This window comes from Nocardia sp. NPDC059154, assembly GCF_042755705.1.
Taxonomy (GTDB): Bacteria; Actinomycetota; Actinomycetes; order Mycobacteriales; family Mycobacteriaceae; genus Nocardia.
In genome coordinates this window covers 123,497-181,167 of the sequence record NZ_JBHZCS010000001.1, presented here as the reverse complement: position 1 = coordinate 181,167, position 57,671 = coordinate 123,497, and the positions used below count along the sequence as shown (strand labels likewise).

Genomic DNA, 57,671 nt, shown 5'->3' with positions numbered 1-57,671 from the left:
TCCTACGAGCCGGATGCCCCCGGGACACACGAGCACGGGAACGCGAGCCCGATCGGCGACTTCCACGGCGATGCCCGCGAGGGCACGGAGCACCTCCAACCGGAATTCGTCCACGAGCAGATCCGGGAGAATCTGGGGCACATCGCCCCGGAGGACGTCGTGTGGAACCACGACGAACAGCACTTCCGGCTCCCCGACGGCCGCACCGTCGACGTCCGGGTCGGCGCCACCAGAGACGGCAACGTGGCCGAATTCCATGCGCGGGCAGACGGTTCCGGCTACGAGGTGGTGCTCTCGGAACGTGCACGCGACGTGGACGTGCCGCGTGCGCTCGCACACGAACTGGCCGAGATCCGGCTGGCACAGGACCCGCACATCCTCGTCGACCCGCACAATGATCGCCCCTCGACGATGACCAGCCACCTGGGCGGCCGGTTCGCCGAAATGCGGGTGCTCACCGAGCACATCGACCGCGCGAACGCCGATCCGGCGCACGCGCACGAACTTCCGCGTTTGCGCCGGGACCTGCGCGAGCTCGCCGACCACCTCGGCATGCACGATCCCACCCATGCAGACACCGTGCGCCGACTGCTGACCGAACACGATGCTCAGCTCGCGCACCGCTACGAGCTCGAAGAGCACGGCGGGCACGATGCGGGTCACGCGCACCCGAATATCCCTGAGGCATACCTACATCCGCAGACTGTGCACACGCACGATCATGAGGCGGCCCCGACCACCACGGACACCAAGCCGCTCGCGGACCTGAACGAGCATCCTGGTGGCATCGGGAAGATCGGCGAACTCATCGCCACCGTCGACGGCAAGCCCGTCGAGGAGCATGTCGACAAGATCGCGCGCGAGCGGGCCGCCAAGATCCGTGCCGCCGCCGATGAGTTCTCGCAGCAGCCGGGCGAGAAGCCGGTCAAGACACAGAAGCGAGTGGCCAAGGCTCAGGCCGACGGCACCTACGTGGGCCCGAAGTCGCACGGCAACGTCACCGCCGCGGTGGTCGACCTGCGGACCGGTATCGCCTACGAGGGGATCAACGGCAAGCAGAACGAGGTCGTCCCGAAGGACGAGCGCCATCCCACGCTGCAGGCCAATATCGACGCGATGAAGGCCGCCGGGCTGGCGCGGCCGGAGGGTGGCTATCCCAACCTGAGCCGCGACGGCAGACCCGAGAGCAAAACCTATCCCGGCTACCCCGAAGGGGTTCGGCCCTACCCGCACTTCGACCGGCCCTGGGGCCACGCCGAAGTCAAGGCCGCCAATGCGGCGCTGTGGGCGCGGGAGCGGGCGAACGTGGAACTCCGCAGGCAAGGGCTGCCCGAGATGCCCACCGGCCCGGAAGCCCTGGGCGAAATGTATTCCCAGACCTACAAACCGTTCGAGGGCGACGCACCGAAGGCCACCCCGTACTGCGCCAACTGCAACCACAGCATGGGCGAATGCCACAACTTCAGTGGCCGCTACGCCGACTTCCCCTCGGGACCCGAGAACCTCGTCGATGAATACCGCCCATCGCACGCTGCCCTGGATCCGCCGGGCGGACCACCCGAACCCCGCGGGCTCCCACCGACAGCGGAACCCGTTCACTCCGTCGAGGCTTCACACACCGGCGAGCCGGTCGAGCCTCCGCATGCGGATCCGACGGCCGAGCACGGCACGGCGAGTCCGGTCGGCGAATTCCGCGGCGACGCGCGCCCGGCCGGGATGGCGGATCTGACACCGGAATCCGTGGTCGGCAAGGTCGAGGGCAATCTGCGGCTCATCGAGCCCGAGGGCGTGGCGTGGAACCACGACACCGGTCGATTCGAGATGACGCACGACGGCCGCCCGATCGACATCACCGTGGGCGTCGGCCCGACCACCGGCAATGCCGTCGCCGAATTCCGCGCGCGGACAGACGAATCCGGGCACATCACCGGGTACGACGTCAAGGTTTCCCCGCATGCCCGGGACCAGGATGTCGTTCGGGCCGTCGCGCACGAGCTGGCCGAGATCCGGCTGGCGCAGGACGAGAACGTGGTCATCGATCCGGTCGACGATCGACCCACCCGGATGACCTCGCATCTGGGCGGCCGCTTCGCCGAACTTCGCGTGCTGGTCGAGCAGATCGGCGAGGGCGTCGCGGCGCGTGCCAAGCCTCATGTCATGGATCCCCTGCGCCGCGATCTCAACGATCTGATGTACCACCTCGGATTGCACGATCCGGAGCACGCGCCCACCGTGGAACGGCTACTGGCCCAGCATGATCCGGACCTGGCGCGGCTGATCGATCAGGCGCGCATACCGGATCCGGGCATCCTGCGACCGGGACCGGTCGATCACGACGCCGCGCCCACCCCGCACGATCTCGGCCGCATCCGCCAGTTGCGCGAACTGGCCGAAAGGCTGCCGGAGAACCACGCCGCCACTCGTCGCGAAGCGCTGGCCCTGGCCGAACAACTCGGATTGCGGGAGGGCACACCGGGTGCGGCCGACCGGCGACGGATCATCGCCGACTACCTGACCGAGCGTGCGCGCGGGCACGTTGACGAGCTGCTCACCGACGTCGGCCGTCGCGACCCCGAATTGTCCGCTGCTGATCGGGAATACGTCGAGACGGTGCGCCTCGAACGCCGGGCCGCGGACGCGCTCGATTACCTGTCCATTCCCACCCACGGCGCCATCATGAAGACCCACCTGGTCTACCGAGCCGAGATGGCCGAGCATCTCGCACAGGCACACCATGCGACGGGCTCGGGACCGCTGCGGCTCGTGGGCGACCATCACATGGTCGAGGATGTCCGGACCGGGGAACGCTGGTTCCGGTGGCCGCCGAGTACGGAGGAATATCCCGACCACACGCCGGTGCCGGACATCGGGCTCCCTACCGATCCGGACCACCGGCTGCCGACCGATCCACAGCAACTGCACCACGAGTGGCAGACTCTCTCCCCCGAGGAGAAGGACGCCTGGCATCGCGCGGACCCGTTCATCGGAAACCGCGACGGCATACCGCATGCCGACCGCGATCGGTACAACCGGCAAACCTTCGATGTGCTGCGGCACCAGGCCGAGCAGGAGATGCTGCGGGCCCAGGCCGAGCCGGAGACACCGCAGGTGCTGGCCGAGCGGAAGCGGATCCAGGACCGCCTGGACATCATTCGGGATATGCGGGAGAACTATCTCGGCCTGCCGGCCGAGGAGGGTATGCCCGCCGTCCACCTGTCGTATATCGACGAGAAGCTCCAGTACATCTACTCTCTGGGCGATCCGGATACCGCCCAGAACGTGGCCATTGAAGTGGCCGGTGCGTTCCGGCGGCGCAGTGGTGTCGGCTACGCGCTCGAGACACTGGCGCAGGTGCGGCAGGCCGCCCTGGCGATCGATCCGAACGCGGAGACGTCGGTGATCCTGTTCGGCGCCTACAACAACCCGAATTCGCTGGTCCAGGGCATGCATTCCGGGCACGCCGAGGGCGGTGCGGCGAAGCTGCGGGAGTTCCACGACGGGCTGCGGGCCACCCATCAGGGACCGCCCGCGAACACCACCACCATCGCGCATTCGTACGGTGGCGTCACTGCCGGGCACGCGGCCGGGCACGGATACGAATTGAATACCGATGCGCTGGTTTTCATCGGCAGCATCGGCACCGGTGTCACCAATGTAGGGGATCTGCGACTGACCGGCGTCGGCCCAGCCGAGATCGGCGACCACGTCTTCGCGACCATGGCCGAGTACGACTCTCTCGAGCTGATGCCGCCCACCCACGGTCCCAAACCCAGCGATCCGGGGTTCGGCGCTAGGGTTTTCGAGTCCGGCACCAGGCCCACCCGGACTCGTCTGGGCTGGAATCCGGACGACCATGGCGGCAAGAACTACTTCAGCGCCGCCCACGAGTCGTACCGGATCCTGGGCATGATCCTGACCGGCAATGCGCACCGGCTGCGCTGAGCGCGCACCCTTCGAATCGAGGAAACGGGGACCGAATGCCAACGGCGACAACGCAGAGTGCCGCCCGCGCACAACTGTTACGGCACCTCGGCGAGACGTTGCGCGCGCTGCCCGCGGAGCTGTCGCTGACAGTCCGCCATCCGGACCTGCCCAAGGCGGTGTTCCATCGCGGCGTCACGCTGACCTGGGACGACAGCGATCCTGACAACCCGCTGCGATTCCTGGACATCAGGTACTGGGTGCTCGGCACCACGCCCGAGACATCGGATCGTTATTTCGATCTGATGCTGCGGGCTTGGAGCGAACTGGGCTGGCCGACGAGCTCCGAGCCCGACGAGTTCCCGCGCGTCGGGTACGCGCGCACCCCCGACGGGTTCGGTTTCGCCCTCACCCAGAGCGTGAACGGGTACCTCAGCCTGGCCGGATCGACTCCGCCCTTCGAGTCGGAAGCGGAAGCGGCGGAACCGCTTCCCGCCCACCTCGAGCATCCGTAGGCGCAACCCCAACTCTCGATCGGACCCCCGCGATCACGGCGGTCCGGCACCGAGTTCTGCTCAGAGGTTGGTGAAGTCCGTGGAGTTGTCGGTCTCGACCTGTCCGAAGGTAGTCGCCTGATTGCGCACGACGGCGGCCAGCTTGCGTAGCTCGTCCACGCCGAGACCGCTCTGCGACACGAAGGATGTGCCGACGGCGGTGAGCGTGTCGGCTGCGGCCAGGGACACCTTGTCGGAGCCGGCGGCGGGCACCGAGAGCGCCGGGGTGTCCGCGCCCAGGGCGGTTTCCAGGCGGTCGGCCATGGCTTCCAGGTCGGCGGCGGCGGCCAGCACCGTGTCCGCGTCGAAACGCACACCGCCCAAATTGAATTCGCTCATTGTCCCTCCCTTTCCGGGCGAATCCTACCGTGTCGCCCGGACATACAACGACCCGGTTTCGGTGCCCTCGGCGATCACTGGGCCGGGCGCGGGCCGTTGGTGCCGACCGCGCCGACCACCGGGACACCGGTGTAGCCCAGCTCGCCGACGACCTCGTCGCCGTGCTCGGCGGTGACCATGTTGGTGCGCACTTCTTCATCGGCGTCACCGGCCTGTGCGGCCGCGCCGGCACCCATGGGCGGCACCATGCCACCACCCATGCCGGGCGCGCCGGTGGCCGGCATCGGTGCGGGCACGGGGACCGGCGGCGTGGTGGTCGCGCTCATGGTGCGGGGGCTGGCCTGGCCGAGCGGCGTCGAGGACGTGCCCAGGCCGCCCAGACCGCCCATCGGCGCGAGACCGCCACCACCGAGTCCGCCCGAATCCATCGGCGCGGCAACCGGTTCCGCATCAGGCGTCGGCTGCACGTCGGAGGTCTGGCTGATGGACTGGAGCTGCTGCAGCTGCTGCACACCCGTGCTCGCGGCGCTGCTCAGCGGGGAGATCAGGCCCAGCAGCTGCGACACCTGCGAGAGCGAGTCCACGCCCTTCGGGGCGTCGGTGACCTTCACCTTCTGTCCGGCCGTGGTCATATTGGCGCTGTGCACCGTCATCTCGGTGCGGGTCTTGGCCACCACCGCGGTCGCCTCCGCGGCCGTCTCGCTGGCCAGGGACAGCAGGAACGCCTGCCCGGGCGGGGTGCCGATGAACGGTGCCGCCACCGTGACACCGGTGACGAACTTGGTGATGATGGCCGACATCAGGGCCGCGCCGGTGGCCACCGAGGTCGCCGCGCCGGCCATGACCGTCTTCTGGTGCAGGTTCTGGCCTTCCAGCTCCAGCGCGTTGGTCTGGGCCGCGGTGCCCTTCTCGGCCGCGCCGGTCGCGCCGGAGCCCTGCCACGAATTCGAGCCGGCCAGAGACATGACCGACTGGGCGATCGACATCACCTGCTGCAGCGCGCTCGAGACGCCGGAGAGCATCTTCGACGCGTCCAGCCCCTGACCCAGCTGGCCGGTGCCGAACGCGGACGCCAGATCGGTGAGCGGCTTGGTGAGCGCGGTCAGATCCAGGGTCGGCAGCGGCGGCATATCCGGCAGCGGGGGCATGGCCGGCAGCTGTGGCAGCGCGGGCAGGCCCAGCGTCTGCAGGACATCGCCGACCGGGCTGTCCAGCAGTGGCGCGAAGTTGGTGTCGCGCAAGGCATCCGCCACCGACTGGGCGCTCGCCGCAGCGGGCGTGGCCTGCACGGCTCCGGTCGAGCCCTGGTCGAAGGGCGTACTCACAGGTCCCGCGATAAGGAGAGGAAATCGACTCCGGCGGCGTCGTCGACGGATTCGTAATCGGCCGCCGCCTCGTAGGCGGTGACCGCCGTCCCCGCGTGCACGGCGGCGAGTTCGGCGACCGACGTCAGGTGATTGCCCTGTGCGCCTGCGTAACTCAGCAAGAAGTCCTGACCGATCAGCCCGAACACCGGCACCAGCCCGGCGACCGTGGCGACCTGGTCGACCGCGGCGGCACCGGCGACAGCGCTCGCCATCGTGGCCGAGGCCTCTCCGTAGGCGCGAATCGCGTCCGGTGTGGCAACGAGGTGGCTCATGAGACCCCCATCAGGAAGATCATTTCGAATTGAACTATACAGAGCGGATATTCGCTCGGTACAGCGAAGAGTTCACGAACAGCCCAACGGTCCGGTGAACGCCAAGTATTCCGCAGGTTACCCGGCTCGTAGCGGATGATGTTGCCGCACCGTGAATTTGGTCATCGGCGGGTCGTCTTGTCCATGGTCTGTTCACCGGTGGCGTTCCAGCGCTGCCGGACCAGCACCCGGCCCTGGTCGTCGAGCACCACCCGCTCCTTGAGGTGGCCGTTCTCGTACCAGTACTGCCACTCCCCCACCGCGGAGCCCATGCGGGTCACGCCCTCGGACCGCTTGCTACCGTCCGGCCACCACTCGTGCTGGGGTCCGTCCTCGACGCCGTCGTCGTAGGTGAACAACAGCACCAGTTGCCCGTTGTCCGCGTACTTCTCGACCTCGCCGGTGTAGGGCTCGTCCTCGTAGCAGATGCGCCCGTAGTCGTCGAGCTCCACCTGATCGCGGCTGATTCGCATCGTCTACTCCGTCGCGGGGGTCATGACACGGCCGGTCGGCCTAGGGTCGAACGGGACCACACTAACCGGATGGGCGGGCGCGGACCGGATCGGCTCAGATCGGGCGCAGCCAGCTGTCGGGTTCCGTCTCGTACTCCTGTTCCTCGACATATTCCTGGCGGGTCACCTCCTCCGTGGTCGGCAGGCCGGTCAGGGCCAGCAGTTCGGGCGCCAGACCGGCGGCCTTCAATTGGGCGCGGCGCTCGATCCCGGCGCGGGCCGCGGACTGGCGGCACAGGCGCAGGATCTCCGCGGCCAGCAGCTCCGGGTCCTCGCGCAGACGATCGCGTTCCACCGAAAGCGCCCGGGGCAGGCCCTGTTCCGTGGTGGTCACCACGATCGAGCCGGTCCGCGAGGACAGCGTGAACTCGGTCGGGAAGTCCGAGGATGCCACGGGCACGCTGTTTCCTTCACTCATCGGCGATCACCTGCACCACCTCGGTGATATGGGCATTCAGGGTGGTCACCAGGCGGCGGCGGTCGGCCGCGGCGGCCACCGGGGGATGCTCGCCGGTGACCACATAGCGACCGTCGTCCTCCAGGTCGCGCCACTCCAGGCGGTAGCGGGCGATGCCGCGCGGGCCGAAACGCGAACGGCCCTGCACCACATCGATGGTGCCCATGCTCGGCGCGGGGGCCGCTAGGAAGTCGGCGGCGCGGGTGACGACCGTGCCCTCCAGGGTTTCGTGCGCGGGCGACATGCCGAAGTCGTAGTCGGTGTCGTCGGTGTCCTCGGTCTCTGCGAGCACCAGATCACCGAAGTCGCGGCCCGCCGGGGTGTCCGGCAGCGCCGCCACCACCCGTTCGGCCAGCTCCTCGGCATAGAACTCCGAGAGCGTGAAACCGCTGCCGTGCCGGTAGGTTTCGCCCGGATGCTGCACCAGCAGATAGCCGGCGTCGCCCGACCGGACGCCCAGCAGGCGGATGCGGGCGGACGCAGAGAGCAGCTCCCGGCCGTCCCAGCCCTCCACCTCGACGCGCACCTCCGGGATCAGCATCGCCTGCAGCACCGCGGCGTAGTCGGCCTCGCGGGTCCGCAGACTCTCCCGGGCGCGCGCCATGTTCGCCAGATGGTCGTCCCACCACTCGGTGCGGCTGGCGAAGGTCAGCGGGTACGGCAGGAACTCCTCCTCCAGGCCCTGCCACAGCGACAGGAACTCGAGATCGGTGAACTTCCAGGTCCGAAGCACGGATTCAGCCCTCGACCACGGGCTTCGCGACGATGGGCGCGGTGCCCATCGCCTCGTCCAGGTATTCGCTGGAGTCCAGGAACTCGGGACGCTTGTGCTCCTTGCCCTGGCCACCGTGCGCACCGCCACCGCCGTGGCCCATGCCGCCCATGCCGCCACCGCCCATGCCGCCCGCGGCGGGACCGGAAGCCACACCCGCGCGGGCGGCTCCGGCGATGCTGCCGTCGATCGCTTCCTCCGCCGCGGCCGCACGGGGGAACAGCCGGGCGTTGGCCACCTCGGCCAGCGGCTTGATCGGGGAGCCGCCCGGGCCGCCACCGCCGGGGGAACCGCCCCCCGGCACCTTGAGATTGTCGAGCAGATTGGTCAGCGGGGAATCCTTCAGCGCGTCCTTCAGGTCCTGTGCCTTCTTCTGGTCGGTGGTCTGCGACCCCTGCGACGTCATCGACTGCAGCGCACTCTGCAAGCCCGAGAGCGCGGACTGACCCGAATTCGACGAGGAGCTCGGATTCGACGAATTCGAGTTGGTGCCATCGGGATTCGAGCCGTTCGGTGACGTGCCGTTCGGGTTCTTACCCGTCGGGTCGGTCTTGCCGCCGTTGGGATCCTTGGCGTCCTTGCCGTTGGGATCCTTGGCATCCTTGCCGTTCGGGTCCTTGGCGTCCTTGTTCTTCGGATCGTCCTTGCCCGGATGAGCGCCCTTGGGATCGGTCTTGCCGCCCGGCTTCTTCGCACTCGGGTCACCGGCGCCGCCCCCCGGACCGCTCGGCGAGACATTGCCGCGCGGGCCGCCGCTCTTGTTATAGGGCCCGGGCCCGGTGTAGTCGTTGCGCGGGGATCCCGAATTGTCGTTCTTCGGCGGAGCGGTCGGATCCACCAGGATCGGAATCGTGGTGCTGGAGTTGCCGATTCCCGGGATGTACCACGCGGTGAAGGCGGCCGTGCCGGTATTGATGATGTAGGTCTCGGTCGAGGTCCCGCGGTAGCTGTCGTCCCAGATCGTCGGCATGGCCGCCTTGGTCTGGCTCAGCCAGGTCGCGGTGTAGAGCAGGTTCTCGGATATGGCGTACAGATCCGTGGAGAAGGCCTTGGCCTGGGCCTCGAACTGCTGCGATGCCGCGACCGCGGCATCGGCGCCCTTGCCCGTCCAGTGGCCGTCGGACTCCAGGCGTTTGACGCAGCCGGAGAGGGTCTCGAAGGACGAGGAGATCACCTGCGCGATCCACTTCCACAGCGCGCTGCGGTCGGCGATCGGCGTCGGATGGATGCCCTGGCCCACATCGAAGAACCATTTGCCGTCGTGATGGGACGGGTCCTCGGAACCGATGGCATCGGTGTAGCGGCCCGAGGTCGCCTTCCCGACCGCGGCCATGTCACCCATGCCGTTCGCGTCGGAGGGTGTCGGGGAGGACGAGTCCGACCAGCTGTCCAGGGCCGTCGCGCCGTCGAGCGGGATGCCGTCGAACGTCATGTCCTTATTCGCCTGGGTCTTGATGGTGTCGAAGTCCGACTTCGATTGGTCGTCGGTCATCCGGTAGGTCTTGCCCGCGGCCACGAAGGTGTCGCCCATGGAGTTCAGCATCGTGATGTAGTCGTCGATGATGCCGCCGACCCGCCCGCCCTCCTTGGCGAACCGGTCCTCCAGGTTCAGCGCCGACTGCAGGATGCTGTTGTCGCTGAAGCCCGTGTACTGGTTGAGAAGGTAGGTGTAGCCCTTGGCCGCGTTCAGCGAGGTGATGGCCTCGGCGGCGTACTTGGCGCCCGCCTCGGCCGAACCCGGATCCAGCTGCAGGCGGTCGTGTTTCGCGTGCGAGTCCACGGAAAGATCGCGCCAAGGGTTGTAGAACTTGTTGCCGTCACCCATGTACCGCTCCTAACTCGACCAACGCATGAAAGATTACGGGCCGCCGACACACATTCCCCATTCATCCGACCCGCTTCACTGCGAATGTCGTTGGCGGAAACGCTTTTCCAGGCCCGGCAGGTAGACCGACGCGGGCATGCTGGAGGTCGTCGCCTCCACCACGCCATCGTCGGCGACGTAGTAGAGGGCACGGTCGATGACCGGCTCCTCGGATTCGGTGGGGGCATAGACCATCCAGCCGACCGGAAGGCGTTCCGCGCGCAGCCGATCGAGCGGATAGGCGGTGGTGTCGATGTCCTCGGTGCGGAGGTGGTGGCGCACGGCGTCCAGCGCCTCCGGCTCCGGCAGCGGTTCCGGGCCGATGCGCGACACCCCGGCCATGGCCAGCTGGTAGTGGGCGGCGTCCAGATCGCGCTCGGCGAACGCAGCCTCCAGCACGGCCTGGGTGACGTCGCGACGCTCGGCGGCGGCGACGAATTCGGCCACCGCGGAACGCTGTTCGTCGGTCGGGTCGGCAGCGACCAGATCGCTGATCACCCCGACGACGGTGGCGGCGGTCCAGATGCCGGGAACCGCGGGGGCGAGGTCGGCGGCGGCCGGTGACGCGCCGCGATACCAGCGGCCGCGCTCCCACCAGTAGCAGAAGGTCAGCATGCCGCCGCTGGCCCGGGTGTTCAGCACCGGGTTGGCGACCCACGCCGGGGCACCGGCGTACAGGTTCGGCAGCGGGGTCTGATTGTCGTAGGCGGCCACCAGTTCCGGGGCGTTCCAGACGCCGCCGGACAGCACGGCGCGACCGCCGGGCAGCAGGTAGAGGGACGCGCCCGAGCGGCGCGAGCCCTCGAACCAGCCGAAGGACGGGAGCACGCGCGGGCCCCATTCGGAGCCGACCGCCACGAACGCGGCGGCGATGGCGGCCCAACGCGCCCACAGCACCGGCAGATTCGGGAAGTCGTTCTCCGAAACCGTTGGGAAATAGCCGGATTCCCGATCGGCGCGCGCCGCGGCCGCGGCCTGGTGCGGTGTCCGGGACTGGCGGTCGTCGTGGCGCAGCAGGGCGGCCAGCCAGGTCGGCAGGCTGTCGCGGGGGAAGGCCACCAGATCGGCCAGATAGTCCTGGGGCGCGAGCATCTGGTCGGCCGGAAAGGGCTCGTCGCCGTAGTCGTGGTCGACGGTGAGCTCGCCCGCCGCGGTCACCCGCAGTTCCAGCCGCCACCACGGGTCGCCCAGTTCGGCTGCGAGCCTGCGGTGTTGGACCACCAGGTCCATGATCTCCGGGGTGGCGGGCAGCTGCGCGTGGCGCTGCTCGTCGTCGGAGTAGTCGATGCGCGCACGGTGACCGCTCACGGTGAGCGAGAAGGCGGCGTGCACCCGCGTCCAGCCCTCCGGGCCCTGGTCGCGCAGCTGCTGGGCGATGCGGTGCGCCAGGGTACGGGCCCGCTGCGGGATATCCGGTTCGGCGGCGGTCATGCTGAAGCCGATATCGGGGGCGGGCTCGGCATCGGGTTCCTCGACGCCGATGACGGCGGCCAGACCGTCGAAGTCCGGGGCGTCCTCGCCCGGGGCGGATTCCGGTGTCGCGGCCGGGTTTCCGTTGTTCTCCTGCGAAATCGTCACGCGATCGTCTCCTGTGCCGCCACTAGCTCTCGGTCGCCGCATCGAATTCGGCGATCCGTCGGGACATCTCCGCGCGCCAGCGATCGGCATTACTGCCGTCCAGCTGGCCGGCGAAGGATCGCTCGGCGGCGGCGATCATGGCGTCCGGGATATCGGGGTGGGAGCGGGCGATGGCCCACAGGGCCTCCTTGGTGGGGGCGTCGAGGCCGGTCGCGCTGCGCACGCCGAGTCCCTGCCGGGCAGCGGCCAGCGCGGACTCGAAACTGTGCCGCAACTGCTCCTCGCTCGGACGGCTACCGCGCACGTCCACCCTCCTCCGTCGAAAACCAACCGTCAGCATCACATATCGCGAATGTCCGTGCGGTTGCCGAAACCATAAAAATCGGCGAACTCACACGTTCGAGTGCTGGGTGGTCATCCGAAGATGCCCGCCCGGCGGTCCGGATCGGCGAGGACGTCGCGGATCAGCAGGCCCAGATCGGCATCCGCGGGCACACTGCGATAGCGCAGCTCACACTGTGCGGTTCCGGCCACGCCGACCAGCAGTCGGTTGTAGCCGTGCTGGGTGCGCTCCCAGTGCACGTCCGCGCCCAGGCGGTCCACCTCGAAGGCCTGATCACCGATGCGCAGCACCAGACCGGAGTTCCGGTCACGGTAGAACATCACGGCCAGACCTTCCACATGGTCGTAGACGCCCGCCAGCGAGCCCGCGCCCACCGGTGCGGATTGCAGGGCGCCGGTGCCCGGGTCCAGGGTCGCGAATTCCCCGAATCCGGAATGCGACCGGAGGTAGATGCCGTGGCTGCCGTTGCCGGAGCCCGGTGCCGTGGCGCGCGGGAAGCGGCTGGTGTTCTTGCCGCGGCTGTTGCCCGCCGCACCCTGCGGGCCACCGGGCGCGCCGCCCATGGGGCCGCCCGGCATTCCACCGGGCATGCCGTTCGCGCCGGATCCATTGGCGGGTGCGCCGTTCCACGGCGTGCCCGGGTCGGGGCTGGACGGTATGAAACCGTTGGGCGGCCGGCCGTTCGGGGCGGACGGGTGGCCGCCCGGGCCGCCCGGGCCGTTCGGACCGCCGGGGGCGTGCGGGCCGTTGCCATCGGGGCCGGCCGGGGTGTGCGGCGCACCGTCGTGCTGCTGCGGCCGGCCGCCCGGATTCTGCGGTGTGCCAGCGGTATTCGAGGGGTTCTGGGACTGCGGCCAGCCCGGCTGACTCCACGGCGTGCCCGGGATCTGCGGCGGGCCCGAATTGTTCGCGGGCGTCCCGGGAACCTGCGGCCAGCCGTTCTCGCCGTTGGGCAGGCCCGGGATCTGCGGCCAATCGCCCGGCGGGGTCGGAATGTGCGGCGGGGTCGGCTGGGTGGGCCACTGGGGCATGCCGGGATCGGTCGGCATGTGCGGGGCGCCGCCCGGAGGCATCGAGCTGCCCGGGCCCGAGCCCGGACCGCCCGGATAGTTCGGGCCGCCGGGGTAATTCGGGCCACCCGGGTAGTTGGGGCCGCCCGGATGGTTCGGGCCCGTCGGCTGATTCGGTCCACCGGTCTGGTTCGGATCACCGTTGTCCGGCGGCAGTGTCCACGGGGCAGCCTGCTGGGAGGGCTGCGGCGTGTACTGCGGGAACGTCGGGTTGAACGGGTGCACCGGATGCGGCACGTGCGAGCGCCAGCCCGGGTTGCGCCATTCGTCGCGCGGCTGCGGCTCGGGCTCGTTCTGGTCAGGATCGCCGGGATCGCCTGGAGGCGAGGCGTTTTCGGCCTCCGGCTCGGGGCCGACCTGTGGGCCCTGCTCGGCCTCCGGCTTCACCAACGGAACGCGATGCCCGGGCTCCTTGCCCTGCGCATCGCCCTCGGCCACCGGCTGTTGCTGCGGCTCGGACTGCTCCTCGACCACCGGCTGCGACTTGGCCTGCTCCTCGACTACCGGCTGCGGCTCGGGCTGTTCCTCGACCACCGGCTGCGACTTGGGCTGTTCCTCGACCACCGGCTGCGGTTGGGCCTGTTCCACAACAGGTTGCGGTTGGGCCTGTTCTTGGACCGGTGTGCGTTCGGGCAGGCCCGATTCGTGCAGGATCACCGGCGGTGCCGGGGTTGCGGGCTTGTGCGGCTCGGGTTCGAGAGCGGCTCCGCCGTCACCGGTTTCGGGGCCGCCGGGCTTGCGGGGGCTCACGCCCGGGGTCGGGTCGTCGCCGCCGGGTTCGCGGTTCTCGGGCGGGTTGCCGTCAGCCTCGTCGTCACCGGGTTGCGGCGCAGCGAGTTTCGGCGGTTCGGCCTTGGCGGCGAGAGGCTCCTGGCCCAGGGGTGTCTCGGTGTCGCCGATGGGATCGACATGCGGTTCGATCTCGTTGCCCGCCAGCCGGTAGTCCTTCGGGGTGTAGGGCAGTCGGCCGGTGTAGCTGGGGACGCCGTGCAGCATCGAGTGGCAGTTGGCGCAGGCCGCGGAGGGATCACCGATGTTCCAGGTCTTGGTCTTGGTGAGCCAGCGCGGGCTGAAGCGAAGTTCGCCGAGGACATCGCGGCCCAGGGGCGGCGGCGTGGAATCCTCGCCGTGCTGTGCGCGCCATCGGGCCTCGTGGGCGCGCTGGCGCTCCCACAGCAGTTCGTTGACCGCCTTCACCTCCGCGTGCCGCAAGGGCGCGTCGAAGTGTGCACGGCCCTGGTTGATGACGTCGCCCTTGACCGGCTGCCCCTTGGCATCCCGGATCTGGTTGCCGTTCTCATCGGTGAGCTTCGCCTGCAGGATCTTGCCCTCGGACTCCATGACCGGGTGCTGCCAGTCACCGAGCGCACGGAAATTCTCGCGCAGCAGGGGGTGCAGATGCTCGTCGTCGATCACGTCGAACGGGAAGCCGTTGATGCCCTCGGTGATCAGGCCGGTCCGCAGGTCGATGGCGAGGGCGCTGACCGGACCTTCCAGCTGCTTGCCGCTGTAGCGGTATTCCGCGTGGTGCTCGGCGCGGGCCCGGGCGAGATCCTCGATGTACTCGTGCACGGGCTTGCCGTCGATGGCCCGAATCAGCCCGTCCCGCAGTAGAACTCGGCTGCCGTCGTGCGGATCGATCTCCTCCACGATCGCGCCGCGGGCCTGGTCGGCGAGATACCCGGGATCGTCGATGTGCTGGGGCCGACCGGGATCGGAGAGGTCATCGGTCAGGGTGACCGGATGTTCCATCGGCTCACCGGCGGTCGGGGCCTTGTACGGCTCGCCCCCGGAGTGATCGCCGGAACCGTGGTCGTCGTCCCCGTCGGCCAAACCGCCCGGGGTCTCGTCGCCGCCCGGCGGCTTCGACCCGCCCCCTTCCTGATTCGGCTGCGGAGTCTGCTCGCGCTGCTCGGTCGGCGGCTTCTGCTCGTGTTCGGTCACGAGCTTTCCGTGCTCCGTGCCCGAATTCTCGTGTGCCGCCGCGGCGCCCAGCGCGGGGTCGCGCTTCGCACCGCCCAGGGGCAGGGTGCGCGCGAGCGGCGGAGTCCCTCCGTCGGGCAGGGTGCGCTCGTGAGCCGGGATGCCACCGTCCGGGAGGGTTCGGGTGTGGGTGGTGGCCGGCTCGGGCTCACCCGCGACCCAGCGGGCGAACTCGTCGGCGCGGTGGACGCGGGTGACGGCATCGCGCAAGGCGTGGAAGACGTTGTGGGGGTCGACGTTCGCTACCAGCGCGGCCCGCGGATCGAGTCCGGCGAGGGTGGCCTCGTACCGGGACGGGGTCAGGTCGGCTTCGGAGACCTCGAGGCCGGTGCGGCGGTGCAGCTCGCCGAGTGCCTCGGTGAGGGCGGCGTGGGCGGCGGTGCGCGCCCGCTCGGCGGCCGCCGGCAGCGAATCGCCCGCCGCCATGGATTCCACCTCGAGACGGCGGAGTTCGGTCTCCCAACGGCCCACCCGGTCGTGGGCCTCGTGGTAGCGGTCGGCCGCCTCGGCCAGCGCGAGGCGGGCGCGTTCGTCCACCGTCATGTTCGCGCGCAGCTTGGTGGCCAGCCCCTCCCGCGTCTCGCGGACCCACTCCGGGGTGAGCTGATCGTCGGTGTACGGCAGGCCGGACGCGGCCAGGTCGCGATTGGCCGCGGCGGTCTCGAGATCCCTTCGGGCCGTGTCGAGTTCGCGGTGGGCGCGGTAGCCGGGGGTCTCGTTCGCCAGGTGGCGGGCCACGGCGTCGGTCTCGGCGTGCGCCAGGAACTCCTGCGCGGTCCGGTAGCGCTGCACCGCGTCCCGCAGCCGGGCGGTCTCCTCGGTCCACACCAAGTGCTCGTCCTCCGGCACCCGCAGCAAGCCGTCGACCATGGCGATCACCCGGTCCGGGGCGCGGCCGCCCGCCGCCGGGTTCTCGGCGATCTCCCGTTGCAGATCGCTGTGGGCGGCGTCGACTTCCTGTCGCCACACCTCGACCGGAGTCTGTCCCGGTCCGGCCGCGGCGCGGTCCACGGCGGTGCCCAGCTCGGCCTCGAGCTGGGCGACCCGGTCCGCGGCCTTCGTGTAATCCGCTGCGGCCGAGGCCAGATCGTCGATGCGCTGCCGCGCGCCCGGCAGTTCGCCGCCTTCGTCGCGAGTGCGAGCCGCCAGGTAGTCGACGGTGCCCGATAGCCGGCCCGGCGTGAGATCGGAATGCTCGATGGCACGGTTGTTCTCGAGCCATACCCGGCCGATCGCGTATTCGCGGTGGGCGTCGGCCTGCTCCAGCTCGGTGCGAGCGGTGGCCAGCTCCGCGGCCACTTCGCGCGGGGACCGTTGCGGCGCTTCGATTTCCGGCGCGGTCAGGCTGTTGTGCTCGGCGGCCAGGCGCTCCAGCTCGTCGATATCGGCCGTGCGCGCCCGCACCTCCTCGCGCATGGTGTCGACGACCTTGGACATCTGCGACAGCGACAGCCGCTCGTGCTTGTCGATCTTGCCGTCGCGGTAGGCCTCGAACACCTCGGCCAAGCGGGCCTTGCGGGCGTTCTGCAGCAGGTCGACGAACTGCTCGTGGGTGAGCGGCTCGCGCCCGGTGGGCATGCTGTCCCGGTAGGCCTGATAGCCCTCGTCGACCTTGGCTGCCTCGTGCGCGGCGTGCAGGGCATCGCGCATCTGGTGCGGGGACATCAGGTCGTGCAGCCCGCGCTGATGGGTCTCGTAGAGCTTCACGGTGCGATCGATATTGAATCTGTCCACCCCGAGCAACCGCGACCATACGTCCGCCGCCCCCGACGGATTGTCGGAACGCGCCGGCTCGAACAGGGATTCGTGCAGCATGGCGCGCAGGCGCGCGGGGGCCTTCGGATCGTGGATCGGCAGCACGCCGGCGGCCAGGCGCGGATCCTGCGACGGATCGAAGCGCAGGCCGTCGCGGAAGGGATCGAGTTCGCCCAGCTCCCCGACATAGTCGGCGAGGGCCGCCAGCAACTCGGGCCGATCCTCGGAGCGCTTCAGCACCTCGTTGATCGCGTGCGCCAGCTTCTTGGGGTCGGTGCTCTCCGGATCGGGCCGGTAGTCGACGACCAGGCCGGTGGCCTTGTCCTTGGCGAACTTCTCGGCGTACAGGTCCTTCGGGTCGAGGCCGAGCCGGATGGCCAGCCGGTCACGGGCGGCGAGCACGGCCTTCTTGTCACCGTCCCGCAGCACATTGGCGTAGTCGATCAGATCGCCGATGCCCTGCTCGCGCCGCAGCTTTCGCAGCCAGCGGCGGACCGCGTTCACATCCGGATCGGTCAGCGCCTGCGCGATCCGCTCCGGGGTGAGCTCGCGGGGATCACCCAGCCCCACCCGGTTCGCGAGCTGGCCGAGCGGCTTCTCCATCGCGTGGAAGTTGTCGATGGCGTCGGTGGTGCGGACGAAGTCCGCCATGCCCTCGATCTGCGCGGCCCGCAGAGCATTGTCGTGGCGCAGCGCCTCGACGGTGGCCCGGAGCTGTTCGGGGCCGAGCTCGCCGTATTCGATCGCGAGCCGATCGGCGAGCGCATCGCGTTCCGCCCGAACGACATTCGGATCACGCGGGACGGTGTGCTCGGTGTTCTCGATCGTATGCGGTCCCGCCTCATCCAGCGGATGGGACACCACTCGCCACGGCTCGTCACCGTCGCGGAGCATGAGCACGCCCAGTTTGCCTTCGGGAGTGTCGATTTCGTGATAGCGGGCCTGCGGAGTCGCCAACGAGTCCAGTTTGGCGTTGCCGTGCCCGTCCACGTCGATGGCGAGGTACTCGGGACGCATCGCGCCGGAGTTGAGGCGGTCGGCGAGCTCAGGGCGCTCGGACAGGGTCCGGATCAGCTGGATGTCATGATCGCGGACGCCGCGAATCACCAGGAGCCGCTTGGGATCTCCGGCATGCTCGCCCGGCGCGAGACCGACGCCGCGGTCGACCATCCCGCCGTCGAGGGTCTCCATCCAGGCGCGGATGTGGCCGTCGGCGAAGTCCGTGGCGCGGTCGACCATGGTCGAGTCGGCGTCGAGGTAATGATCCACCGCGTCCGACAGCCGGTTGAGCCGGTCCAGATCATCGCGGGCCTGCATGCGCAGCTCGGCGAGGGTGTGGTCGAGGTGCTCGGGGGTGAGCAGGTCCAGGTCAACCCCGAGCATCTGTGCCCAGTTGCCACGTTCGTCGCGCATCTGGTCACGCTGCAGGGCGTGATCGAACAGCTGGCCCACGGGGCTTTGCTCGAGATCCGCATCGGGATCCTCGAAATCCCGGCCGGGCTCACCGCCATTGGCCGCGCCCTGCCACTCCAGCGCGGTGGTCTCCGGAATGCCGGCCTTGCGTTCCAGCGCCCAGATCTCCTCCTGGGTCAGGTCCTGACCGCGGATCTCCTCGCGCAGGGCAGCCAACCGCTGCTCGGCCAGCACCGCCTGATCGGCGTGATGCATATCGCGCTGATAGCGGCCCAGCGGATCCTTGTCGAGGAAGCTGACCGGGCGGAACGGAACGCGGGCGTCCTCGAGGTTGAACCGCTGCGCGGCATCGCGCAACGCCTCGATCGCACCGGCGCGGCGCACGAGCTCGTAGGTCCGCTCGTCCACCAGGCGGCGCAGCGTCGCCGGGCTCGCGTCGGACAGTCGAACGCCCTGTTCCCGTGCCGTTTTCACCAGATCGGTGAGCGCGGCGTCCCGGGCCACGATGGCCTCGGCCACCGGCTGCGGCAGAGCCGCACCCAGCTCGCGTTCGGTGATCGGCGGCAGTTCGGGCGGCAACTCGGCGGGCGGCAGCACCTCCTCCACGTGGGCGAACTCGGGGTGGCTCTCGAGGAACAGCCGCACGCTCTCGTCGTGCTCGGCCACTTCCTGCCAATGCCAGGCGTTGTCGGTCTCGCTCAGCCAGGGCTGGTACTCGCGGCCGTCGCGGGTGTGCATGGGCAGCACTTCGGGCGAGATGTCGGCGACCAGGCGGCTGAAGCGCCGCACGAACGGCAGCTTCTCGCGGTCCTTCCACAGCGTCGCGGCTTCCTTGACGATGCGGATCGGGTTGAACTTGTCCTTGGTGCCGATCAGCACCTCGTTGTGCGAGGCGTAGCCGACCTCGACCGCCCAGAAGGCCTGGTACTTGCTGTCGTTGCCGGATCCGGAGGGGTACTTCGGGGCATGGCCGAGGTAGTCGCCGGTCAGGCGGTCCCACAGTTTGCGCAGTCGGCCGCGCGGGGCCTCCGGCTCGCGGGGTGCGACGGGTGCGTGCGGCTCGGGCAACGCGGGCCGCCTCACGACCTCGGCCACGCGGGTACCGTCGGGGCCCTCGGCCAGTCGGACGAAGACGCGGTCGCCCTCGGCCTCCAGCACCAGGTGCGGGCCCTCGACGGGGTCCGGGCGGTAGTGGCTGACGGCCACCAGGTCCGCGACATCCGAGGCGCGGCGCAGGGTTTCGCGCATGAGGTCGTCGAGCACGTCGACACGGGTCGCGGGCTCGAGGTACGCGGTGTCGACGCCGAGCAGGCGGGCCCAGTCGTCGCGCTGCTCGGCGAGCCGGGCGCGCTCCTCCGGCCGGGTGGCCTCGTCGTGCAGGTGCAGGACGTGGGCCAGGGCCTCGACGGCGCCGGCGCGCAGGACGTTCCGGTACTGCATCTCACCGGCCACCCGCGGCAGGTCCGCCACATCGTCGTCCGACAGGCCGAGGCGGGAGATCAGTTCGGCGCGCAGTTCCTCCGGTGACATCAGACGGGCCTCGCCCGATCCCGCGCGCTCCACCTGCGACCAGGGCTCCAGGGGGAGATCGCGGACCGGGGTCGGGAGTGCCGGATCGCCGGCGGCAAGTTGGGGATGCTCTCCCTCGTGCGGCTGCGGGCCCGCGAGATCGTCGCGGGACATGGGCGTGGGCGGACGGTTGTGGTCCGGGTCGCCGAAATGCCCGTTCTCCCGGGCGGTTTCGGCCAGCCGCTGCAGAGCGCCGAGCGGATCGCGCTGATGGGACAACGCCTCCCGGAGACCGAGGGCATCCGCCAGGCGGACCGCGTAGGCCCCCTCTTCCATGCCGCGCGGACGACCGGTCGACAGCACCTGATGCTCGCTCAGATGCTGCGCGACCGCCGCCAGGGCGGGCGAGGCCGCGACCGGATCGATCACCCGATCACCTTCGTGCACCGCGACCGGCATGGTCTGCGTCGTCGCCTCGTGCAGCGGCACGGGCGCGTTCTGCGTCGCCTCCTGCTGCACCGGCGCGGTCTCGGTCGTTCCCTCGTGTCCCTGGACCGGCGCGGTCTCGGTCTTCGCTTCCTGGACCGGGTCCGGCGTGGTCTGGGTTTGCTTCTCGCGCACCACGACCTGCGTGGTCCGCTCCTCCGGGGTGGAGGTGGCCTTGGGGTCGTTCTCGGCACGCGGGGTGCTGGGATCCTCGCCGCGCGACCAGGCTTCGCGCGGATCGGGGCCCCGCGGGGCCGCGGGACGCGGCGTGGTCGGCTCCGACTTCGCGCCCGGCGCACCGGGTTTGGTGGGATCCGACGGCGGGACCGCGTTGTTGCCTCCGGTCGGTGGTTCTTCCTCGCCGCCGGTATTGGGGTCGCGCTGGAACGGGCCCTCGCCTCGGGACCAGGCCTCGCGCGGGTCGGGGCCGCGCGGGGCCGCGGGACGCGGCGTAGGCGCGGACGGGCCACCGCCGCCCGGGGGTCGGTTGGGTTCGCTGCCCGCGGCGACCGGGGTGCCGGGCTCGTCAGGGGGACGGACGGGTTGGACGGTGATGGTGCCGTCGTCGGCCACGCGGACGCGGCGGTAGTCGATCTCCGTGCCACGGGCGGCCATATCGTTGCGGATCTTGTCGCCGATGACCACGCCCGGGTCGTCGAGGGGGCTGACGACCAGGAGCTTCGCCGGATCGCCGACCAGGCCGACGCCCTTGCCCACCACCGTGTCGGCCATGGATTCCAGGACCACGTCGGCGGCTCGGAAATGAAGCTGCGAGCGCAGATTCATCGCCTCTTCGGTCTGGTTGTGCAACCGGGTGAACTCGCTGCCCGCGATGGCGCGCAGGCGGCCCAGCTCGCCGCCGCGCTGAATGGCCGCAGGGCGTTCGACCTCCATGTACTCGGCCAGGCCGTTGCCCGCGCCCGGCGGGACATTGCGCTGCATCACCTCGGCGACACGGGCCTCCTCGGCCGTGAGGGCCTGGGCGACAGCGCTTTCCAGTTCCCGCGCCGACATACCGGTGGGCTCGATGCCCAGGCCGCGGGCCAGGTCGTCCAGCGTGGCGCGGGTCTGCTCGGCCGCCTCCCAGGCGTGGGTGGCGCGCTCGTGCAGATCGAGGATTTCCGCGCGGACCTGTGGATCCTCGATCACGAAGTGCTCGGCCGGACCGGCCGGAGGCCACTCCCCCGGAGCCAGGGTCCGTTGCTCCTGAACAGGATTCGACTCGGCTGCGGGATCCTTGCCGCCCACGGGGTCGGCATTACCGGCGGGGCCCTTCTCCTCGGTGCCGTTGGTCGGGCCGTGCCGGCCCGCGTTCGGATCGCGCTCGAAGGGGCCCTCGCCGCGCGACCAGGCGGTGCGCGGGTCGGTCGGGGTGGGGCTGTGGGGGCCGGGATCGGTTGCGGGGCGGACCTTTTGGACGGTGATGGTGCCGTCGTCGTCGACGTGGACGATGCGGTCCTCGACCGGAACGCCCCGCGCGGCCATGTCTTCGCGGATCTTGGGGCCGATCACGACGCCGGGATCGTCGTGGTGGGTGACCACCACGAGCCTGGTCGGGTCGGAGGCCAGGCCGACGCCCGGGCCCCTCCGGTCGGAGGTGATGTTGTCCAGGACGTCGCCGACGGCCATGAGGTGCGCCTGCTCGCGCAGGCGGGACGCCTCTTCGGTGTGCGCGCGGTAGGCGTCGCGGTGCGCGCCGGTGGCACGGCGGATCTCGGTCAGCTCGGCGCGGCGGATATCGGAGGCCGCCACCTTCTCCCAGTACGAACCGTGGTTCCCGGCGGGAACGCCCTCGGCCTTCAGCATCTCCTGGAAGTCCGCGATCTCGACCCTGTCGGCATCGAAGATGTAGTTCGAGAGCTCGCTCGGCGTCATATCGGCCAGGCGGGTCTCCAGCTCGCGCAGGCGTTCGGCCCGTTGTTCCGAGCTCAGGGTCTCGTCGTTGCGCAGGGCCTGCATGCCCATCTCCCGCGCCAGGTCCCGCAGCCCCTGATGCGCGGCCGCGGCCGCGCGGTCCGCCTCGACCGCATTGCCCATGAGCTCGGTGATGCGGGCCTCGACGCGGGCGTCGACGGGCACGTGCTGCTCGGGGAGTCCGTCCGGCTCCCAGCCCGCGGCCGGGTCCGAACCATGGTGTCCGCCATCCGAATCCCCGCCCCCGGAGTCGGTACCGCCGGGATCCGACTGCTGCGGATCCGACGGGTCACCCGGACCGGAGGGATCGGTCTTCGCACCCGAGTTGCCCGAGTCACCGGGGTCGGTCGGGTCGGACTTCGCACCCGAGCCACTCGGGTCGCCGGGATCGTTCGGATCGGTCTTCGACGTCGAGCCGCTCGGGTCGCCGGGATCCGATTCGGGCGGCTTGCGGAACGCCTCGCGCGGGTCGGTGGGCTTCGTACCCGACTCGGGCTCGGTGGTTTTCGCGTACGCCTCGCGCGGATCGACGACCTGCGTGGTCGATTCGGGTTCGGGCGGCTTCGCGTAGGCCTCGCGCGGGTCCGGGACGGGGTCGGGCGGGGTGTGCTTCTTGACGAAGTCGTTGAAAGCGTCCGCGCGGTGGAAGTTCTCGGCGGCGGTGCGCAGGGCCGTGACGGCGTCGTGGCGGTCACCGTCGGGGTGCGGCGGAACAGCGGCGTCGAGGGCCTCGAAGGTGATCCGGGCATTGTCGGCGGAGGTCAGGTCGGTGTCCGAGACGCGCAGACCGGTCTCGGACTCCAGCCGGGTGATGGCCTCGTCGAGGGCGGTGCGCGCGGAGTCCAGGGCGCGGGCCGCGGCGGCCCGCGGGGTGTCGGCGGCAATGGCCGCCTCGGCCGCGAGGTGATCGACCTGGGCCTCCCAGCGGGAGACGCGATCCTGGGTGTCGAGATGGTGTTCGACGGCCTCGGCCAGGGCCAGGCGGGCGCGCTCCGCCGGCGTGAGCTGGCCAAAGGTCCTGCCGTCCAACTCCTCCCGGGTCGCCTCCACCCAGGCGCGGGTGAGCTCCGGCTCGGTGACGGGCAGGCCCGCCATGGCATTGTCGCGGGCCGCCTCGGCGAGGGCCAGATCCTGGCGCGCGTACCCGAGTTCGCGGGTGGCGCGCTGTTCGGGCGTCTCGGCCGCGCGGGCCGACTCGAGCGCGTCGTGTTCGGCCGCGCCGAGGAAATCGCGGGCGGTCTGGTAGCGGTGCACCGCGTCCCGGACCGGGATCTGCTCATCGGTCCAGAGCGAGGCGGAATCGCGGGGGACATTGGACATGCGCTCGACCTGGCGGATGACCCGATCCAGATCGCTCGAATTCCAGTTGCCGGAGGCGGCGTCGACCGCGTCGACCAGTTCGGCACGCGCGGTGTCGACTTCGCGCTGCCATACCTCGACCGGTGTCTCCAGCGGCCCGGCATCGGCCTCGACCGCCGAGCGCAACCGCGACTCCAGCTCCCGCACCCGGTCCTGGGCCTGGTTGAACTCGTGCGCGGCGCGCGCGAGATCATTGATCCGCGGCTCGAAGTTGGGCAGCGTGCCGCCCTCGTCCGCATTGCGGGTCCGCAGGTATTCGGTGGTGCCGTGGATCCGCTCGGGCGTCAGATCGCCCTCGGACAGCGGCTGGTTGTCCTGCAACCACATTCGGCCCATGGCGTGCGCGCGGTTGTCACTCGCGATGAGCAGCTGGTGGCGGGCCTCGGCCAGATCCGTGGCGAGTTCGCGCGGGGTACGCGGCGATTCGGGGGTCCACGGGGTGGTGAGGTGATTGTGCTCGGCCGCCAACCGGCCCAGCGCGTCGATATCGGCTTCGCGAGAGCGGATCTCCTCGCGCAGGCCGTCGATGATCCCGGACAGTTCGTTCGACTTGGGATGCTCGTGCTTCTCGATCTTGCCGTCGCGGTAGACCTCGTAGACCTCGGCGTAGCGGTCGTGCCGAATCTCCTTGACCACCTCGAACAGCTCGGCCTCGGACATCGGATGCTGTCCGGGCTCCATGCTCGCCACGTACTCGGCGTGCACCGCGTGCTTGTCATCGTCGGTCAGTGCGCGCTTCTGGGCGTCGGCCTGTTCGCGCTCGAGCACCGAGCGCAGCACCTTGTCCATCTGGGCGGGCGAGAGCCGGTCGTGCAGGCCGGGCAACTCGTCGCGGTACAGCTTCACCAAGCGGTTGACGTCGTGAACGTCCACCCCGAGCAGCCGCGACCAGACGGCCTCCGCCCGTGACGGATTCTCGGCGACCAACGGCTCACCGATGGACCCGCTCATCAACCTCTTCAGCAACGCGGGGGCGTTCTCGTCGTAGATCCGGACCACACCGTCCGCGGCGCGCGGATCGGCGCTCGGATCGAAGCGCATCCCCTTGCGGAAGGGATCCAATTCGGCGATGGTGTGGGCGTATTCGGCCAGCGCGGCGAGCAGCTCGGGCCGATCGGCGGACCGTTCGAGTACATCGTTGATCGCACGGAGCACGGCTTTGGGCTTGGTGCTCTTGGAATCCGGCCCGTAGCCGACGATCTCCTTGTTCTCGTCCTTGACGTGCTTCTTCCCGTACAGGTCCTCGGGGTCGACGCCGAGACGCTCGGCCAGGCGGTCCCGCGCCGCCAGCACGGCCTTGCCGTCGGTGGTGTCGCGCAGCGTCTTCGCGTAGTCGAGCAGATCCTCGAGCCGCTGGATGCGCGCGGCCTTCTTCACATTCGGATCGCCCATGGCCTCGGCCAGCCGCTCCGGCGTCAGATGATCCGGATCCACGCCGATGGAGTGGGCGAGGTTGTTGAGCCGGCGATCGAGTTCGTGGAAGTTCTCGATGGCATCGCCGCTGCGGATGAAATCCGCCATGCCCTCGATCTGCGCGGCGCGCAGGGCATTGTCGTGCCGCAGCGCCTCGAGCGTGGCCTCGAGATGCTCGGGGCCCAGCTTCATGTGGTCGATCGAGAGTCGCGCGGCGACTTCGTTGCGTTCGGCGCGAACGACATCCGGATCGCGGGGCGCGCTCCGCTGCGGTTCGGTCACGACCGTCTCGGCCTCGTGGGCCACCGTCGCCGGATCGTGCGTGCCCTGCTCGGGCTGCACCACCCGCCACGGCTCGTTGTCCTCGCGCACCATGAGTACCGGGGTGCGTTCGCCGTCCACCTCCACCTCGTGGAAGCGGGCCTGCGGAGCCTCGGCCTCGCGGACCACGATGTGGCCGTCCGCGTCCAGGCTGATGACGCGGTAATCCAGTTGCAGCTCACCGCGATTGAGCAGTTCGCCCAGATCCGGGTGGGCGGCCAGCGCATCGGCCAGGCGCGCCTCGTGGTCGTTGTCACCGCGAATCACGACCAGGCGGTTCGGGTCGCCGGGGCGCTCGCCCGGGCGCAGGCCGACACCGTCCTCGAGCATGGTGCCCTCGTGGGCATCCAGCCAGGCGTGCGCGGTGCGATCGCCGAGCTGATCGGTCAGGTCGCGAGCCTCGGCGTCCAGGCGCAGGAAATGCTCTGCCGCCTCGGCGAATTCGTGCAGCCCGGCCGCATCGTCGCGCACCTGCATGCGCAGGTCCGCGATGGTGTGCGCGAGCCGGTGTGGATCGTTCGCGGTCGGGGTGAGCTCGTCCAGGCCGACCCCGAGCAGTTGCGCCCAGTTCGAGCGCTCCTCGCGGATCTGATCGCGATTCAGGGCGTCCTCGAAGAGACGGCCCTCCTCGCTCTGCACGAATTCCGGTTCGGGATCGTCGAAGTGGCGGGCCCACTCACCGCCATTGTTGACGCCGTGTGAATCCAGCGCGGTGACGCGGTTCTTGCGGGGCAGGTAATACGGGTCCGGATCGTCGGGAGAGACGCCGTCGCGCGCGCGGCGGGCATCGGCTCGCTGCTGCTGGGCGTCGCGCTCCCTGACCTCCCACAACTCACGGACGTAGCGGCCCAGCGGATCCTTGTTGGTGAAGCTGACTTCCCGGAAGGGAACGAGCGCCGCCTCCTCGTTGTAGCGCTCGGAGGCGTCCCGCAGGGCCTCGATGGCACCGGCGCGGCGCATGAGCTCGTAGGTCGCGTGATCGACCGCGCGGTGCAGGGTGGCCGGGTCGGCATCGGTGAGGTCGATGCCGTGGCGGTGGGCCAGCCGCACCAGGTCGGCGAGGGCGGCGTCGCGGGCGTCGATCGCACCGACCAGCGGCTGGGGCACGTCGTCGGCCAGCTGCCGTTCGGGCGGCGCCTGCAGTTCGGAGTTCGGATCCCGCTCGGGCGCGGGGGGAACCTCGTAATCGTCGGGGTGATTCTCCCGGTAGAGATCGATGCTCTCCTGGTGGTCGAGCCGCTCCTCCCAGCTCCGCTGATGATCGACCTCGGTGCGCCAGGGCTGGTATTCGCCGCCGTCGCGGGTCCGCATCGGGACGATGTCGGCGGACACGTCGGCGATCTTGCTCGTCAGATGCTTGAGCAGCGGCATCTGCTCACGCACCTTGAGGATGGTGGCCGCCTCCTTGGCGATACGCGCCGGGTTGGCCTCCTCGACCTCGTGCACCTCGACATGGGCGATGTCGTGGATGACGTCGCCGGCGAAGTTGATCAGCTCGCCCTGGCCCTTGCTGTCATTGCCGGAGCCGGAGGGGTACTTCGGATAGTCGCCCTTGAAGGGGCTGAACAGCCGTCGCAGGACGCGCTTCACGATGCCCGGCTTCTCGGGCTCGGGTGTGGGCTCCTTGGGCGGAGCGGGCAGGTCGGGGCGGTCGACGACCTCGACGTGGCGGTTGCCGTGCTCGTCCTCGGTGACCTTCACGTGCACCCGGTGACCGTCGGACTCCAGCACCAGGTGGTGACCGGCGGCCGGATCCTCGACATGGTGGGTGGCGGCCATCAGGTCCGCGACATCCGAAGCGCGGCGCAGGGTTTCGTCGCGCAGCTCGGCGAGGGTCCGCGCGGCGTGCTCGGGCAGGACGCGGTCGGGGTCCACGCCGAGCAGTCGGGCCCATTCGTCACGGGTGTCCGCGAAACGCCGGCGCTCCTGCGGGTTTCCGGCATTGGCATGCCAGTCGACAGCGTCGCTGAGCGCCTCGATCGCACCGGCGCGCAACATGTTCCGGTACTGCATGTCGCCGACGACCTGGGACAGGTGCTCGGGGCTCAGGTCCTCGGGGGTCAGCCCCAGCTCGGCGGCGAGCTCTCGGCGCAGCTCGTCGAGGGTGAGGGCGCGCGGTTGATCGTGCGCCGGAGAACGATTCACCTCCGACCACGGCTCCAGCGGCCGCGGGTCCGGCTTCGCGCCCGGTGGCAACTCGGTGCGCTGCCGGGAGTCGAAGCGCTCCTGGTTCGAGATGGGGGCGTAGTCCTCGGCGCGCATGGGGCGCGAGGGCACATCGCCCTCTGGGTCGCCGAAATGGCCACGGGCGCGGGCCTTCTCGGCGATGTCGCGGAAGGCAGAGAGCGGATCACGGCGGCCGCCCACGGTCTCGCGCACGCCCAGGGCCTCGCTCAGCTGGCGGCCGTACTCACGCTCGGCGGGGGTGTGACTGCGGGCGCCCATGGGGGGCTCGTTGCGCAGCAGGTAATCCGCGGCCGCGCGCAGGGCCGGAGAGGCGTCGACCGGATCCTGCGGCACCGACGAGCCCGGCCGCGCCAGCTCCTGCGTCGCGGCGTTCGGATCGTGAACCGGCAACTCCTGCGTCGCCGCATTCGGATCATGAACCGGCAACTCCTGCGTCGCCGCATTCGGATCATGAACGGGCAGCTCCTGTGTCGCGGCATTCGGATCGTGCACTGTCGAACCCTGCGGCGGCAGCTCCTGCGTCGCCGCATTCGGGTCATGGACCGTCGAACCCTGATGCGGCAACTGCTGAGTTGCCGCATTCGGATCCTGGGCCGACGAACCTTGTGGCGGGAGTTGCTGGGTCGTCGCGTTGGGGTCCGAGGCATTGGGGTCGGGTTGTTCGGGGCGGCCACCGGCCCGCTCCCAGGCGATATCGGCCTTGTGGGCGAAGATTTCGGCGCGGGCCTCGGCGTCGGCGACGTCAGCGTCGAGGTCGCGGCGGGCGGCGGTGCCGGGCTCGAAGTTCTCGGCCGCCTCGCGCAGGAATTCGGCATTGCGGCGGTACTCGCCCGCGAGCCAGTCGGCGTTGACCGCCAGCTGGCGATCCAGCCATACGCTGCGGGGCGGCGGGGTGCCCTCCTCGTCGGGGAGGCCTTGGCGCTGAGCGGGTTCGGCGGTGTGGGTGTCGTCCGCGCTCGAGTGGGTGCCCTCGTGGGTCGTGCCTTCCATCCGCGCGGTGTGGGCGTCGATGAGGGCCTGGCTGAGCACCTTCGACTGTTCGGAGGCGGCCGCGCCATTGAGGACGTCGTCGGTGTACGCCTCGGCCAGCGCCTCTTCCGGATCCCAGTTGCCCTCATGGTCGAAGGCGGTGCCGGGCTGGTCATTGAACCATTCCTCGAAACCGTCGAGGGTACCGCGGGTTTCGGCGTAGTGGCGCAGCATGGCGTCGAACGCCTGGTGCCGGGCGTCGAGGCCGCCCGAGAGGTCGAGGGCGTGCGCGAACTCGTGCACGATCGTCGAATACACCGGCCGCTGCGCCGATCCCGGGGCGAGATGCCCGGCGTCCTCGGCCTGCGCCACCTGCCGGGCGAGCTCGGCTGGATCGTCGGCGAAACGGCTGTTCAGGGTGATCCGGCCGGTCTGGATCCGACCGTTCTCGATGCGTCCGGGCGTGGTCTCGGCGAAAACACCCGACTCCTCGATGGGTCCGACGTGGACCTCGCCCACCCGGGCGCCCGGGACGGCCTCGAACATGTCGTCGACGGCGCGGGCGTACTCGCGCAGCGCCTCCACGTCGTAGTGGTCGGCGAAGCCCTCGACCTCCCGGCCGAGGCGCTCGTCGTAGCTGGTGACCTTGACGCCGTGATCGTCCCGGAGCTTGTCGGCGATGCCCGTGTGGTCCAGGGTCGACCAGGTGTCGTCCGGATGCGGCGACCAGTCCGGGGCATGATCGTGCCCCTCGGAATCCGGTGTCGCATGGTCGTTCTCGTGCTGCGCGCCGGAATCGTGCGCGGCCGGATCCTCGACCGGGTGCGGCGCCGCGAACGGACCGCGACGCTGGGCCGGACCGTCCTGGCGCGGCTGCTCGGCGGGTGTCTCCTGGACGCGCGGACCCGCCTCCACCGGATCGGACCCGCGGCCGGTGAACCGGTCGGCCACGCGCTTCCACAGCGGACGGTGCGGCTCCGGGTCGGTGGGGCGCAGCGGGGCCGAGCCGTCCAGCAGCATGTCGCGAATCCGGTTGGACAGCTTGACCGGATCCCGATCGCCCATGCCCTGGAAGCGATGCGCCAGCGCGTCCGAGGCACCGCCGCGCCCGGTGGGTCCGGGCACCCGCCAGCCGCCCTCGCCGTCGCGTTCCAGCCACATGTTCAGGGTCGTGGTGCCGACCTTGAACTCGTGAAGGTCGTAGCGGTCCGGCGCGCGGTACCGGTAGTTGTCCGCGCCCAGCGCGCCCAGCGACACCCGCCGGGTCATCAGGTCGTGGGCGACCTGCGCCGGATGCGGATAGCCCAGGTAACGATTGCGCTCGACGACCCGGTGACCCTCGGTCACGAAGTTGTCGGACAGCTTCAGCGCGTGCCGGTCCGCACCGCGCGGCAGCTTGGCGCCCGGACGGTGCGCCAGTTCGAAGGCGCCGTCGCCCAAACCGCGGATCCACTCGTCGAATCCGACGTGCACCCGGCCGTCCTCGCGGTAGCTGAGGTAGTGGGCGAGCATCTCGCCCAGCGCCTCGCTCGTCGACGGGCGGCGCATGGGCCCTTCGGCCTTACTGGCGTAGATCCCGCGCACCGTCCCGTCGGGGGCGACTTCCCGGTACTCGATCCGGGTCCAGGTGTCCCACAGGGAATTACGCAGCCTCGGATGCGATTCGCCCAGCTCCTGCAGGGCCCGCATGTGCCCGCCCTCACCCGCGTACACGACCAGGCTGCGGGCGCTGCCGGTGGTGTTGAGGGCCTCGACCACATGGTCGGTGAGGCGCTTCGAGCCACGCTTCATCTCGCCGTCGGAGGCGCGCCGGGACATGGCCCGATCCGCCTCGGCGCTGTGCCGCGGTTCGCCGGGACCCGGATGGTGCACGGCATCGCCCGGATTGAACAGATCGTGCAGGTTCGGGTGGCCCCAACGGGATTCGCCGGGCTCGCCGAAGGAGCGCACCACGTCCATGACGGCCTCGGCGCGCGACAGACCGACGTCGTCCAGGTAGCGGCGCAGCGCGGTCAGCCCGGCCTCCCGCACGCTGGACTCCGAGGCGTGCGGCCGGCTCGCGGCCTCGGTCTGCGCGTCCCGGTAGGCGTGCTCGGCCGGACCGACCGGGATCGGGGTGCCCGCCTCGCGCATGGCGCGCAGCTGCTCGATCTCGTTCTCGTAGGCCTCGGCCCGATCGCGGATGGCCTCCGCGGTCTTGCGCGGCGGTCGCGGCGGTCGCACCGGATCCTCACCGGTCGGGATGCCGTGCGCGCGATCCCAGGCCGCGGCGTGCGCGGTCGCGGGATCGCGACCCTCCACCCGCGGGCCGTCCCCGGCCAGCCGGTACATCACCTCGCGCACAGCGGCGCGGTAGGCCGCGGCCTCGAGCATGCGCTCGGTGACCTGGTTCGAGTCCTTGTAGGCGTCGCGGACCTGGCTCAACGCCTCGTCGCGGGCCCGGCGGTAGGCGCGCTCGAGCGGATCGGACGGCCGCGTCCGGGAACGGTCTCCGCCGCCCGCGGTGCGGTTGTGCTCGTAGCCCAGGGCGAGCGCCTCGGCCTGCCGGGCCAGCATGCTGCGCACATAGTCGTCACGGGCCAGGGTAAGGCGCTCCAGCGGGCCCTCGGCCCGGGCGTACGCCTCCGCCTCGGAGGCCGCGCGGACCAGCTCCGCCGCGTGCTCGACCGGGGACGACTGGCTGTGCAGCACAACGGTATTGGTGGCGGGATCGTATCCGGCCAGCGGACCGCGATCGGAGCGGCCCTTCTCGCCATTGCCGACGGCGGCGGCCGGATCGTCGGTCATGCGGATGTCGACGCCGTGCCGGTCCAGCGTCTCGAGCGCCCAGCGCGAGATATCGCTGCCGTGCTCGTGGCTCATCGCGGTCTGTTTGGCGTGGAAGACCTCGTCGGCGGCCTCCGGGGCCCGATCCTGCTGGGGGCGTGCCGATTCGGGCTGGTCCGGATGCGCGGGTGCGGACTCGTGCGCGGGATCGGTGACGTGACTCGGGGCGGGCGGTTCGCCGTAGTGCCGGGCGAGCGCATCCGGGTGATCCTCGCCGGGGCCGCCGGTGAAGCGATCGTCGGCGAGCAGCGCCTCGACACCGGCCTCGTGGGCTATGCGACGCGCCTGGTCCTGCGACAGTTCGGGATTCGCGGCGCGCGCCTGCTCCACGGCCTCGTCGGCGGCGCGCTGATAGGTGTCGCGGACGCTGTCCATGTAGGTGGCGTCGGCGAGTTCGCTGAGCGGGCCGCGCGGCGGCTCGTATTCGGCGTCGCGCAGCTCCTGCGCGAATCCGGCTTCCCTGGCGAAGGATTCGGCCGCGCGCCGCAGCTGCTCGGGGCTGCCGGGTCCGGCTGCGGGGTGCGGGGAGTCCAGGTGCGCGGCGGCGGTCACCAGGGCCGCGGCCTGATCGAGCTCACCGCGCTCGTGGGTGTCGATGGTCAGTTCGCGCCGGACCGGATCGTAGGAGTCGACGTGCGGTGCGCCCGCGCCGTCGACCATGCGGACCGAGATCCCGGCCGCGCGCAGGGTGTCGAGGGCGGCACGGCCGGTGTCGGTCTGCGCCAACACTTCCGCGACCGAGACCAGCCGCGGGTCGGTGCCCTCGGACAGGTAGCGCGAGTCCACGTAGTGCGAGTCGCTCACGACCGGGTAGACGAGCTCGCGCACGGCGCGCTGCTCCGGGCGGACGGCATCCCGATCCGGCGAATCCGGTTCGCGCCGTGGGGGTTCGGGGCGTATGGGAGTCTCCGAAGTCGTGGTCTTGCCGGTGTGATCGGCGGTCTGCTCGGAGTTGTCCGGCTCGCGTTGCGCGCCGCTGTCGTCGGATTCGGGGCCGCCGGGTTTGTGCGGGGTCGCGCCGGGGGCCGGGTCGTCGCCGCCGGGTTCGCGGCCGGTGGTGCCCGAACCGTGGGGCCCGTCTCCGTTGTCCGGGTCACCAGGCTTCGGGGCCTCGGACGCGGCGTCGACGTGCGGGGTCTCGATGGGATCGCGGTGCGGCGCGACCGTGCCGCCCTCGGCCTCGAGGCGGTAGTCCCCCGGGACGAACAGGTTTCGGCCGCTGTAGCTGGGGACGTCGCGCAGCATCGAATGGCAGTTGGCACATGCCGGGGCCTCGCCGCCGAGGGCGTTGCGTTTCGTGTCGGCGAGCCAGCGCGGGTCGAAACGCAGCTCCCCGAGCACATCCCGACCCAGCGGCGGCGGGTCGGAATCCTCGCCGTGGGTGTTGCGCCACTGCTCGTCGTGGGCCCGCTGGCGCGCCCACAGCAGCTCGTTGACGGCCTTGACCTCGGCGTGCCGCAGGGGTTCGTCGAAGTGGGCGCGGCCCTCGAAGACCACCGGCTGGGGTTCCGGCTGGCCCTTGACCTTCCGGGTGGCCGGTTCGTCCTCGGCCTTCAGCACCGGGTGTTTCCACTCGCCGAGGGCGCGGTGGTTCTCGCGCAGCAGCGGATGGAGGTGTTCCTCGTCGATCAGGTCGGTCCGGCTACCGTTCACGGCCTCGGTGATCTCACCGGTACGCAGGTCGATCGCGAGGGCGCTGCACGGCCCGTCGCCCTCGAGCCGGTTCGCCGCGTGAATCTTGGCGCGGGCGTTGGAGAGATCGCCCACGTACTCGTGGACGGGCTTGCCGTCGATCGAATTGATCAGGCCGTCTTCGCCCTTGGTGACTCGGGTCGTGTCGTTCGGATCGATCTGCTCGAGCACCGCGCCCCGGGTCTTGTCCTCTTCGAATCCGGGGTCGTGGACGTGTTGCGCCGGACCGGGATCGGAGAGTTCATCCGTCAGGGTGACCGGATGCTCCATGGGCTCACCGGCCGTCGGGGCCCTGTACGGCTCGCCCTCCGCGTGGTCGGCGTGGTCGGCTTGATGGCCCCCGCCGCCGTCGTGTCCGTCATCGCCCGGCTGATGGTGGTGCGATTCGGCGGGCTCCGGCTCCTTGCCGATGCGGGCGAGCTCCTCAGGGGCGACGGTCTCGTCGACCTTCGGCCGCTTGCCGGAATCCGTTGCGGCCTGCTCGTTCTCGGGGTGCGCATGGGGTGCGAACTTCGGATCGAGACCGTGGCGGGTGCGCATGCTGAGCGGATCCAGCGCCTTGCCGTCCGCCTTGAACATGATGGCGTGGATGCCCTTGGTCTCCACCGCGACGATGGGCGGGTGGCCGTGCTCGCGGCCCGCGGCCGGATCCTTGACCATGATCTCGCCGCCCTCGTTGACCAGCAGGTAGGCGTGCGCGCCCACACCGTGCTCGTCGGCGGGACCGGCGTAGTGGTCGACGACCACGGCGGCGGAACCGGGGCCCAGCTCACGCAGGCGGTCCGCGATGGCGTCGTGGTCGGCGTAGGTGCGCAGCTTGCCGCCCGCCGCGGCCACCAGTTGCTTGGCGGTCATGCCTTCGGGGCCGATCTCGTGCTCGGGCACGATGATCGAATCATTGCCGGTCAGCTGTCGCGCCAGCTCCAGCGACATGGCGCCGCAGTTACCGGGCTGCTCCTCCTCCGGTGCGGGCTCCGCCGAATCATGGTGCGCGGCGGCCGCATCGGAGGGCTCGTCCAGCTTGCCCGGGTGCTCGGCCGCACCGTCGCCGCGTTCGGGCCGGCCCGCGCGGCTTTCCGCGGGCGGCTCGGTGTGATCGTCTCGGCCGCGGGATTGTTCGCCGGTGGTCTCGTGCGGGCGTCCGCCTTCCGGCGTGTGCCGGGTGGTGTGCTCCGCGGCGCGCGGGACCGGGTGGTCGCCGAGCGGGAGCGGGGCGACGAGGAGAGCGTCGTCGGGCGTGCCGGAGTCGTGGTGGTCGTCGGAGGGCGTGCCGTCGTGGTCGCGCTCGCCCGGACGCGCCGAGCCGTCCCCGGCGGGGTGTTCACCCGCCGGGCGGGCGGTGTGCTCGTCGCGTGGACGTTCGGCGGGCGCGTGCTCCTCGGACGGATCCTGCCGCGGTGCGGATGATTCCGGTCGTTCGGCCGCTTCGGAGGGCTGATCCTCGCGGCTGCGCGACTCGGTTTCGGCGGGGCGGCTGTCGTCGCCGTTCGGGCGGCTGCCGTCGGCCGCCGGAGCGGAGTCGTCAGTGCGCGAATCGGTCTCGCGCTCCGGCGCGGGCGTGTCCTCGGATTCGGGACGTGCGGCGGGCTCGGACTCGTCGGGACGCGAACCCGAAGGCTCGTGATCCGTTGCGGCCGGGTGCTCCGGATCATCGTGGGCGACAGCCGGGTCATCGTGGGCGACAGCCGGATCGTCATGGGCGGCAGCCGGATCGTCATGGACGACAGCGGGGTCGTCGTGGTTGACGGCGGGATCGTGTAGCTCGCCGTCCGTGCGCGGAGTGCCGGAGTCTGCGCCCTCGTGGGTTGCGCCCTCTCGCGAATCCGGCTGTCCCGCAGGGTGCTCGGCGGGAGCGGTCTCGTCGTGAGTGGGGGTGAGCTCGGGAGCCACGCCAGCGCGGGGGTCGGATTCCACCGGGGCCTCGGGCTGGGACGGATCGGGTTCGCGCCCGGGTGCAGGGTGTTCGGTGTCCTCGATGGGAGCGGAATCGCGCTCGGCCACAGGGTGATCGGCGTCGACGGGCGTCGTGCCGCGCTCCGGGGTGGTCGGCTCGTGGCCGGGCTCGGCGGAGTTCGGGTGGGCTGCGGTCGGTTCCTCGCCGGGGCGGGCCTCGGGTGCGCCCGAGCGGGCGTCGGTGCCGGTCTGGGGGCGGGCGTCCGTACCCGCCTGGGGGCGCGTCGATTCCGGGCGGCCGTCGGGCCGAGCGCCCGCGGGGTCACCGGCGCGACCCGGGGCGGGCCGGTCCCCGGAGCCACCGGCGCGCGGCGTATCCGAGCGCGGAGCGTCGGAACGCGGTGTCTCGGAACGCGGTTCCGGTGCGGCACCGCCATGCTGGGGGGCCGCGGTGTGGGCGGCGGGTGCGGCGGAGGCCGTGACACCCGGGCGGTCGCCCGCCACGGCGGGCGCCGCCGGGGCGGCCGTGTTGGAGGCGGCGGCGATCGGGGTGTCGGTCGGACCGGAGGCGGGCGCGGCACCGGACGCGTCGTGCGGGGCCGCCGCCGGGGCGCTCTGGGGCGCGAGGCCGTGGCTCGACCCGTTCGAATCGGACTGGGGCGCGGAGGCGGGTGTGTCGTGGGGGCCCGAATCCGCCTGCGCGCCCGCATCACCGGCGCGCGAGCCGGAGTCCGAGGGCTGGGCACTGGAATCCGAGGCGGTGGAGGTGCTCGAGGACGCCTTGGGGTCGGCGGCGGGGGCCGACGAAGAGGCGCCCCGCGAGTCGGTGGGCGCCGAGGATTGCGCCGGTCCGGACGACGATTGGGCGGGGCCCGACGAGGTCTGGGCGGCGGGAGCGGCGGAGTTCTGGGTGGGGCCGGGGCCGTTGGAGGTGGAATCGGCGGTGGGGGCGGGGGTTTCGTGCTTGCCCGCCTGGACGCCGGAATCGACCGAGGTGCCGCTGGTTTCGAGGGCGCCCGCGTGCGGTTGGCTGCCGTGGGTGTCGCCGGAGGTGCTGTCGGCGGGGGTGTGGGAGGTGGTGTCCTGCGGTGTGTGGGCCTGGCCGTGGTCACCGCCGCCGGTGGCCGACGGATCGTCGGTCGGCGCGCCACGGTCGGACGCACGGCCGTCGCCGCCGCCGACGCCACCGGTGTCGCCGCCCTCGGGATGTGCGGTGCTGCCGTCCCCGGTGGGCCGGGCATTGGCGGTGGGATCGCTACTGTCGCCTTCGAATCCGGCCGCGTGCGTATTGGGTCCGCCGGTGTCGCTGGTGCGGCCGCCGTCGCCGCCACCGGTATTGCCGGAATCGCCACCACCGGTGTTGCCGACATCGCCGCCACCCGTGTGGCCCGTATCGCCGCCGGTGTGGCCACCCGTGTCACCGGGATTGACGCCCGAACCGTCCGGGCGCGCACCGACATTCGCCAGATCGGAGGGCACGCCCGCCTTCCACGCCGAGACGCGCGGCTCCCAGAAGCTGTGGGAGGCAGTGTGATTCAGGCCGGACAGGCCGCCATTGGAGACACCGGCGGTGAGCATGCGCGGGTCGAAATTGGTGAAGGCGTTGCCCATGTTCTTCCAGGCGTCGCCCCAGCCGTGCTGATAGGCGTCGAGCCCGAACTGCGCGCCGGTCCCCGCCAGGAATCCCGCTCCCGCACCGGCCAATCCGGCGCTGGTGCCGGTGATGGCCGCACTCAGGTAGTGGTTCATGGCCGAGCCCTCGAAGTGCTCGCCCAGCGCCTTGCCGACCTTGCCACCTGCGATACCGCCCGCGGCCGAACTCACCGCGGTGACGCCGATCTTGCCCCAGTCGAAGCCGCTGCGGTGCCCGGCCGCGATCTGGTAACCCTCGATGCCCACTTCCTGGAGCACGCCCAGCCCGGCGTCCAGAACGAAGTGCCGCAGCATGAATTTCGCCAGCGACGAGCCCACCAGCTTGCCGACGTACTCGGCGATGCGCTCGACCGCCTCCCTGCCGATGATGCGCACGGCGATGCGGGTGGCCGCCTGCGCCGCCGCCTCCGCGGCCGGGGCGGTGGGCGGGAAGATCCACGCCGCGGCCATCTCGAACGCCAGCATGGCCAGCGACGAGTAGAACATCAGCTTGGTCGACTCGATCTCGGTGCCGGTGTCGTGCACCGAATCACCCAGCTGATCGAAGAAACCCGCCAGATCCAGGATGGAGGTGTTGCCGTCCTGTTTTCCGCCGACGCCGGCCATCAGATCGAACTGCTTGGCCATCTGGTCTCGGCCGTCACCGTCCACGTACGCGGCCAGCGTGGCGGATTTGGCCGCGTCCATACCCGAGACCTGGTCGCGCAGGCCGTCGGCCGCGGTCTTCCAGTAGGTGGCCAGGTCCCACATCTGGTCTTCGTTGCCCTGGGGCCATTCGACCCCGACGATCCAGCCCAGCCATTCGAGTTCAGAGGGCAGTTCCAGAGCCATGGCCGGCTACCTCGCCCGGCGCGGTCGTATCACCATCCGGAATCGGTGGCCCCGCCCCGTCGCGGCTGCGCCGCATCGCTATTCGCGTTCGAATCCTGGTAGCCGCCCAGGCGCTCCGCGGACTTCGGCGGCGCGGTCGACACCACCGGCGGCTCCGGAATCGCGAGTTCCTTGCTCAGATCGGGCATGCCGGGCACCAGGTCGGCGAGGGTGGGCAGACGCTTGCGGTTCTGCGAGACCGGCGCCATGATGTCGCGGCCGCGGCGGGCCACCTCGGCGGCCGCCTGCTGGGCGGCGTCGGTGACCGCGCGGGCGATCTCCGGGTAGTCGAGATCCTCTATGTCAGAGGAGAATTTGGTCTCGATCACGGTGCCGTCGGCGTTCACCGTGACCGTCACCCGCTTGCGGACCGTGACCGAGGCGGTCAGCGCCGCGCGCTCACGCTGCAGTTGGGTGATGAGGCGCATCTGCTCGCCGAAGCCGTCGAGGATCTCGGCCAGCTCGGCCTTCTGGCGTTCGTTGCTCATTGCGCGGCCTGCTGGAAGCCCTCGCGGTTGGCCTCTTCGGTCGCCTCCAGCTTGTCGGCCGAATCCTTCTGCGACTTCGAAAAATTCGCGAAGGTCCCGGCCATATTGGTCGCGCCCTCGAGAATGTTCTTCTTGCTGGCCAGGTAGCCCTGGTCGCCATTCGCGAACTGGTTGCCGAGCGAATCATTGCCCCACGGCGTGCCGAGCGCGTCCGCCTGAGCGCCGAAGTTGTTCACCACGCCGTTGATGCCATCGCGGACGTCGCCAGTGCGCTGCGACGCCGTGATCAGCAAATCATGGTAGGACTCCAACCGACTGCCGCTCATGATGTCGACCTTGGCAGCCCAGGGCAACCAGACCGTGGCCGGAATGTTAACGGACAGTGCCGATTCGAGCGCGAGGGCACGAGCCGCGGCTACCGCGCCCTCCCCCTCGATCACAGCTCGTCCTCGCCCCGCCATTCCATCTGCTGCAGTATGCGATCGATGCAGCCGCCGAGATACTCGGCGAACCGTTGCCCATCGACGCCGACGGCGATGGGGGTCTCGGGATCCAGGTCGATCAGGTAGCGACCGTCGTCCGGCAGATCCCGCCACAGCAGGGTCGACAACGTCATCCCGCGCGGGCCGTATTTCGATCGGCCCTGCACCACGCGGACGGCTCCGGTCAACTCGGCCGGCGCGGAAAGGAATGCGAGACTGCGCGATTCGAGGGTTTCCTCGAAGGTGTCGAAGGCTCCGGACTGCGGGCTGGCGTACGGATCCGGCTCGGACGCCTCCTTCACGATCGAGACCGCGGGCCGCCAGCCCGCCTCGCGATGCGGCAGTTGCGCAATGAGCACCGCGGGCATGAGCTCCGGTTCGCACTCGAGCATTGTGATATTCCCGCTGTGTTCGAGCGTTTCCCCGGGCTCCTGCTTGATCACGAAGGCCCGTCGACCGCGCCGTGCGGCGTGCAACCGCATGCGGCGGGCCGGATTGTCAAAATCGTCGTCCACCCAGGCGTGTACGCCGACCCACACCTCCGGACGTACGATCGCCTCGAACCCCACACCGAAGTCCTGGCCGAGCTCGGCATCGAGCTTCGCGCGAGTCACCGCGAGTTCGTGCTCGTAGTCGTTGGCGAGCATGGTGCGACTGGTGTAGACCAAGGGCGAGGGCATCCGGCCGTCACCGAAGCGGTTGCACAACACCTTGAATTCGAGGTCGGTGAACTCCCATTTCACGACTCGATCACCGGCGCATGCGCCTCGAGGGTGTGTGCCAGCGAATCGACGAAGTCCACCGGCGCGGGTTCGGCCCCGGCGGTCACGCCCTCGGTCATCACCGCCGCGGCGGGTGCGGCCGCCACACCCAGAACGGGTTGGGCGAGTTCACCATCCAAGCCCGCACGGCTGAACAGGTTGGTGAACGATGGCTCCTCTGGCGCGAACGGCAACGCGCCCGGCGCCAAGGGCAGCACGCCACCCGGTGTCAACGGCGGCACGCCACCCGGAATCGACGGCGTCGCCACCACTTGCCCGGAGGCGGGGGCGATCGCCGCGCCACCGGCGGGCGTGGTATCGCCCGGCAGCGCGGCGGCGGGCTGCGCGGTGTCCGTCGGCAGACCGAGCAATTGCTTCAGCTCGTTCAGCTTGTCCGGCGACCCCTCGAGCGCGGTGAGCGCATTGGTCACCGTGTCCTGCGGAACCCCCAGCGCCTCCGCCAGTTTGGCGATATCACCGGTGCCGAGCGCGGATTGCAGCTGCTGCAGCGTGGTGCCCAGGGACGACAGACCCTGCAGGCCGGTCGAGCCCGCACTCGCCAGCGAGCTCAGCATGCCGGCGATCGACGACAGCCCGTCCTGCCCGGAACTGCCGCCGCTCGAGGTGTTGGACGCCTGCGGCACGGACGTGCCGGGGACACCGGAATTCGGATTCGTGCCGGATGGGTTGGCGCCGTTGGGATTCTGCCCGCTGGGGTTGGTGCCGTTCGGATTCGACCCGGCCGGGTTGGCGGCATGCGGGTCGGGCGTGTTCTGCAGAGGCGGAATGTTCGGGGGCTTGTACTGGCTGCCGGTGTTGGCACCACCGGTATTGGCACCGCCGGTGTTGGCACCACCAGCATTGGCACCGCCAGTGTTGGCACCGCCAGTGTTGTCTTTGCCGCCGTTGTCTCCGCCGGTGTTGTCTTTGCCGCCGTTGTCTTTGCCGCCGTTGTCTTTGCCGCCGTTGTCTTTGCCGCCGTTGTCCTTACCGCCGTTGTCCTTACCGCCCTTGTCATCGCTGGGCTTCTGCGGTGGCAGCATCGTCGGGGAGCAGATCACCGGCAGCGTCGCCGCGGTGTCCTGCAAGGGATCGTGGTAGGTCTGCTGCCACTCGTCGCGGTAGTCACCCATCTGACTCCGGCAGTGCGGGGGCTCTTTCGGCGTCTGCGGCATGCACTCCGCCGTGCATTTCATCCAGTTCGCCGTGTAGTTCAGCAGTTCGCCGGTGGTTTTGACCACGTCGGCAATAGCGCCGAGATCGGTGACATATGTCTTCACCGCGTTCTGAGCGGCTTGCACGCCGCCGGTGTCGTTGGGACTCGACCACGACCCGCTGAGCCCCACGATGTTGTTGTGGAAGTCGCTGGCGTGGCGCTCGATCTGATCCCCGACCCACTTCCACATATCCCCGGCGCTGGCGTAGGGACCGGGCTTCATGGCCTGACCGAGGTCGTAGAGGTCCTTCCAGCCGAGCCACTCCTTGTGCTCGATGCTGACGTCGACCCCCTGCTTGGCCTTCCCCGTATCCTTCTTGAACTTGTTCAGATCGTCGGGGAGGTCGGTGTCGTCATCGACATCGTCGGCGCTCTTCTTGCCCGGCGGCTTCAGTCCCAGGTCGCGGGCCGTCGTCGGCATCGGCGTGTTCTGGTACCGGAAATTGTCGGCCGAAGCATGGTCGGCAGACAGATAGGCACGGCCGGCCGCCTCGAAGGTCTTACCCATGTCGGTGAGGATGGCCACGTGCGTGTCGAGGACGTCGAACAGCGTCTTACCGGCGGCATTGAACGCGTTGGTCATCAGACCGCCCGAGGTCAGCGTGCCAATCTTCTCGAGCGACTCGAGACCCGCCCCGCCCGCTTGCTGCTTCAGATAAAGGAACAGATCGATCATGCCGGCGACGTACTGCGCGCCCTGCTCGGCGGAACCCGGATCGTATTTCAGGGCCCCGGTATCGGCCTGACTCCTGAGTCCCGGCCAGGCTGTCTTGTCTTTGTTATCGTCTGCCATCGGTAACTACTGTCGCTCCGCCCAGTTTTCCGCTATCCGTGCCAGCACAGCCTACTGTCGTGAACTCCCGATGGCGCACAAGGAAATTCGGGGCATGTGTGGCTGCTCGAGGATAGCCCCGCGGGCGCGAACGGGCAGTCTGAGAAGATCGACAGTCATGCGGGTACTGGTGCAGCGGGTGACATCGGCGCAGGTGAGCGTGGACGGCGCGGTCGTCGGGCGGATCGATCCCGCCGCGCACGGCGCGCCCCAGGGATTGGTGGCGCTGGTCGGGGTTACCCACTCCGATACCGAGAGCACCGCGAAAACGCTGGCCGACAAACTGTTCCGACTACGGATTCTGGACGGGGAGCGCTCCGCCGCCGATCTGTCCGCGCCCATCCTGGTGATCAGTCAGTTCACCCTCTACGCCGATACCACCAAGGGCCGTCGCCCCTCGTGGAACGCCGCCGCCCCCGGGCCGGTCGCGGAACCGCTGGTGGACACGTTCGCCGCCGCCCTGCGCGCACTCGGGGCGACGGTCGCCACCGGACGGTTCGGGGCGCATATGCATGTCGAGCTCGTCAACGACGGCCCCGTCACCATCCTGCTCGAAAGCTGACCAGGGACAACAACGCCTGCGGCTAGGGTGGCGGGCATGCTGCTGTGGATCAATGGGCCCTTCGGCGGAGGGAAGACGCACACCGCGTTCGAGTTGCATCGGCGGTTGCCCGGGAGTGTGGTGTGCGATCCCGAGGAGGTCGGATTCGGGCTGCATCGGGTTATCCCCAAGGAGTTTCGACCCGACTTCCAGGATCTACCGGCCTGGCGGCAGGGCGTCTTCGAGACACTCGATCTGGTGTTGAGCAAGCACGGCGGGCCGGTGATCGCGCCGATGACGGTGGTCGAGCCGGTCTACTTCGCGGAAACAGTCGGGCGGTTGCGCGAAAAGGGTCACGACGTACGGCATTTCGCGCTCATGGCGCGTCCGGAGACGGTGGTGCGGCGGCTGCGGGAACGGGCGCTGGGCGGGCTGCGGCACGAGAGCTTCGCCATCGACCGGGTGGATCATTGCTTGAATGCCCTGGCGCGACCGGAATTCACCGAACACATCCACACCGACGAGCTCTCGCTGCGTGAGGTCGCCGACCACATCGCCGCCGCCTCGGGCCTTACCCTGACCCCGAACACCGACTGCAGACTCCGCACCGAGCTACGGCGGATCCTGTTGGGGGTCAGGCATATTCGACTGTTCTGAACCTCGCTGTCAGCGGACCCACTTCGAAGTCAGGCCCGCGACGATGGAACCGTCGAGGTCCGAGAGGCTGTCGGCGACGAAGGCTCGGGCGAAGTCCGAAGTCTGCCAGCGGAAGACGACCGGGTAGGCGGTGAGGGCGGACAGGACCACCTCGGCGACCTGGTCGGCGGTTTGGGCAGTGCTGTAGGCGCCGCGGGTGCGGTTGATGTAGGCCTCGAGCGCGGGGGCGTAGGGACCGGCGGCGTCGACCGCGGCGGGGATGTCGACTCGCGCATTGTTGACGAATTCCGTTGTCACCGCGCCGGGTTCGATGACACTCACCCCGACGCCGACCGTGGCGGCGACCGGCTCCAGGCTCTGCATGAACCCCTCGACCGCGAATTTCGCGGCGCAGTACGCCTCGTTGAATGGCTGGCCGACCGCGCCGCCGACGCTCGTCACCGTCACCACGCGGCCCTTCGACGCGCGCAGATGCGGCATGGCAGCCTTGGTCACCTCCACCACTCCGAAGTAGTTGACTTCCATGGCCCGGCGGATGTCCGCCATCGGCAGGTGCTCCAGGGTGCCCAGAACCGAGATGCCCGCATTGTTGATCAGGGCGTCCAGCCGGCCGTAGTCGGCGACCACGCCCGCCAGGCACTCGGCGATGGAGGCGGGGTCGGTGACATCCAGGCGGCGCACGTCGGACCCGGTGTCCCGGACCGGGCCGGCCTTGTCCAGATTGCGCAGTGTCGCCACGGTCTTGTATCCCGCCCGCACCGCCGCGGCGGCGACCGCCAGCCCGATCCCGCTGGAGGTCCCGGTGATGAGAACAACCCTGTCGGCCATCACTCCATCGAACCAGAACCCGCCCCGGGTCCGCGCCGCCACGCCCGGCGGGTCAGGACGTGGGCGTGAGCAGCTTCAGGACCCGCTCCACCAGGGCCGTGTCGCAGTGCTCCACCACCTCGGTGATCAGGCCGTCCGCCATGGTGAACAGCAAGCAGTAGGTCTGGTGGTAGGGCTCGCCGGCGAGGGTGGTGGCGTAGCCGCGGGCCTGGACCACCACTCGGTCGCCGTCGGCCAGGATCAGATCCGCCTCCATGCGGTAGGCGTCGGCGAACTGGCCCATGAGGGGACGCAGGAGACCCTGCACCACAGCGGTTTTCGGCCCCCAGGTGCCCGACCAGGACCACGATCCGGGAAAGGTCCAGCGGCAATCGTCGGCCATCGCGTCGGTCAGGGCGCGACCGTTGCCCAGGGCCAGCTGCTCGAAGACGGCCCGGATGAGTTCTCGGTTGTCCGTGTTGCTCATACGGTCGACGCTACGAGCGGTGCGGGCATGCGAACAGCGAGAATCCCTCATACCAGGTATCACGAACTCGCATGGGCCGGAGGCGGAAACCACCTGCGGCAGATCCGCTTCGGTCAGATCGATTGCGGAAACCATTGGCAGACTTCGCGAATCGGTCATCTCGAGGGAACCATCGGGGGATACCGGCTGACAGAGCGGGCCGGAAACGACCGCACCCGCCTCAGCCGGGCTGAAGCGGGTGCGGGAAAAGCGCTGTGCGGAGCCTACTCCGGGCGCAGGGTCAGGATGCGCGGGCCGTTTTCGGTGACCGCGACCGTGTGCTCCCAGTGGGCGGCTCGGGTGCCGTCGTCGGTGACGACGGTCCAGTTGTCGTCCAGCTCATGGGTTTCCGTGGTGCCGAGGGTGAGCATGGGCTCGATGGCGAGGACGGAGCCGACGCGGAGTTCGGGGCCCTTGCCGGGTGCGCCCTCGTTGGGCAGGAACGGGTCCATGTGCATTTCGCGACCGATGGCGTGGCCGCCGTAACCGGAGACGATGCCGTACTTGCGGTCGTGCAGCTTCTCGGCGGCGTAGGTGCCCTGCTCGATGGCGTGCGAGACGTCCGAGAGCCGGTTGCCCGGGAGCATGGCGGCGATGCCGGCCTCCATGGACAGCCGGGTCGCCTCGCTGAGCAGGCGGTCCGCCTCAATGATCGTGCCGACGCCGAAGGTCCACGCCGAATCGCCGTGCCAGCCCTCGAGGATGGCGCCGCAGTCGATGGACACCAGGTCGCCCTCGGCGAGAACCTCGTCCTTGGACGGGATGCCGTGCACCACTCGGTCGTTCACCGACGAGCAGATGGAACCCGGGAAACCGTGGTAGCCCTTGAAGGACGGGATCGCCCCGGCCTCACGGATGACCTGCTCGGCCACCTCGTCCAGCTCCCAGGTGGAGACACCGGGCGCGGCGGCGGCTCGCACCGCCACCAGCGCGCGGCCGACGATAGCGCCGGCCGCCGCCATGGCGTCCAGTTCACCGGCGGTGCGGAAGGGCACCACCCGCTTGCTCTTGCGTCCGAAGACCATTCAGCGACCCAGGGCCTTCAGCGCCCGCTCGTTGACCTCGGCGACGTCGCCGATACCCTCGACCGAGACGACCTGCCCGTCGTAGTGCTCCAGCAGCGGCTCGGTCTCCTCGCGGTAGACGCGCATGCGGTTGCGGATGACCTCTTCGGTGTCGTCGCCGCGGCCGCGGGCCAGCATGCGCTCGACCACCACGTCCTCGTCGACCACGAAGGAGATGACGGCGTCGAGCTCCTTGCCGGCCTCCTTGAGCATCTTCTCCAGCGCCTCGGCCTGATCCACGGTGCGCGGGTAGCCGTCCAGGATGAAGCCGTTGACGGCGTCCGGCTCGGCGATGCGCGCCTCGACCATGCGGTTGGTCACGTCCGACGGGACCAGGTTGCCGGCGTCCAGGTACTGCTGCGCCTCGCGGCCCAGCGGAGTCTGCTCCGCGATATTCGTGCGGAAGAGGTTCCCGGTGGAGATGTGCGGAACACCGAGCTTTTCCGACAACAGTTCGGCCTGGGTGCCTTTACCGGCACCGGGCGGTCCGAGCAGTACGAGTCTCACTTCAGGAACCCTTCGTAGTTTCGGTTCATCAACTGGCTCTCGATCTGTTTCACGGTATCGAGGCCGACGCTCACAATGATCAGCACGGAGGTACCACCGAACGGCAGGCTGGACACGCCGCCACCTGCGGAGCCGATGCCCAGCAGCAGGTTCGGTAGCACAGCAACAGCGCCGAGGTAGAGCGAGCCGGGCAGGGTGATCCGGCTCAGGACGAAGTTCAGGTAATCGGCGGTCGGCCTGCCCGGGCGGTAGCCGGGGATGAAGCCGCCGAACTTCTTCATCTCGTCCGCGCGCTCCTCCGGATTGAAGGTGATCGCGACATAGAAGTAGGTGAAGAACACGATCAGGGCGAAGTAGATCGCCACATAGACCGGGTTACTCGGGTTGACCAGGTACTTCTGGATCAGCTCCTGCCACTTGGCAGGGTTACCGGAACTCTTCTGGGTCAACTGCGCCAACAGGTTCGGCAGATACAGCAGCGAGGAGGCGAAGATGACCGGGATGACACCCGCCTGGTTCACCTTCAACGGCAGATAGGTCGAGGACCCGCCGTACATCTTCCGGCCGACCACGCGCTTGGCGTACTGCACCGGAATCCGGCGCTGGCCCTGCTCGACGAAGATGACGCCGACGATGACCACGAATGCGGCGAAACCGACCAGAATGGTGGTGAGCAGGCCACGGCTGTCGTAGATCTGCTTGCCCTGCGACGGAACTCGCGCCGCGATACCCGCAAAGATCAACAGCGACATGCCGTTACCGATGCCGCGCTCGGTGATCTGCTCGCCGAACCACATGACCAGGGCCGCGCCCGCGGTCATGACCAGCACGATGATGATCATGCCGAAGATCGAGGTGTCGTCCAGGATGTCCTTCTGGCAGCCACGCAGCAGCTGACCGCGGGAGGCGAGCGCGACCAGACCGGTCGACTGCAGCACGGCCAACGCGATCGACAGATACCGCGTGTACTGGGTCATCTTGTTCTGACCCGACTGGCCTTCTTTGCGCAGTTCCTCGAACCGCGGGATGACGACGGTCAACAGCTGGATGATGATGCTCGCCGTGATGTACGGCATGATGCCGATCGCGAACACGGACAGCTGCAGCAACGCGCCGCCGGAGAAGAGGTTGATCAGCTGGTAGATACCGGCGTCATTGCCGCCGTTGACCAGGTTGATGCATTCCTGAACGTTCTTGTAACTGACGCCCGGCGAGGGCAGCGACGCACCGAGCCGGTAGAGCGCGATCAGTCCCAGCGTGAAGAGAATCTTCCGCCGTAAGTCCGGGGTCCGGAAAGCCGACACGAAGGCGGAAAGCACAGATCCTCCTGGCTAACGACATGGGTCAGGCCACGGATTCAGCGATGGGCTGGTTTAGCCGAAAAACGCCGAGAACCATGACGGTGTTGGCAGACAACACTTGAACTCTAACAGCGGCACCGGGCGAGCTCGCGACTCGCCCGGTGCCATTGCTATTTCAGGTTACCGTCAGGCCAGCTCGGTGGCAGTGCCACCCGCCGCAGTGATCTTCTCCTTGGCGGCGCCGGAGAACTTGTCGGCCGAGACCTGAACGGCCACAGCGATTTCGCCCTCGCCGAGCACCTTCACGAGCTCGTTCTTGCGAACGAGGCCGTTGGCGACCAGCTCGGCCTTGCCGATGGTGCCGCCCTCGGGGAACACGCGGGCGATGTCACCGACGTTCACGACCTGGTACTCGGTGCGGAACGGGTTGGTGAAGCCCTTGAGCTTGGGCAGACGCATGTGAATCGGCATCTGACCGCCCTCGAAGCGGACCGGGACATTCTTGCGAGCCTTCGTACCCTTGGTACCGCGGCCCGCGGTCTTGCCCTTCGAGCCCTCACCGCGACCCACACGGGTCTTCTCGGTCTTGGCACCGGGGGCAGGACGAAGGTGGTGCAACTTGATGGTCATGCGGAAACCTCCTCAACAACAACGAGGTGGCGCACGACGTTGATCAGGCCGCGGTTCTGCGAGTTGTCCTCGCGCACCACGGTCTGGCGGATACCGCGCAGCCCGAGGGTGCGCAGCGACTCCCGCTGGTTCGCCTTGGCGCCGATGCTGGACTTGATCTGGGTGACTTTCAGCTGTGCCATATCAGGCTCCCTGTCCCGCACGCGCACGCAGCATGCCCGCCGGAGCCACGTCCTCGATCGGCAGACCGCGGCGCGCGGCAACCTCTTCGGGACGCTGCAGCATCTTGAGGGCAGCAACGGTGGCATGCACAACGTTGATGGCGTTGTCGCTACCGAGCGACTTGGCCAGAACATCATGGATACCGGCACATTCGAGCACGGCACGGCACGCGCCACCGGCGATCACACCGGTACCGGGCGAAGCCGGACGCAGCATGACGACACCGGCAGCCGCCTCACCCTGAACCGGGTGGGTGACGGTGGAGCCGATCATCGGAACGCGGAAGAAGTTCTTGCGAGCCTCTTCGACACCCTTCTGGATGGCCGCGGGAACTTCCTTGGCCTTGCCGTAGCCGACGCCGACGAGACCGTTGCCGTCACCGACGATCACGAGGGCGGTGAAGCTGAAGCGACGACCACCCTTCACGACCTTGGAGACGCGGTTGATCGCGACGACGCGCTCGAGCTGGTTCTTCTCGGCGGCACTGTCGCGACGGTCGCTACCGCCGCGGCGGTCGCGACCGCCACCGCGCTGATCGCGGTTGTCGCTGCCACCATTCTGTCCGGCGGGACCGTTTCCGCCGTCGCGCCGCTGACGTCCCGGCATCAGACGTTCCTTCCGTTCGCAGTGTTGATCATCAGAACTTCAGCCCACCTTCACGGGCGGCGTCAGCGAGAGCCGCGATACGGCCGTGGTAGTCGTGACCACCACGGTCGAACACGACCGCCTCGACACCGGCAGCCTTGGCGCGGGCGGCGATCAGCTCGCCGACCTTGGCGCCCTTGGCGGACTTGTCACCCTCGAGAGCACGCACATCGGCCTCGATGGTCGACGCGGCGGCAATGGTCTTGCCGGCGGAGTCGTCGATCAGCTGGGCGTGGATGTGGCGCGAGGAGCGGTTGACCACCAGGCGCGGACGCGCGGTGGTGCCGACGACCTTCTTGCGCAGACGGAAGTGACGACGCGTCTTGGACAGGCGGCGCGCGGTCGAGGCGTCCTTGCCGATCGGCTTGCGAGCGGCCTTCTGCTTTTCGGTTTGTGCCATGGCTTACTTACCCGTCTTTCCGACCTTGCGGCGAACGACCTCGCCGGCGTAGCGGATGCCCTTGCCCTTGTACGGATCGGGCTTACGCAGGCCGTGGATCACCGCGGCGATCTGGCCGACCTTCTGCTTGTCGATGCCGGACACCGAGAACTTGGTCGGGGACTCCACCGCGAAGGTGATGCCCTCGGGCGCGTCGACCGGAACCGGGTGGCTGTAGCCCAGGGCGAACTCGAGGTTCGAGCCCTTGGCCTGCACGCGGTAACCGACGCCGAAGATTTCCATCTTCTTCTCGTAGCCCTGCGTCACACCCACGATCATGTTGCTGATCAGGGTGCGGGTCAGACCGTGCAGGGAGCGGTTCTGGCGCTCGTCGTTGGGACGAACCACCTCCAGCTCACCGGACTCGGCCTTGGCGACGGTGATCGGCTCGGCGACCACGTGCGAGAGGGTGCCCTTGGAACCCTTCACCGTGATGCTCTGGCCGTCGATCGTCACCTCGACGCCGGCGGGAACCGGGATCGGCTTCTTACCGATACGCGACATTGTTCCTACCTCCCTTACCAGACGTAGGCGAGGACTTCGCCGCCCACGCCCTGCTGCTTGGCCTGACGGTCAGTGAGCAGACCCGAGGACGTGGAGATGATCGCCACGCCCAGGCCGCCGAGCACCTTGGGCAGGTTGGTGGACTTCGCGTAGACCCGGAGGCCCGGCTTCGACACGCGGCGCACACCCTGCAGGGAACGCTCACGGCTCGGGCCGTACTTCAGGTCGACGATCAGGGTCTTGCCGACGGTCGCATCTTCGGTGCGGAAGTCGGCGATGTAGCCCTCGCGCTTGAGGATCTCGGCGATGTTCGCCTTGAGCTTCGAGTGCGGAGCCTTCACCTGATCGTGGTACGCCGAGTTGGCGTTGCGCAGACGGGTCAGAAAGTCTGCGATCGGATCAGTCATGGTCATGTGTTTGACCGGTACCTTCCTGCCGCGGTTCCCATTCAGCACCGTCTGAGATCGGCGGTCGTGGGCCTACGACAATTCGGGGCGGTCCAGCCGGGAACGCCCGACTGGAGAAAACGCTTGCGCCCGGAGCAAAAAGCCGCACACGCGAGGCGCGTGCGGACACAGGTGTGCCCGAGCAACCGGTCTAGTGTAGACAAGGGCTGATCAGCGGCCAAATCGAGGCCCCCGTCACACCCGCCGACGCCCGTACCCGACGCCGCAGATCAGTGGGCTGCGCCGAGGCAGAGGGCCCGGGGGATGTCTCCGGGGCGTTCGTAGGAGTAGGTGGCGATGGAGCCCTTGATGTGGTCGCACATGGTCTTGTCGAGGAGCGAGGCCAGGAGTTTGTATTCGGCGTCGGGGCCGGCGCAGGGGGTCAGTTCGACATCGTTGGCGCCCGACTTCCGCAGGCAGTCGCCTTCCTTGGCGTTGTCGACGGTGCGGGTCGCGTCGGAATCCTTTGCGATCAGGCAGAAGACGATGCCGGTGCCGAATGCTCCGATACCCTTCTTGGCCTTCAGCAGGTAGCTGTAGGTGGTCTGGGTGCCGGGGACGTTCTTGCAGGCCATGTCGGTCATGAACTCGGACCCGTCGGGGCGGGCCAGGACGCGGTAGACGGCCGTGCGGTCGCCGCAGTCCACCTTCTGCACGGTGCTGCCGCCGGTGTCGGTGAGGCAGTCGCCCTTCTGGGCCGCGTTCGCGGCGTGTGCCGGGTCGGCGCCCTTGATGCCCACGCAGATGGAGCCGCTTCCCTTGTCGGTGTAGACGTATTCGGTGCCCGCGACGTCCACGCAGCGGTCGTGGGTCTTGCCGGTGCCGGCTCGGTCGAGCACGACGAATCCGGCGTCCGACGAAGAGCAGGAGACCTTGTCGAAACCGTCGTCGCCGGCCTTCTTCATGCAATCGCCCTGCTGGACGGCGCTCGCGGAACCGCCGATCAGACCGCACCCGCTCGTGAACAATGCCAACAGCAGCGCCGAAACGGCTACCACCCAACGCATTCGGAATCCTCCCCCGATTCAAACCGTCGATCACGACGAATCGCCACCGTAGCGTTCTGCGGCGACGACCACCAATCGCCGAACGCCGCTCCATCCTGCCCGGCCGGGTGGAGTGCGGTTAATCTGACGATTCAGCATGCGAATTCGATGAAATGGCAAGGGAGTTGGGCCGGTGCCCTACGTGACCACCGACGACGGAACCAAGGTCCACTATCTGGACACCGAGACCGACGGGCCGGCGCTGCTGCTGGGGCACGGGTTCTTCATGGACGCCGAGATGTGGCGGCCGCAGCTGGACGCGCTGGCCGACCGGTATCGGGTGATCGCGGTGGATGCGCGCGGGCACGGCGCGACCGAGGATGCCGGGAATCCGTTCACCTATTGGGATCTCGCCTGGGATGCGTGGAAGGTCGTGGATGCGCTCGGCCTGGATCGCCTTGTCCTCGGCGGACTCTCGCAGGGTGGATTCACCGCGTTGCGGATGGCGCTGCTGCAGCCGGCGCGCACGCGCGGGCTGGTACTGATCGGCACCACCGCGGCCGCCTACACCGAGCAGGAACGGGAGGGCTACGAGCGGGTCATCGTCAAGAGCTGGGTCGGGGGCGCGGTGCCGATCGACGACATCGCGCTGCCGATGGCCGCGGTGATGATCGGGGGCGACCGGGATCGGCATCAGCGGCCGTGGGTGGAGAAGTGGCGGGCGAGTGACCGCGGGCGGCTCGCGCAGGCCGCGCGCTGCCTCATCGATCGCGAGGCCATCACGGAGTTGCTCCCGGAGATCACGGTGCCCGCGCTGCTGCTCCGTGGCATCGGCGACCAGGCCTTCAACCATGGGCACCTGCAGAGTCTCGCAACAGCATTGGGTGGTCCGACACGGATGCGGACGATTTCTGCCGACACGGTCACCCATATCTGCAACCTCACCCATCCCGAGCTGGTGAATCCCGAGATCAGCGAATTCCTGGACGGCCTGCCCGCCTGATCAGTCTCCGTCGCCGGCCGGGAAGCCGATGGCCAGCCAGCCCGAGGCGGCCGGAATCACCGATTCCCGTACCACAGTCATGGTCCCGGTGGCCGGCGACCAGATCCGACGGGTGTTCTCGGGCCGCCGGACATAAACGGCGCCCGACGCCCAGAGCCGGCGAAAGTCGCCATGGCTCGCCAGGAGTTCCCGGATGATCTCGGCGGTGATACCGGCTTCAGGGGCGACGGCGGAGTAGTGGCGCAGCAGGCCCACGACGACCGTGGCCTCGAATTGCCAACCGGGCAGCACCAATTTGGCGCGCGGATCGCCGAACAGCCAGTGCGGCATGGATCTTGCCTCGGCCAGCCCCGGCATCAGCCGGCGATAGCGATCGTTCGCGGCGGCGACGCCCCAATTCACCACCCAGGCCGCCGGAATCGAGGTGAGCTGGTCGAGCAGCGTCGCCACGTCCTGGGCCGAAGCGGCCTCACCGAGGGTGAACCCGGGCCGCCCGCCCAGCGCCCGCAGGTGCTCTCGCTCGTGTTCGTCGTCGCAGACCGCGTCGGCGAGGGCGGACAGCGCCCGATCTCCGACACTGACCTTGTCGCCCTGCTCGAGCTTCTGCACGGTGCCGAGGCCGAGGTGCGCGTGCTGCGCGAACTCCCGCTGCGTCCACCCACGCCGCAGCCGCAGTTGCTTCACGAACGCAGCCAGCGTCGGCATCTCGACCTCGGTCTCATCGCCCAACTGCATCTGTGAACCCTTTGCACCGGTGAGAGACTCGACTCCCCCGGATTGGGGGTAGAGCGCCCGAGGCTACCACCAGGTTGGGACAGCCCATGATCTTGCTGGAGCAATCGCCGCATTGGAAAGATTGGTTCCCGGCGATGCTCTGGCCGCACTTTGGAGGGGACGGTCAGGTTTCGCCCTCATTCGAACCACCGGCGGCTGCAGGGGACCGACACCGTAGCGAGAATCGCGGGGGTCAGGAGATTGAGCCGGGTGCCGAGATCCATTGGGTGGGCTGACCGGTCACCTCGGCGACGGTTTCGAAATCACGGTCGCAGTGGAGGATGGTCAGGTTGTGGGCTGCGGCGGTCACGGCGACCAGGAGGTCGGCGACGCCTGCGCTGCGATGGTGGCCGCGCTCGGTGAGAGATTGCTGGATGCGATGGGCGCGAGGCCAGGCTTCGTCCGGTACGACCACCCAGCCGAACAGTTCGGCCAGTAGTTCCTTCTTGCGCAGACGGTCGGCCAATGAGGTTGCACTGAAGAGCAATTCGAGTTCGACGACATCGCAGACGGCGATGACTCCCGCAGTCAGGGGCTCGTGCCACGCCTTACGGATCGAGGGATTGGGGGCCGTAGCCCAAAACCCCGCAAAATGGATTTGATGATCGCGGCCATCGCCTCGGCGAATGACCTGCCTCTGTTCACCCGCAATGCCGACGATTTCAAAGGATTGGAACCGCTGCTGACCGTCGTACCGGTGTAGGTGGCGATGGAGCCGGAAGCGTTGCCCAAGCAACGTTGGCGCGAAGAACGCCGAAGGCCCCCGCCGAGTCGGAACTCGGTGGGGGCCTTCGGGTTCGGTATTACCGGGTCACCAGGACCGGCAAGTCACCAGGACGACTTGTGGACGCCCGGGAGTTCGCCGCGGTGGGCCATCTCACGCAGGCACACGCGGCACAGGCCGAACTTGCGGTAGACGGCGTGCGGGCGCCCGCAGCGCTGGCAGCGGGTGTAGGCGCGCACCGCGAACTTCGGCTTGGCGTTGGCCTTGTTGATCAGAGCCTTCTTAGCCATGGATCAGTTCTCCTTGAACGGGAAGCCGAGGTGCTTGAGCAGGGCCCGGCCTTCTTCGTTGTTGGTGGCGGTGGTCACCACGGTGATGTCCATACCACGCGGACGGTCGATCTTGTCGACGTCGATCTCGTGGAACATGGACTGCTCGGAGAGACCGAAGGTGTAGTTGCCGTTGCCGTCGAACTGCTTCGGCGACAGACCGCGGAAGTCGCGGATACGCGGCAGCGCGATCGAGATCAGACGGTCCAGGAACTCCCACATCCGGTCGCCGCGCAGGGTGACCTTCGCACCGATCGGCATGCCCTCACGCAGCTTGAACTGCGCGATGGACTTGGTCGCCTTGCGGATCTCGGGCTTCTGGCCGGTGATCAGGGTGAGGTCGGCGACCGCACCGTTGATCAGCTTGGCGTCACGGGCGGCGTCGCCGACACCCATGTTGACGACGACCTTCACCACGCCCGGGATCTGCATCACGTTGGCGTAGTTGAACTCGTTGTTCAGGGCCGGCTTGATTTCCTCGCGGTAGCGGGTCTTCAGGCGCGGCTGCACCTTGTTCTCAGTAGAAGTCATCTCAGATGTCCTTCCCGTTGCGACGGGAGATGCGGACCCGCTTGCCGTTCTCATCGGTGCGGTAGCCCACGCGGGTCGGCTTGCCGTCGGAGTCGCCCCGCTCGCCCATCCCGACCAACTCCGCGAGAGCACGCACACCTGGCCCGTACTGCGATTGCGAGGAGAGCGGCGTTCACGGTGCCCTGCTCGGTCGCGGTGCCCAGCAGACGCCCAGCTTCGGCAAGCGCTTCGTCATCGACCTCGATCAACAGCTTGGTCATCAAGACCATCTGGTCTATTGCGTGATGGAGTTCGTAGAGATGCATAGCGTATTGCCGCACGTCGGCGATCCCGGTCGGATCACGATGTCGTCTCTAACGACACCGCAGGCTCCCACTGAGACGGATACCGCTGGCGGCCTTCGGGTTTGAAGCAGTCAGCTCACGAGGCGACTTGAGTCGCGATGCGCGCGATCCAAGTCAAAGCCGCATGTGGCGCAATGCTCCCAGCCATACCGCCGCGCCGAGCGCCGCCAATCGCCGCTCCCGCAGCACGAAATCCGGGACGAGCCTCCCGAGTTCACGCCAGAATTCTTCGGAATGCGTGCTGACCCGCAAATGAGTGAGTTCGTGCGCGAGCACCAGTTCGATGAGATCCATGCGCAGCTGAAAAGTGGCCCAGTGAATCGAGATACGACCGTCGCGTCCGCGCAGGCCCCACTTGGCGCCGAGGTCACGAACCATGGTTGTAGGCGTGGGCAGTCCGGCGGCGCGAGCCAGCATGGGCATGGCGTCGTCGATCAGCTCCTCGCCGCGGGCGGCGTACCAGTCGATGAGTCGCCCGGCCGCAGGCTTGTCCCCCGGTACCGTCACCAGTTCCAGCCAATCGTCGGTCAGCTGGGCGCTGGACTCGGCACCGGTGATGACCCGCAGTCGATAGGTGCGGCCGAGGTAATCGAAATGTTCTCCGTCGACGAGTTCAGCTCACGAGGAGCTTCGGTTCACCAGGACGACTTGTGCACGCCCCGGAGTTCGCCGCGGTGGGCCATCTCGCGCAGGCAGACGCGGCACAGGCCGAACATGCGGTAGACGGCGGTGGTCACCGCAATCCACCTTCCGCGACTCCCGCGCGGCCCCGCCTATCAGCCCGCACCCACTCGTGAACAGCGCGAACAGCAACGCGGGAACTGCCACCGCCCAACGCATCCCAAATCCTTCTCTTTTGGGTCGATCAGTCTTTGACGAAGATCTGTCGTACGTCGTATGGCTCTTCTTCGATCTCGTCGGGAATTTCGACGCGGGGAAAGGTCGGTCGTCGCTGTGGCTGTGCGGCCTGCACCGCGACCGGTCGATTGAGGGCCTCCGTTAGGTGTCTGCGTTGCGCGGTGACGCGGGGATCGCTGTCGAGTTGCGCGACGGCGTCGGTGATGGCCGCGCGAGCTTGTGCGAGGGCGAGGGCATGGAGTCGGATTACGGTGTCAGCGAGCTGGGCCGGGCTCAATCGATGCCCGAGGTCGGAGAGTTGGATCGTGCGCAAGCTGCCGTCCGGTCCGACATGGACGGTCACCTCGTTGTTGGCTGTGGACGCCGAGGCGGACCGCGTCAGAGACGATTGCAGCCGCTCAATAGTGCGGGTGAGGGGGTCGACGCCGGTCATCGCTTCCTTACATCAAGATCACTCGCTTAGGATGTGTGATCGATGATAATGAGCTAGGTGGTTTGCCATGTCGATCGCATCCCGATCGAATGATGGGGGGAGTCAGTGGTTTTCGGTCCGGGCGAGACCGTGCGTATCGACGAGCAGGCTTGTCGTTCACTCGCCGACAGTCTGCACACTTTCGGGCAGGACCTCCATACGCTCGGAGCCGGCGGCGTAGTCGAGGGGCTCACCGGGGGGCTCGCCGGCACGCAAACCGCTGGTATATCCCATGCTGCCGCGCAGGCCGTGGGCATTGCGATCCAGACGACAGGTGCCGCTTTTCGCGAGACCGGTGCCACGATCTCGAGTGCGCTCGCCGCCTATACGAATCAGGATACGGAGAATGCGCGGCCGTTCGGCGCGGTGACGGACAAGGACCTATGAGCGGCCAGTTGACCGTTTCGCAGGTGTTGAGCTGGCACCCGGAAATGCTAGCGTCCCAAGCCAAGGAGTGGGATCGGCAAGCCACCGAGCTCGAGACGAAGCTGGATGCGCAGAGCAGCGCGGTGGGCAACTCGTCCGATGCATTCGCTGGTATCGGCGGTGACGCCATGCGGGATCGTGTGACGCAGGACAGCGATTCGGCGCGAAAAATCGTGACCGCGTTGGAGAAAGGCCGCGACGCCGCGGAGATCGCCAGCCTGAACCTCGCCACCGCGAAGTCATTGGTGCAGTCAGGCAAACAGACCGCCGAATCCAAGGGACTCAGTGTGGCCGACGATGCCACCTGCACCATCTCCAGCGCGGCGAAGGGTGCGCTGCTGGTGACCTTTTCCGGTCACGTTTCCCAATACGTCACGGCGCTGGCAGCCCTGGAAGTCGACTGCGATCGCGAGACCCAGTTCATGAAGGCGCGCCTGGCGGCAGCCGTCACCGCGGATAACGATGCGGTGAAAAGCATTACGGACGCCTTCGCCGACCTGGTTCCTCCCGAAGTGTTGTCGGCGATGGTGGCGGCGGAAATCGGCGAGTTGTCGCCGGCCCGCGCCGCCGCGGTCGCCTACGCGAACCAGTTTGCGCTGAATCACAATCCTGCCTACGACGATTATCCGAGCCAGGACTGCACCAATTTCGTTTCCCAATGCCTGCGCGCGGCGGGCTTCCAGGATGAGGGCGACGGCGGCGTTCCGTTCATGCACTACGACGAATCGGGGCGCTGGTACTACAACCACCACGACGACCTTCCCGATGACGAGTCATGGACGTGGACCAGCGCACCGAAACTGCATGACTATCTGCTGCGGTCCGACCCGAAGGCGGGCACCCCGAGCGGAACCGAGGTCAAGACCGGGAAGATCGACGCGACCACGACCGACATCGATCCGCTGGCGCTGAGCCATGCGGGTTTGAAGCCCGGCGATATCGTGCAGTACGAACTGAGCTCTGGCGCCCACGCGGGCGAGATCAATCACTCCGCTATCTATGTGGGACAGAAGCAGGTGACGATGCCGAACGGTCAGACTGTTCTGGCCGACGTCGTCGACTACCACACCCACGACAACGTTCAGGTTCCGTGGTCGCTACAACTGGGAAGTCCGGAGTCCTTCCCGCTCAAATACCACATGATCCAGCTCAACTATCCGGGAGACTGAAATGCGGAAGGCAGCCATAGGAATTGCCACACTGGCCTTCGCAATTGTCCTGCTCGCCGCCGCGGGGCTGGCGGAGCTCATCTACCAGGCACAGTACGGATCGTGGAACTGGATGCTCACCCCGCCGCCACACCTCGAGCACACCGGATATGACCGGCTGGACGCGCCGGAAGGAAGCCAGAAATACCGTGATTTGATCAACAAATACGGCGCACCGCATCCCGTCGCCCGGCGCTGGCCGCTGCCCTATTCCATCGAAGCATCGGAGAAGACCTGCGACGGCAGTCCATGGGTGCTGTACCTGCACGGATTCGACGGCAAGGTGCATCCGTACGCCCTCGAGTCCGGCTGTGCATGAGCCCTCGATCTCGATGACGCCGAGAAAGCTATGGAGTTCGCGCCCGCAAGGCGGTGTTGTTCGCATGCGTGCTGGACGGCTGCGAGGGCTCCAGCACGAGTCGATACCAGACCTGCATCTTGCGACGGGCTAGCTGACCGCGCCGGTTGGCATGAATTCGACCGGGACCGCGGTTCCGATTCGGCTGACACACCCGCACAACGCGCCGAAGGCCCCCGCCGAGTCGGAACTCGGTGGGGGCCTTCGGGTTCGGTATTACCGGGTCACCAGGACCGGCAAGTCACCAGGACGACTTGTG

39 protein-coding genes and 3 pseudogenes (1 of these 42 cut by a window edge) are annotated in these 57,671 nt (G+C 68.9%); 8 read left to right on the top strand and 34 right to left on the bottom strand.

Annotation, left to right across the window (positions count from 1 at the left end; all coding sequences use genetic code 11):
• Window positions 1-3,942: the 3' end of an alpha/beta hydrolase gene (locus tag ACFXN1_RS00640; RefSeq protein WP_379437296.1), read on the top strand. The gene continues 4,167 nt to the left of window position 1, outside the view; only the last 3,942 of its 8,109 coding nucleotides appear in the window; its start codon lies beyond the left edge, outside the window; the stop codon is at window positions 3,940-3,942.
• Window positions 3,943-3,977: 35 nt separating this feature from the next.
• Window positions 3,978-4,436, top strand: coding sequence for a hypothetical protein (locus tag ACFXN1_RS00635; protein WP_379394539.1), 459 nt, complete (start codon window positions 3,978-3,980; stop codon window positions 4,434-4,436).
• A gap of 60 nt (window positions 4,437-4,496) precedes the next feature.
• On the opposite strand, the gene ACFXN1_RS00630 is transcribed toward ACFXN1_RS00635, so the two are convergent.
• From ACFXN1_RS00630 to ACFXN1_RS00565, 14 genes are all read right to left on the bottom strand, one after another.
• Window positions 4,497-4,814 carry a PE family protein gene (locus tag ACFXN1_RS00630; protein WP_379394537.1) on the bottom strand — a complete coding sequence of 106 codons (318 nt, stop codon included), beginning with the start codon at window positions 4,812-4,814 and terminating at the stop codon, window positions 4,497-4,499.
• Between the two features lie 74 nt (window positions 4,815-4,888).
• Window positions 4,889-6,139 (bottom strand): hypothetical protein, encoded by a 1,251-nt coding sequence (locus tag ACFXN1_RS00625; protein ID WP_379437297.1) that lies wholly within the window; start codon window positions 6,137-6,139, stop codon window positions 4,889-4,891.
• On the bottom strand, window positions 6,136-6,453 hold the full coding sequence (locus ACFXN1_RS00620; protein ID WP_379437299.1) for a type VII secretion target: 318 nt from the start codon (window positions 6,451-6,453) through the stop codon (window positions 6,136-6,138). Before ACFXN1_RS00620 ends, ACFXN1_RS00625 begins: the two co-directional genes overlap by 4 nt.
• Window positions 6,454-6,614: 161 nt before the next feature.
• On the bottom strand, window positions 6,615-6,965 hold the full coding sequence (locus ACFXN1_RS00615; RefSeq protein ID WP_379394533.1) for a toxin-antitoxin system YwqK family antitoxin: 351 nt from the start codon (window positions 6,963-6,965) through the stop codon (window positions 6,615-6,617).
• Window positions 6,966-7,059: 94 nt separating this feature from the next.
• Complete coding sequence (locus ACFXN1_RS00610; protein ID WP_379394531.1) at window positions 7,060-7,422, bottom strand: hypothetical protein; 363 nt, start codon at window positions 7,420-7,422, stop codon at window positions 7,060-7,062.
• On the bottom strand, window positions 7,415-8,194 hold the full coding sequence (locus ACFXN1_RS00605) for an ESX secretion-associated protein EspG (protein ID WP_379437300.1): 780 nt from the start codon (window positions 8,192-8,194) through the stop codon (window positions 7,415-7,417). Before ACFXN1_RS00605 ends, ACFXN1_RS00610 begins: the two co-directional genes overlap by 8 nt.
• A gap of 4 nt (window positions 8,195-8,198) precedes the next feature.
• Entirely contained in the window at window positions 8,199-10,058 is a 1,860-nt protein-coding gene (locus ACFXN1_RS00600; RefSeq protein WP_379437302.1) for a hypothetical protein, read from the bottom strand.
• Window positions 10,059-10,133: 75 nt separating this feature from the next.
• Window positions 10,134-11,675, bottom strand: a complete 1,542-nt coding sequence (locus ACFXN1_RS00595) for a hypothetical protein (RefSeq protein WP_379437303.1) — start codon at window positions 11,673-11,675, stop codon at window positions 10,134-10,136.
• Between the two features lie 22 nt (window positions 11,676-11,697).
• On the bottom strand, window positions 11,698-11,979 hold the full coding sequence (locus ACFXN1_RS00590; RefSeq protein WP_379437305.1) for a hypothetical protein: 282 nt from the start codon (window positions 11,977-11,979) through the stop codon (window positions 11,698-11,700).
• 110 nt (window positions 11,980-12,089) lie between these two features.
• Window positions 12,090-37,292 (bottom strand): toxin glutamine deamidase domain-containing protein, encoded by a 25,203-nt coding sequence (locus ACFXN1_RS00585; protein ID WP_379437306.1) that lies wholly within the window; start codon window positions 37,290-37,292, stop codon window positions 12,090-12,092.
• 29 nt (window positions 37,293-37,321) lie between these two features.
• Entirely contained in the window at window positions 37,322-37,819 is a 498-nt protein-coding gene (locus tag ACFXN1_RS00580; protein ID WP_379437308.1) for a YbaB/EbfC family nucleoid-associated protein, read from the bottom strand.
• Complete coding sequence (locus ACFXN1_RS00575; RefSeq protein WP_379394517.1) at window positions 37,816-38,259, bottom strand: hypothetical protein; 444 nt, start codon at window positions 38,257-38,259, stop codon at window positions 37,816-37,818. The genes ACFXN1_RS00580 and ACFXN1_RS00575 overlap by 4 nt, the downstream gene beginning before the upstream one ends.
• Entirely contained in the window at window positions 38,256-39,044 is a 789-nt protein-coding gene (locus tag ACFXN1_RS00570; RefSeq protein ID WP_379437310.1) for an ESX secretion-associated protein EspG, read from the bottom strand. The genes ACFXN1_RS00575 and ACFXN1_RS00570 overlap by 4 nt, the downstream gene beginning before the upstream one ends.
• Window positions 39,041-40,954 (bottom strand): hypothetical protein, encoded by a 1,914-nt coding sequence (locus ACFXN1_RS00565; RefSeq protein WP_379437312.1) that lies wholly within the window; start codon window positions 40,952-40,954, stop codon window positions 39,041-39,043. The genes ACFXN1_RS00570 and ACFXN1_RS00565 overlap by 4 nt, the downstream gene beginning before the upstream one ends.
• 274 nt (window positions 40,955-41,228) lie before the next feature.
• Between ACFXN1_RS00565 and dtd the strand changes: the two genes are divergently transcribed.
• Entirely contained in the window at window positions 41,229-41,672 is a 444-nt protein-coding gene (gene dtd, locus ACFXN1_RS00560) for a D-aminoacyl-tRNA deacylase (protein ID WP_379437313.1), read from the top strand.
• Window positions 41,673-41,708: 36 nt separating this feature from the next.
• A complete protein-coding gene (locus tag ACFXN1_RS00555; RefSeq protein ID WP_379437315.1) occupies window positions 41,709-42,308 on the top strand; it encodes an AAA family ATPase in 600 nt (199 codons plus the stop codon).
• Window positions 42,309-42,317: 9 nt separating this feature from the next.
• Here ACFXN1_RS00555 and ACFXN1_RS00550 read toward each other — a convergent pair whose 3' ends face one another.
• From ACFXN1_RS00550 to ACFXN1_RS00495, 12 genes are all read right to left on the bottom strand, one after another.
• Window positions 42,318-43,136, bottom strand: a complete 819-nt coding sequence (locus ACFXN1_RS00550) for an SDR family NAD(P)-dependent oxidoreductase (protein ID WP_379437317.1) — start codon at window positions 43,134-43,136, stop codon at window positions 42,318-42,320.
• Window positions 43,137-43,188: 52 nt separating this feature from the next.
• Window positions 43,189-43,602, bottom strand: coding sequence for a nuclear transport factor 2 family protein (locus ACFXN1_RS00545; protein ID WP_379394505.1), 414 nt, complete (start codon window positions 43,600-43,602; stop codon window positions 43,189-43,191).
• Between the two features lie 263 nt (window positions 43,603-43,865).
• A complete protein-coding gene (gene map, locus ACFXN1_RS00540; RefSeq protein WP_354830504.1) occupies window positions 43,866-44,666 on the bottom strand; it encodes a type I methionyl aminopeptidase in 801 nt (266 codons plus the stop codon).
• Window positions 44,667-45,212, bottom strand: coding sequence for an adenylate kinase (locus tag ACFXN1_RS00535; protein ID WP_379437318.1), 546 nt, complete (start codon window positions 45,210-45,212; stop codon window positions 44,667-44,669). It abuts the gene before it with no gap.
• Window positions 45,209-46,531 carry a preprotein translocase subunit SecY gene (gene secY / locus ACFXN1_RS00530; RefSeq protein WP_379394503.1) on the bottom strand — a complete coding sequence of 441 codons (1,323 nt, stop codon included), beginning with the start codon at window positions 46,529-46,531 and terminating at the stop codon, window positions 45,209-45,211. Before secY ends, ACFXN1_RS00535 begins: the two co-directional genes overlap by 4 nt.
• A 168-nt stretch (window positions 46,532-46,699) precedes the next feature.
• On the bottom strand, window positions 46,700-47,143 hold the full coding sequence (gene rplO, locus ACFXN1_RS00525; protein WP_379394501.1) for a 50S ribosomal protein L15: 444 nt from the start codon (window positions 47,141-47,143) through the stop codon (window positions 46,700-46,702).
• Entirely contained in the window at window positions 47,140-47,325 is a 186-nt protein-coding gene (rpmD, locus tag ACFXN1_RS00520; protein ID WP_364605587.1) for a 50S ribosomal protein L30, read from the bottom strand. The genes rplO and rpmD overlap by 4 nt, the downstream gene beginning before the upstream one ends.
• A gap of 1 nt (window position 47,326) precedes the next feature.
• Window positions 47,327-47,971, bottom strand: coding sequence for a 30S ribosomal protein S5 (rpsE, locus tag ACFXN1_RS00515; RefSeq protein WP_379394499.1), 645 nt, complete (start codon window positions 47,969-47,971; stop codon window positions 47,327-47,329).
• Window positions 47,972-48,002: 31 nt separating this feature from the next.
• The gene (gene rplR, locus ACFXN1_RS00510; protein WP_040855278.1) at window positions 48,003-48,410 is read right to left on the bottom strand and encodes a 50S ribosomal protein L18; all 408 of its coding nucleotides are present in this window, start codon (window positions 48,408-48,410) and stop codon (window positions 48,003-48,005) included.
• Window positions 48,411-48,413: 3 nt separating this feature from the next.
• The gene (gene rplF / locus ACFXN1_RS00505; RefSeq protein ID WP_379437320.1) at window positions 48,414-48,953 is read right to left on the bottom strand and encodes a 50S ribosomal protein L6; all 540 of its coding nucleotides are present in this window, start codon (window positions 48,951-48,953) and stop codon (window positions 48,414-48,416) included.
• 14 nt (window positions 48,954-48,967) lie between these two features.
• Window positions 48,968-49,366, bottom strand: coding sequence for a 30S ribosomal protein S8 (rpsH, locus tag ACFXN1_RS00500; RefSeq protein WP_364605592.1), 399 nt, complete (start codon window positions 49,364-49,366; stop codon window positions 48,968-48,970).
• A 263-nt stretch (window positions 49,367-49,629) separates the two neighbouring features.
• Window positions 49,630-50,406: a hypothetical protein gene (locus tag ACFXN1_RS00495; protein WP_379437321.1), complete on the bottom strand. Its 777-nt coding sequence runs from the start codon at window positions 50,404-50,406 to the stop codon at window positions 49,630-49,632.
• Between the two features lie 172 nt (window positions 50,407-50,578).
• Between ACFXN1_RS00495 and ACFXN1_RS00490 the strand changes: the two genes are divergently transcribed.
• Window positions 50,579-51,388, top strand: coding sequence for an alpha/beta fold hydrolase (locus tag ACFXN1_RS00490; protein WP_379437323.1), 810 nt, complete (start codon window positions 50,579-50,581; stop codon window positions 51,386-51,388).
• Here ACFXN1_RS00490 and ACFXN1_RS00485 read toward each other — a convergent pair whose 3' ends face one another.
• The 8 genes and pseudogenes from ACFXN1_RS00485 to ACFXN1_RS00450 form a co-directional block, all read right to left on the bottom strand.
• Entirely contained in the window at window positions 51,389-52,123 is a 735-nt protein-coding gene (locus ACFXN1_RS00485) for a helix-turn-helix transcriptional regulator (RefSeq protein WP_379437324.1), read from the bottom strand.
• Window positions 52,124-52,355: 232 nt separating this feature from the next.
• Entirely contained in the window at window positions 52,356-52,898 is a 543-nt protein-coding gene (locus tag ACFXN1_RS00480; RefSeq protein WP_379437326.1) for a PIN domain nuclease, read from the bottom strand.
• 92 nt (window positions 52,899-52,990) lie between these two features.
• Complete coding sequence (locus tag ACFXN1_RS00475; protein WP_029923637.1) at window positions 52,991-53,176, bottom strand: type Z 30S ribosomal protein S14; 186 nt, start codon at window positions 53,174-53,176, stop codon at window positions 52,991-52,993.
• A gap of 3 nt (window positions 53,177-53,179) precedes the next feature.
• Entirely contained in the window at window positions 53,180-53,746 is a 567-nt protein-coding gene (gene rplE, locus ACFXN1_RS00470) for a 50S ribosomal protein L5 (RefSeq protein ID WP_354830525.1), read from the bottom strand.
• Window position 53,747: 1 nt separating this feature from the next.
• A pseudogene (locus ACFXN1_RS00465) lies at window positions 53,748-53,840 on the bottom strand (50S ribosomal protein L24); the annotation flags it as partial.
• Window positions 53,841-54,204: 364 nt separating this feature from the next.
• A pseudogene (locus tag ACFXN1_RS00460) lies at window positions 54,205-54,693 on the bottom strand (YgjP-like metallopeptidase domain-containing protein); the annotation flags it as partial.
• 32 nt (window positions 54,694-54,725) lie between these two features.
• Window positions 54,726-54,818: pseudogene (rpsN, locus tag ACFXN1_RS00455) on the bottom strand (30S ribosomal protein S14); the annotation flags it as partial.
• Window positions 54,819-54,955: 137 nt separating this feature from the next.
• The gene (locus ACFXN1_RS00450) at window positions 54,956-55,381 is read right to left on the bottom strand and encodes a hypothetical protein (protein WP_379444176.1); all 426 of its coding nucleotides are present in this window, start codon (window positions 55,379-55,381) and stop codon (window positions 54,956-54,958) included.
• 129 nt (window positions 55,382-55,510) lie between these two features.
• On the opposite strand from ACFXN1_RS00450, the gene ACFXN1_RS00445 reads away from it, so the two are divergent.
• From ACFXN1_RS00445 to ACFXN1_RS00435, 3 genes are read left to right on the top strand one after another with little or no spacing between them, the layout of a single operon-like run.
• On the top strand, window positions 55,511-55,807 hold the full coding sequence (locus ACFXN1_RS00445; protein ID WP_379444177.1) for a hypothetical protein: 297 nt from the start codon (window positions 55,511-55,513) through the stop codon (window positions 55,805-55,807).
• Entirely contained in the window at window positions 55,804-57,015 is a 1,212-nt protein-coding gene (locus tag ACFXN1_RS00440) for an amidase domain-containing protein (protein ID WP_379444179.1), read from the top strand. The genes ACFXN1_RS00445 and ACFXN1_RS00440 overlap by 4 nt, the downstream gene beginning before the upstream one ends.
• Window position 57,016: 1 nt before the next feature.
• On the top strand, window positions 57,017-57,373 hold the full coding sequence (locus ACFXN1_RS00435; RefSeq protein WP_379444180.1) for a hypothetical protein: 357 nt from the start codon (window positions 57,017-57,019) through the stop codon (window positions 57,371-57,373).
• Window positions 57,374-57,671: the final 298 nt, after the last annotated feature.

Excerpts from the sequence above, each read along its gene's own strand:
- rpsH (WP_364605592.1), bottom strand. The coding sequence starts at position 49,366 with ATGACCATGACTGATCCGATCGCAGACTTTCTGACCCGTCTGCGCAAC.
- ACFXN1_RS00435 (WP_379444180.1), top strand. The coding sequence starts at position 57,017 with ATGCGGAAGGCAGCCATAGGAATTGCCACACTGGCCTTCGCAATTGTC.
- ACFXN1_RS00600 (WP_379437302.1), bottom strand. The coding sequence starts at position 10,058 with ATGGGTGACGGCAACAAGTTCTACAACCCTTGGCGCGATCTTTCCGTG.
- ACFXN1_RS00545 (WP_379394505.1), bottom strand. The coding sequence starts at position 43,602 with ATGAGCAACACGGACAACCGAGAACTCATCCGGGCCGTCTTCGAGCAG.
- ACFXN1_RS00485 (WP_379437324.1), bottom strand. The coding sequence starts at position 52,123 with ATGCAGTTGGGCGATGAGACCGAGGTCGAGATGCCGACGCTGGCTGCG.
- ACFXN1_RS00620 (WP_379437299.1), bottom strand. The coding sequence starts at position 6,453 with ATGAGCCACCTCGTTGCCACACCGGACGCGATTCGCGCCTACGGAGAG.
- rplR (WP_040855278.1), bottom strand. The coding sequence starts at position 48,410 with ATGGCACAAACCGAAAAGCAGAAGGCCGCTCGCAAGCCGATCGGCAAG.
- ACFXN1_RS00495 (WP_379437321.1), bottom strand. The coding sequence starts at position 50,406 with ATGCGTTGGGTGGTAGCCGTTTCGGCGCTGCTGTTGGCATTGTTCACG.
- map (WP_354830504.1), bottom strand. The coding sequence starts at position 44,666 with ATGGTCTTCGGACGCAAGAGCAAGCGGGTGGTGCCCTTCCGCACCGCC.
- ACFXN1_RS00635 (WP_379394539.1), top strand. The coding sequence starts at position 3,978 with ATGCCAACGGCGACAACGCAGAGTGCCGCCCGCGCACAACTGTTACGG.
- dtd (WP_379437313.1), top strand. The coding sequence starts at position 41,229 with ATGCGGGTACTGGTGCAGCGGGTGACATCGGCGCAGGTGAGCGTGGAC.
- ACFXN1_RS00610 (WP_379394531.1), bottom strand. The coding sequence starts at position 7,422 with ATGAGTGAAGGAAACAGCGTGCCCGTGGCATCCTCGGACTTCCCGACC.
- ACFXN1_RS00630 (WP_379394537.1), bottom strand. The coding sequence starts at position 4,814 with ATGAGCGAATTCAATTTGGGCGGTGTGCGTTTCGACGCGGACACGGTG.
- ACFXN1_RS00580 (WP_379437308.1), bottom strand. The coding sequence starts at position 37,819 with ATGAGCAACGAACGCCAGAAGGCCGAGCTGGCCGAGATCCTCGACGGC.
- ACFXN1_RS00585 (WP_379437306.1), bottom strand. The coding sequence starts at position 37,292 with ATGGCTCTGGAACTGCCCTCTGAACTCGAATGGCTGGGCTGGATCGTC.
- rpsE (WP_379394499.1), bottom strand. The coding sequence starts at position 47,971 with ATGCCGGGACGTCAGCGGCGCGACGGCGGAAACGGTCCCGCCGGACAG.
- ACFXN1_RS00615 (WP_379394533.1), bottom strand. The coding sequence starts at position 6,965 with ATGCGAATCAGCCGCGATCAGGTGGAGCTCGACGACTACGGGCGCATC.
- rplF (WP_379437320.1), bottom strand. The coding sequence starts at position 48,953 with ATGTCGCGTATCGGTAAGAAGCCGATCCCGGTTCCCGCCGGCGTCGAG.
- ACFXN1_RS00550 (WP_379437317.1), bottom strand. The coding sequence starts at position 43,136 with ATGGCCGACAGGGTTGTTCTCATCACCGGGACCTCCAGCGGGATCGGG.
- ACFXN1_RS00565 (WP_379437312.1), bottom strand. The coding sequence starts at position 40,954 with ATGATCGATCTGTTCCTTTATCTGAAGCAGCAAGCGGGCGGGGCGGGT.
- rpmD (WP_364605587.1), bottom strand. The coding sequence starts at position 47,325 with ATGGCACAGCTGAAAGTCACCCAGATCAAGTCCAGCATCGGCGCCAAG.
- ACFXN1_RS00555 (WP_379437315.1), top strand. The coding sequence starts at position 41,709 with ATGCTGCTGTGGATCAATGGGCCCTTCGGCGGAGGGAAGACGCACACC.
- ACFXN1_RS00475 (WP_029923637.1), bottom strand. The coding sequence starts at position 53,176 with ATGGCTAAGAAGGCTCTGATCAACAAGGCCAACGCCAAGCCGAAGTTC.
- rplE (WP_354830525.1), bottom strand. The coding sequence starts at position 53,746 with ATGACTTCTACTGAGAACAAGGTGCAGCCGCGCCTGAAGACCCGCTAC.
- ACFXN1_RS00450 (WP_379444176.1), bottom strand. The coding sequence starts at position 55,381 with ATGACCGGCGTCGACCCCCTCACCCGCACTATTGAGCGGCTGCAATCG.
- rplO (WP_379394501.1), bottom strand. The coding sequence starts at position 47,143 with ATGACCATCAAGTTGCACCACCTTCGTCCTGCCCCCGGTGCCAAGACC.
- ACFXN1_RS00440 (WP_379444179.1), top strand. The coding sequence starts at position 55,804 with ATGAGCGGCCAGTTGACCGTTTCGCAGGTGTTGAGCTGGCACCCGGAA.